The following is a 52864-nucleotide window of genomic DNA, read 5'->3' as shown; positions in this document are numbered from 1 at the left end:
GCGGACACACAATGGTAATAGGGCGTATCGATTAAACTAATTTGGCTTTTTCGAGGTTGAGGCATAATCCATTTACCTGACAGAATGAAACACAAACCAAGTGTAGTTTAGCCCTGAAAATTGACCATTTTTATCATGGGTGTCATTGTATCGTCTCCTGAAAATTGACCATTTTTATCATGGGTGTCATTATATGACCATTTTTATCATGGGTGTCATTATATCGTCGGTGTCATTATATCGTCCCGTTCATGAACACGAGTAATGATCTCTTTTCCCTTATAAAGAACCTCTTTTAGCTTTGAAGTAATCAGTCCATCAAACCAACTTGTTTTAATCAGTCCACTGGTTTGTTGAGCAGCATTTCATAGTGCGGGCTGGCCACTTGCTTTAAGGGCGATCAAATCACCAATTTTCTTCATCCTGTTCTGCGTGGAAGGTAGTTTCTGAGATTTGCATGTGTATTTGTAGCGCTTGTAAGATTTTGAAAAAGGTCTGCAGCTGACAAAGATCTGGATGGTTCTCGAAGTTTGATATCGTAGCTTATTTGACCCCTGCTTTGGCCGCAATGTCTTGCTGGGTCCAATTGTTCTTGGTGCGGATTAGTAACAACTGATTGGCCAATTGTTTTGGACTGTAGATCATCTGAGTCTCCTCTATACCTTCAAGCGGATAAAAGACACTATATCCCCTTTGGAGGATGTGTCAGCAATATCCTCTACTGAGGATATTAATCTAATTATCCTCTTGAGCGGGTAGGTCTTCTGAAAGTCTACTCGCTACAGGGTCATTTTCTTACAAAGTCCGATATTTGTTACGCCGCAGCCTATTCATTTAGTCACTAAATACGCGTCTATACTGCTCCCGCAACTCCACCTTTCTGACTTTCCCTGTGCCTGTGACCGGCAGGGCTTCACAGATGAAAATGGCTTTGGGCACTTCGAACTGCCCTAGCTGGGCTTTGCAGTGCGCCTCGATTTGAGGAATGTCTGATTCGTTCAATGTTGCGCTGATAATACAGGCGCAAACGGCTTCGCCCCAGTGGGGATGGCTCACGCCGAAGGCGGCCGCGCGCTCGATGCCCTCTAGTAACTCCAAGGCTTGCTCTACCTTTTGTGATGAGACATTTTCACCACCCGATTTTATCGTGTCTTTGATCCGGTCAATAAACAGCAGTTGGCCTTGGTTATCGATTAAGCCGATATCTCCCGTGTGATGCCAGCCGAATTTACCCGCTTCCGCTGTGGCTTGCTCATTTTTATAGTAGCCACTCATAACTTGTGGCCCGCGCCATACGATCTCACCCGCTTCGCCGTTGGGGAGCTCGTTGCCTTGCTTATCAATAATCGCTTGCTCACCAGTACAAACGGGCTCCCCCCAATAATTACCTTCGCTGAATTCGGTTGGGGTTTTATCTCGATACATACAGGCAACAGGGGCGAACTCGGTTTGGCCGCTGCCCAAATGCATCACGCACCCAAAGGTTTTGCGTACTTTTTCTAGGCTTTTACTATTCATAGCAGCCATGGAATACACCCCTAATTTGAAGTGTTTAAAGTCGCGCTGTTCAACATTCGGCGTAGCGAGCAGTGCATGCCACATCATGGGCATGAACACGGCGGTTTCGATTTTTTCCTGCTCAAGGCTATCCACGATGACGTTAGGGTCAAATGCGGCGTGTAGCACAGTGCAGCCCCCGCGCATCATGACTGGGTGCAGCACAGATAATGCCGCACAGTGAAACAGCGGCAGCACCAACAACATGCGATTATATCTATTTAGCTCAAGCTCAATGGCACCGGTTAACGCCGCAATGGTCAGGGCCAAATGGGATGACTCAACCGCTTTAGGCCTTGACGTGGTACCCGAGGTGTAGATCATGTGGGCCGTGTCTCTGTCCTCAATAATGCGGTCATTAACCTCTTGCTCACTTTGATTATCGAGCAGCGCTTCTAAGCTGTAATCAGACTTGCCTTTGGTATTGCCCATTTGCACCGTCAGCTTGATGTGTGGATTACCTTGGGTGCTGGCGTGCACTAGCTCGGTAAACATCGCTTCGTAAATAACGGCTGAGGTTTCGCTGTGTTCAAGGTTGTAGCGCACATCGTCTACGCCTTGCATAAAATTAATCGGTACGGCAATGACACCGAGTTTGTAGCAGGCAAAATACACGGTAAGCATGTCGCGCTGATTGGTTGAGAATAACGCCAGTTTGTCCCCTTGTTTAACGCCCTTTGCGATTAAGCCGTGGGCCAACTGATTCACCCGTTTGTTTAATTCGTTATAGCTGGTTGCACGGCGCTCACCGGCTGGAAAATCTACAATGGCGGGCTGCTCGCCGCTGTCTCTGCTGCGCTTACGTAGCAGGTCACCTAGGGCAACGCGCTCTATCAGATTTCTATTCAATGCGTGGTTATTCATCTTCATATCCTCGTTGATATTGTGCTGGGCGTTAGCGCAAAACCTTGGGCGGCGCTGAGCGATGAAAGCCGTCCCATGTTGTGCTGTTAACGGGTGCTGTTTGACCAAGTGGCGCAAGTGCAGGGGCAGAGCCCATACTTGCAGCGCCGTCTACCCATATAGATTGGCCGCTGATAAAGTTGGCGCCTGGACTCATTAAAAAGCAAATCACCGAAGAGACTTCTGCTTCGCTAGCAATACGCCCCAGGGGTACTGCATGTTTTAGATTTTTTATCGCGGCTTGCATCTCTTGAGGGTAGGTATCAAGGCCAGAAGACGCCACCCAACCCGGCGCCACCGTATTCACTCGCACGCCATATCGGCCCCATTCCCACGCGGCCGTTTTGGTGAGGTTTTCGACCCCAGCCCGCGCTGCACCCGAGTGGCCCATACCCGGCATACCGTTTTTATTATCCGCGGTGATATTCACTATGCTGCCGCCATGGGCTTTGAAGTATTGTTTGAACAATTCTCTGGCCATTAAAAAGCCGCCCACAAGGTTGGTTTGCACCACGCTTTCAAAGCCTTTTTTACTGATGGACTCTAATGGCGCGCGAAATTGCCCACCTGCGATATTCAGTAAGCCATGTAAGTGTTCATGGGCTTGTAAAATGGCGCTTACGGTGGTGATGACCTGCTCTTCATCGCGGATATCTAAAGCAAAATAGTCTGCACTTCCGCCATCTTCGATGATCTCATTACTGGTGCGCTTCAATTTCTCTAGATTACGGCCAAGCAGAACAACGTTTGCCCCTAAACTTGCCAGTTCATGGGCGGCGCAGCGGCCTATGCCACTGCCGCCACCCGTGATGACATATGTTTGTTCAGCAAAACAGTTCGCCCTCAAGCACGATTGATAGCTCATGCTTTTTCTACCCAGCTTTTCGGCACCGTAATCGGCATCGATAACAACATTTGTGCTGCGGCCTTGCCTTGTGTGTCCGTTCTGAGTGACGCCGTACCACCACCGCCTAATGCTTGGGTCATCAAGAAGTTAAACCCATTTATGCCTGGTAGGTTATAGCGCAAAACGTGCCCTTCAAGTTGATGAGCAAAGTAGGTAGCGACGACCTGTTCAGTCACTTGTTGGTAAAGTACAGGTAAGTATTTAGCTTCTCGCGCAATAAGCCCAATATTGACGTTATCGCCTTTATCACCGCTGCGAGCATAAGCCAGTGTTACCAGCGGCACGCTAGTCAGCGACTCACTGCTTGAAGTATCAGAGCTTGTAACGCCAGCTTTAATCGCATCTGGCGAAAATTGCGCAGCCTCTGCAACAGGCGATGACTCTGGAGTCAGGTAGCATTGTGTGAAGTGCACGGTTTTGTTTAATTGCACCGTAACGGGTACGTCTGACTTATTAATCAACGCTGAGTGCACACGAATCAATGGTTGTGGTTTGGGCCGCCCTGCCCCAAAACCACTCATGCCCGGCGCTGCTGACGTGGCTAAATAGGCGATTTCACTGGCGGCAAAGTGCAATGCCATTTTGTTATCGTGATGCAAACCAAACTTGGCAATGACCTCCCGAGTATTTTGCGCTTTTGCGTGTGGTCCGTAGGTATCTTCAGCACCAATAATTTCGATACTGGTGCGCCGATAACCGCCCAGCCCTTTTGCAGCAAATGCTCGCTCTGTGCGTTTAACAAGGGCGTTTATGTTAACTCTGGCTTTATCCGCTGCCCGCTCGCCACCCATAAAGAAAGAGCTTATCAACTTGTAGCCATCGACGTAGGTGGCGCACACTTTATATTGATTCCCCGGCGCTCGCCCCTTCGCCCCTGAAACGCTGACCCGATCTTTGCCCGTTTGGGTCAGGGTGATATTGCTAAAATCACAGGCAACATCTGGCAATAAATAATTCGCTGGGTCGCCTATTTCATACAAAATCTGCTCGCCGATCGTGGCCTCAGTCACCATGCCACCTGTGTTTGGCACTATACCTACCTCGAACGCGCCGTTGGCACTCACTTGAGCAATAGGGTAGCTCATGGTGGAAAAGTCAGGCACCAAATGCCAATCAGTAAAATTACCGCCGGTGCACTGGGCACCACACTCTAAAATATGCCCGGCCAATGCACCTTGAGCCAGTTTTTCGTACTCGTTTTCTTGCCAGTTAAATTCGTGCATTAGTGGCCCTATCACTAAAGCGCTATCCACTACGCGCCCTGTTACCACCACATCTGCACCAGCCGCTAAGGCGTCAGCGATGGGGCGCGCACCTAAATAGGCGTTGATGCTACTCAAACGCTCGGGTAAAGGCTGCCCCGTTTGCATTTCTGCAAGGTCATCGCTATTTAGATTCTGGCGATTGGTGGATAAATCATCACCGTACACACCTGCAATATTCAAGCTGATATCAAGCTCACTGCATAGTGTCTGAAGTGCCGTGATGCAGCTTGGTACGTTCATACCGCCCGCATTTGCTATCACTTTTATGCCCTTTTGGGCGCAATCGGCCAATACATCTCGCATGGCCACAGTGACAAAATCTACGGCATAGCCATAATCACTGCTTTTGGCTTTGGCTTGAGACAAAATCGCCATAGTGACTTCGGCTAAATAATCAAACACCAAGTAGTCAATATTGCCATCGTCCACCAGCTGGCGAGCTGATAGTTGACTGTCGCCATAAAAGGCCGATGCACCGCCAATTCTTACTGTTTTGTTGCTCATAAACGTCCTTGGTTACGCATCGCTGTGCGTATCGTCGTTGCTACTGATAGTGACCAATAGCTCTTTGGATTTCACCTGCTGGCCTATTGCTGCGCGCACCTCAGTGACTAGCCCTGTGCTCAGCGCCTTTAACTGATGTTCCATTTTCATGGCCTCCATGACGACCATAAGTTGCCCGGCTTCAACGGCATCCCCCTCTTTTGCCAATACATCAACTATCACTCCGTCCATGACGGCATTGATTTCGCCACTCGCGTTTTGTTCACTCACACTTGCTGGCAGCTGGGTAATATCGTCTATTCGGTAATGGCCGCTGCCATCGTCTAAAAAGAGTGTTTTGTCTTGCAGCGCATAGCTAAAACCTTGGCGGATCCCCTCTTCAATCACTACGGCTTGATTAGCCCCATGACTTACTAGGGTGAGTTCGGTCTCTTGTGCTTCACTTTTAACTAAGTAACTATCCTCTTGTTTTTGTATTTGCACTGCGTGAGCCTGCTCATTGATTTTCAGGGTAAAGTGATACACCTGAGGCGCTGCACTGCTCCAAGAGGGCTGGCCAAATAAAGGGTGCTGAAAGTAAATCATGGCGGCTCTGGCAAGCGTGCCTATAGCGAGGGCTGTATTTTGGGTACTGGCATGCTCAGTAAAATGTTGTTCGATAAAGGCCGTTGTCGCTTCGGCGTTTATAAAAGCGGGGTGGCGCAGTACATTGAGTAAAAAGCGTTTGTTGGTGTTCACACCCACTAGTTGAATGTCTTCAATGGCACTGGCGAGTCGCCTTGCGGCGGTTGCTCGGTCTGGCCCAAAGGCGATGACTTTAGCCAACATGGGGTCGTAATGGGCACTGACGGTATCGCCGCAATGAATACCGTGATCAACGCGAATACCTTCACGTTCAGGGTATTGCCATACAAGAATATTGCCCGTTTGCGGCATAAAATTTTGGCGAGGATCTTCCGCGTACAACCGCACCTCAATGGCGTGTCCGTTGAGTGAAACGTCCTCTTGGGTCAGTGGTAGCATTTCACCCGCCGCTACCCGCAGTTGCCACTCAACTAAGTCCAGACCTGTGATAAGTTCAGTGACCGGATGCTCTACTTGTAAGCGGGTATTCATTTCTAAAAAGTAGAAATTTTTGTCACTATCAACCAAGAACTCAACCGTGCCTGCACCTCGATAACCGCACGCTTTGGCTGCACTCACAGCAGCTTGCCCCATACGTTCCCGCAGCCCTTCATCCACAAAGGGCGATGGTGCTTCTTCAACCACTTTTTGATGACGACGCTGTATCGAACAGTCACGCTCACCTAAATAAACGGTATTGCCCTGACTATCAGCAAATATTTGGATTTCGATATGACGAGGAGCCAAAACAGCGCGTTCAAGAATGAGTTCACCGCTACCGAACGCACTAAGTGCTTCAGAGCGTGCAGTTTTGATTTGCGCGGCCAGTTCACCTTGCTCAGTGACCAAACGCATACCGCGCCCACCGCCACCGGCTGAGGCTTTAACCATGATGGGAAAGCCCACATCTGCCGCCTTTTCAATCAGCACTTGGTCGCTTTGTTCTGCACCTTGATAACCGGGGATACACGGCACGCCTGCGTCTAACATGGCCACCTTAGACAAGCGCTTGCTGCCCATCAATTCAATGGCCGAGGCATCAGGGCCAATAAACTGAATCCCCGCTGCAGCACAAGCCCGCGCAAACGCTGGGTTTTCAGATAAAAAACCATAGCCAGGGTGAATAGCATCGGCTTGGGTTTTGTGCGCTGCAGCAATAATGTTGTCGATCATCAGGTACGACTCGGACACGCTGGCAGGGCCAACGCACACGGCTTGATCTGCGGCGAGTACATGGGCAGCGTTTTTGTCTGCCTCACTATACACAGCCACTGTGCGATACCCCATTTTTCGAGCCGTACGAATAACCCTAACGGCAATTTCGCCACGATTGGCAATCAGTATTTTGTGAAACAGATTTTGCTTTTTTAGCCCATGCGGTTGTATTGCACCAGCTTGTGTATCGCTATTTTGAATCTTCATCATTTGCTCACTACTCATGTATGCCTGCCTCTATTTACACCAGCCATTTACAACAGCTCTATTCACACCAGCTTGGTTTGCGTTTTTGCATAAAGGCTTGAGTGCCCTCTTTACCTTCGTCAGACGATAAGGCTTGGGTAAATACATCCGCGGCTTCATCCAACAGGGTTTCCAGCTCGACTGTTCCTACCTTCAGCATCAGTGCTTTGGTATTGGCATTGGCCTTTGGCGCACCGCGCTGTACTTGCTTGAGTACCTCATTGAGCTGGACTTGCAGTGCTTCTTGTGTCTCGCAAACAAAATGCACAATGCCCAAAGCTTGGCTCTGCACTGCACCAACACGTTCCCCGAGTAACGCTAGACGCCGTGCTTGGGTTAGGCCGATACGCGTCACAACAAAAGGGGCGATTTGTGCAGGTACTACACCAAGCCCAGTTTCAGGCATCGCAAACACCGCACTTTGATGGGCGATAGCAATGTCTGAAACGCACGCCAAACCAAAACCACCGCCCAATACCGCCCCCTCAAGTAAGGTAATAACCACTTGGGGCGCCTGATTCACTCGGGCGACCATGCGCCCGAAGCTGCGATTGAAATTCCAAATAGCTTGTTGCTTATCTTGTTCACTGCCCGCGTCGCTGTGCATATCTGAAATATCGCCGCCAGCGCAAAAGTTGCCTTCACTGCCACAAATGACCACTGCACGCACCGAGGTGTCATCCGCTATATCGCTAAATACCGCCATGACTTCTTTAACTAGGGCTAAATTCATCGCGTTTTTCTTGTGAGGGCGATTAAAGGTGATGGTCAACACCCCTTGAGTAAGGCTGACTAAAATTTCCCGATACTGCTGTTGGCTTACATTCGACATTTACTTATCTCTATTTGGTTATCTCTATTCCGTTAATCGTGACTAGCCCAAATAAGGGCAGTCCCCATTACGTTTATCTACCGCTAGAAGCGAGGTACACCAAACTGGCTGGTATTGACCTTACGCGCTTGGCCTTCGCGGCAAATATTTAGCACAAATGCCAGTATTTCTCGGGAGTCTCTTGGGTCAATGATGCCGTCATCCCATAAGCGAGCGGAATTAGCCAAGGCGCCAGACTTTGCCTGCATCACTTCTACCGTGCGCTTTTCAAGTGCGTCCAATTTGCCTGTGTCAATCGCATTAGCTCGGGCCATTTTGGCGCTGGCTACCGCTCTGAGTACACTGCCTGCTTGCGCTGGCCCCATCACGGCCACAACCGATCGTGGCCAAGCAAACATAAAGTGAGGTTCGATACCACGCCCTGCCATAGCGTAGTTGCCAGCGCCATATGAGCCGCCCAGCACAAGGCTGATTTTAGGCACGCTAGTATTAGTGACCGCTTGAATGAGCTTGGCGCCATGCTTGATAATGCCGGCACGTTCTGACTCTGTACCCACCAAAAAACCTGTGGTGTTGTGCAGGAAAACAATCGGCGTGCCCGACTGTTCACATAGCTGTATAAATTGCGCTGCTTTGGCTGCGCCGTGGGCAGTGATAGGTGCATTGTTACCAATAACGCCGCATACCATGCCGTGCAATCTCATGTGCCCGCATACGGTTCCCATGTCGTACTCAGTTTTAAAGTCGAGAAAGTCTGAGCCATCGGCAACGCGTGCGATGACCTCGCGCACGTCGTAAGGCGTTTTTGCCTCTTTTGGCACTATGCCCAATAGCTGTTCTTTGTCGTACAAAGGCCCCTGGTACTGACTTACTGCATGAGAGTTAGAACTGTCATTCCAGTCCAAGCTAGCGGTTATCTCACGCACAATGCGAATACCGTCTGCGTCATTTTCAGCTTGATAGTCGGCAACACCGGAAATTTCGCTGTGCATTTGTGCTCCGCCAATTTCTTCGTCGGTGGCGATTTCCCCCGTTGCCGCTTTTAGCAGTGGCGGCCCCGCCAGATACACAGTGGATTGCCCTTTGATCATGACCACATAATCTGACAGCCCAGGTTGGTAAGCACCGCCCGCTGTTGCACTCCCATGTACAAGAGTAATTTGTGGTATACCCGCCGCAGACAGCTTGGCCTGCAGAGCAAAACCCGCGCCTGAGAACCCAAACCAGTCCCCCAATGAGGTTAAGTCGCCGCCACCACTTTGGGCTAAGGCAATCACCGGTAACTTGTTTTGCAAAGCCATTTGATACATGCGCAGGCGCTTATGACTGCCCAGCTGAGTAATACTGCCACCTTTGGTTAAGTAGTCATCAATCATGACCATGCAGCGCGCGCCCGAAACATAACCAATCCCGGCTATTACGCCGCCACCGGCAGCGGAGCCGTCGGTATCACCTTCTTGCATGTACCCGCATAAGCTCGCTAATTCTAAAAAGGGGGCGCCAGGGTCAACTAAGCGTGATAAGCGCTCTCTGGGTGGGATAAGTCCGCGTTTGATATAGCGCGGGGCTTTTTCGTCGGCCAACTGAATAACACGCGTTTCAATCGCTCTAACCTCAGAGACTCCGGCGCGCATTACGTCGGCGTTTTGCTTAAACGCTTCGCTGTGGCTATCTAGTTGTGTATGGAAAACGGCCATGTGACCAATCCTTCTTTAATAAGTGGAAACTTAAGGTGCTGGGCATTACGAGACATCTACTTATCCGCGATGACATTAAACGCTGGAACGGATAAAGCCCCGCGATACTCTTCTTTGAGCTGCTCAACTAGCTCGGCCATAGGTAGAACGTGCTTAATACCCGCCACGCCGTGCCCTGCGCTCCAAAAATCTTTCCAGGCGTTACTTTCACCTAAGTCCAGATCCACATGGGTTTTAGCTTCAAAATTAGCTAAGTCGACGCCCGCCCGGGCAATAGAGGGCTTCAAGAAGTTGCATTTCACCCCGGTGAAGGTATCTGTGTAGATAAGATCGCTTATCTGTGAATCCACCAGCATAGATTTATAATCTGGGTCTACTTCTGCTTCTTCGGTTGCGATAAAGCGGGTGCCCATATAACTAAAGTCAGCTCCAAGAATTTCGGCAGCGCGCATGCTCATTCCATCATTTATCGCCCCAGCAAGCGCCAGTGGGCCGTCCCAAAATTCACGAATTTCGCGCACCAAGGCAAAAGGGTTAATTTCCCCGGCATGCCCACCCGCGCCAGCGGTGACTATGATGATGCCGTCAACACCGGCCTGAATGGCTTTTTTGGCATGGTCAGCGCGAATAACATCATGAAAGACCAACCCGCCCCATTCATGTACCTCTGCAACGACGTCTGCGGGGTTACCTTGACTGGTGATCACAAAAGGCACTTGGTGCTTTTTAACCACTACCCGATCACTTTCTAATCGCGTATTTGAGGCGTGCACAACCAAATTAACCGCAAAAGGTGCAACAGGCTTTTTGGGATTTGCAGCAGCATATTCAGCAAGTTCGCTACTGATCTGCATGAGCCATGAATCAAGCAAATCTTGGGTGCGTGTATTAAAGGTGGGAAACGAACCCACGATGCCATTTTTGCAGGCGCTGATGACCAACTTCGGGCTAGACACCAAAAACATCGGCGCACAAATCATCGGTAAACTCAGTTTATTTTTGAATAAGGCGGGTATCGCCATGTTACTTATCCTTTGTTAATCCTTTATTTATCGAGGGACGATGGCTCGGGTGCGCTGGCTCATTACCTGAGCCGCTAGCGCCTGCCTGCACTTGTCATAGAGCGATTATCGACGCTTGGGGAATATATCCATGTGCTTGGCAATAATGCCCAACATCATTTCATCACTGCCCCCCGCGATAGATAGAATTCGCGTGTCGCGGTAGGCTCTTGCAATTGGGTTATCCCACATAAAGCCCATACCACCCCAGTACTGCAGACACGAGTCGCTGACTTCACGCCATAAACGGCCGCTTTTTAACTTGGCCATCGACGCTAGATAAGTGGCATCTTCACCACCGATATGTTGCTGACACGCACGCCATGTTAATGCGCGAAGGGCTTCAACTTCAGTTTGCAGCTCAGCTAATTTAAAATGTACGACTTGATTATTCAGCACAGGTTGACCGAAGGTGTGGCGCTCTTTGCACCACCCTATGGTGTCTTCGATCATACGCTCCATCCCTTTTAGAGCAGTCGCTGCGGCATACATGCGTTCTTCTTGAAATTGCATCATCTGCATAGTGAAGCCTTTATTTTCTTCACCTATGCGATTTCGTTTGGGCACCCGGACGTCATTGAAAAATATCTGTCCGGTGTCACTGGCGCGCATACCTAACTTGTTTAGGGGCTTAGAGATTTCAATGCCAGGGGTATTCAGGGGTACAACTATAAGTGATTTATTGGCATGCACATTACCGTCGCTGGTATTGGCTAACAGGCATATCCAATCCGCTTGCGTGGCGTTGGTTATCCACATTTTGCTACCGTTGATCACATAATCATCGCCGTCACTTTTTGCTGTGGTTTTCAAACCTGCCACATCAGAGCCGGCTCCGGGTTCACTCACGCCAATGCACGCCACCATGTCACCAGCAATGGCAGGCGCTAAAAACTCACGCTTTAATTCATCGCTGCCAAAGCGCGCTAATGCGGGGGTTGCCATGTCAGTTTGTACACCAATGGCCATTGGTAACGAGCCGCCATAAGCCCTACCGAGCTCTTCGGCGAAGACTAGATTGTAACTGTAATCAAGCCCCGAACCGCCAAACGCCTCTGGTTTATGAATACCTAGCAACCCCAAATCACCCATCTTTTTAAACAGGGCGTGCAAGGGCGCAATACCGGCGTTTTCCCATTCATCAATGAAGGGGTCCATTTCGTTATCGACAAAGTTTTTCACTGTTTTTCTAAGGGCATCGTGCTCTTCACTAAGCTGCATTATTTTCTCCAGATTCAACATCATTGACCCTATCTTAAAGATGTAAAAATTCTGTTAACAGCGTGACTCAGGTCATTTAGCTGGCCATTCGGGCCAATTTTGTAAATAATGCCAAATAAAAGGAAATAAACATGCTTAAGCACGTGACATTGTTTGCCAGCGAGAATGCAATGGGACTCAGTTTGGGTTTGACTCATGATGTATTGGCGTTTGCCTCTACCTTGCAGCAGCGCGTGCTAGGTCAGCCAATTGAAATATCCTTGGTAACAGTAGATGGCAAACCCACTACTACATTCAGCGGGTTGGCCATCACACCTGACTGCGCATTGGATGAGGTTCAGAATACAGATTTGATTATTCTGCACAGCATTTGGGGAGAGGTAGACGCGCTACTGAGTAAACAAGCAGCACTTTACCCTAGGCTTCGCACTTGGCACGAACAAGGCAAACCCATTATGGGCGCGGCAACCGGCGCTTACTTTTTAGCAGAAGCAGGGTTATTAGACGACAGGATAAGCACTACCCACTGGCACAAGCAGGCAGACTTCGCTAAACGATACCCCAAAGTCGATGTCAGACCCGAACGCTTCATCACAGCGACGGGTGAGCTCTATTGTTCGGCTGGCATGAATGCAGCACTGGAAATACTGGTTTACTTGATTTCTAAACTCTCATCGCCATTGGTAGGTGAGGCAGTAGAGCATGCATTTTTAGTGGACTTTAGAAGCGGTTATGCCGGCGAATTCACCTCGATCAGCCATCAAACTTACCATCAAGACGACGAAATACTGTCGATACAGCAATGGCTAGAAATGCACTTTATGAACGCAATTTCTATTGAGCAATTAGCAAGTAAAGTGAACATGAGCCCAAGAACCTTTAAACGGCGGTTCAAGGAAGCCACAGATGAAACGCCGCTAGGTTATATTCAGCAATTGCGTATTGAGCAAGGAAAAGAACACCTTAAACACAGTGATAAAAGTATCGAAGAGATCTCATGGGCTGTGGGCTATCAAGATGCAGGGCACTTCAATCGCTTATTCAAACGAAAATATCGCAAGAATGCCTCCGCGTGGCGTCAACAATACCGCTCTTATTGAGACATTTTAAGATCACGCTCTTGTTTGGCGGACTTATTTGGCCCCTCTTGCACCGAACAAACCTACGTCGACTCAGCCTGATTCACTTGCCTACCTTCATTTCCTACCAGAGTTATCTGCCGGTGTCCCCTCGCCAGCAAATAAGCAGCGTATAGGGCAAGTGGAATATTAATTTGTAAGGCTGCAATGGTAAAGGCTGCGGAGCCGGCTTTGACTACGTAAGCTGCGATAAATAAGAGCAGTGAGAACGCCAGGGTCTGCTTGAGCCGAGCGACCCATAGCTGCACGTTTTGCTGGCGGGTCGATACAACGAGTGCTGCGACTAGGCCAAGCCAAATGAATAGGTCGATTCGCACATGCACAAACAAATTGAGTAGCGCACTCACACTAAGTATTAACGGTGTGCCCCACACCAGAGTTGGCCACCAAAGATTAATCACATCGGTCGTTTTACGTTTTCTTAGCCAAATATTGATACCAGTGGCCGATACCACGGTCAGCATCATGCCCAGAACAAAATACAATAACTTGCTTGCGATGCCAGCAAATTCACCAAAATGCAGGCGATACATTGAAAAGATAATTTGTTTAGTGGGATCACCATCGCGGTATCCGGCGGTTTCTAAGAAATTACCCTGAATATCAAAACGATAATTCTCGGAGTAAATTAATCGGCCAGGCTGTTTAACGTAAGCTTCGATAAATTGCCCTGGCGTATTTGGCTCGTGAATGGTGATAAATAACGGCGTACCTTCAGGATTATGCCGCTCAATATACTCCATCGCGCGGCCAATCTGCGGCTTTTGTAAAGGTTGCTCTAAGGTTGGCTCGGGTGTGAACAACTCATCCAAAACCGCTTGATTATCCCCTGCATAGAACGCTTGTGATACTAGCCCAATTAATACGGTTGCCAGGCCGAAATAGGCACCCGTTATGCCAATCATCAGGTGAAAAGGCGCGGCCCACACGCTGAAACGATTGTGTAAATCGATGTTTTCTTGCAAGCCTGTTCCGCCACGACGAAAACGAAAAGCGTCTTTAATTATACGAGGATGGGCAAGAAAACCAGACAAAATTAGCGCACACAACAGCGCACCAAACGCACTAACGAGGATCATGCCGAAGCTTTTGGGCAGATGTAGATAAAGGTGCAAGTCCACTAGCATTTTAGTCCAGTGAGACTGTTCTACTTCACCTAATGACCCATCAGGATTAACGAAATGCGCAATGTGGTCGTTTTCAACCACCACCCTTGGAATACCTGTACCAGGGAAGACCACATACATGTGCTCGGTCTCATCTGGGTAGGTTTCAACAAAATTATCGTAAGCTTTTTCGATAACGGCGATATCAACCTCGCTTGTTTCTGGGATTTGCGGTTGCTCCCAGCGCTCCAGCTCTTGATGGAACACCGCCAAGGTACCCGATAAACAAATAATGTACATAAATGCGCTAACAAATAGCCCCAACCAAGCATGGGCCGAGAGCGAGCGTTTACTGAGAGTCGGGGTATTCACTGCGTTTTTTTGAGAATCTGCTTTGGAATTTTTCATAGCTTAAACAAATAAATAAAGGCTAGAGGCAAGCGATATAAATACGCTAAATATAAGAGGATTGCGTTTGTTCTCGCAGGCCAAATGCCAGAATGACAAGCCCGACCAAACCACTGGCAAAATGATGACCCCTGTCACGAGCTGAGTGGGCCGCTCTAAGGGCAGTATATCCAGTGAGGCAATCACTAATAGGCTACTAACGATCATCAGTAAAACAAGGTGATAGAGGATAAATCCACTATTTTTTGCGAGCTTATTAGCGTTGAACTGCATTGGTTGATTGGGTTTTACAATATGCTTGCTAGGCATTGTTGGTTTCTGTTCACGTAGTATACCTAACCACACGTAAAGCGCGGGTAAGCCCAGAGCAAACACAACGCCATATTCTACCCCAAGTGCCACGATCAATAGTGGCAAGGTGGCGAATAAGCAACCCCACCCAGCAAGCGCATAGCGAGCACTGTGCTGCTTCCAGCTTATATAAAGTACATAGCAGCCCACTAAGCCTAGCGCTGCGGAGAGTGACAGTATCATTGGTATTCCTGTGGTTTTTATTATGTGTAAATCGCGTGCGACAGATTGCCTTTGTTAGCCCTGCTCTGCGATGCACAAGAGCGCTAAAGCTTATGTTGCTATGGCTAAACACTGATGCAGGCTCAATCATCACCGCGCTTTCCCTGAAAGGCTTTCTAAGCGCTAGTAGTAAGACATTCTACAAACACTCAATAAAAAGATAATGATAATGATTACCATTAATACTATAAAGCGGTTTCGGTGTATCTGCAACTCAACTGTTACACGTACTTTCAGCTTTGCTTGCCAATTCCTCGGTAACCAAATGCCTTTCTTATTTTAATAGGGGGCTTCAAAATTTCTTAAGCACACTAAAAACGACAGCCAAAAAATGCGAATGCAAATAGTTATCATATAGAATAAAATTTGTGTATGATCGCCGCGCTCGTCTTTCACAGAATGTTAAAACATACACATAAACAAGGAAAACTAATGAAGCTGTACAACCTATTTAGCTTGTCTTTATTCACCCTCGCCATACAAGCACACGCTCAAGAAGCGACAGATGCTAATGAAATCAAGCAAGCAGATGCTGAGGTTGAACACTTACTGATTTCCGGTGTACGTCAAGACAGAATCAGCGAAGGTGCAACGGGCTTAACAATGGAAATTAGCGAAACGCCTCAATCGATTAGCGTTATCACGTCAGACTTGATGAAGAATTTCGCCGCCTTCAGTATTAATGACGCCCTGCGCTTAGCCACAGGCGTTACGGTAGAGGCCTGGGAAACTAACCGGACTAATTACTCATCTCGCGGGTTTGAAATCAAGAATACCCAAATTGACGGTGTGGGTTTACCAAATGATTGGGGCATAGTGACAGGAGCAATTGACGCCTACGGTTACGAGAGTATCGAAGTGATTCGTGGCGCCAATGGTTTGTTAACAGGTGTAGGTAACGCGTCAGGCACAATCAATTATGTGCGTAAACGCCCTACTAATGAAACAGGCGGTGAGGTCAGCGTTATCGCAGGCTCTTATGATTTCAAACGTATTCAAGCCGACTATAACACCTTGCTCACGGATGATGGCCGCTGGGCTGCTCGGTTTGTGGTAGCTGGCGAGGACACCAACTCCCATTTAGATGGGTTGTCAGATGACCTGGGCTATTTTTACGGTGTGGTTGACGGCCAGCTAACGGACCACTCCACCCTTACTGTCGGGATATCTCATCAAGACGCCAATACTGATGGCAATTTGTGGGGCGGCCTAGTATTTAATTATACAGACGGTACACAAGCACAGTGGGACGACAGCGACACCACCTCTCAAGACTGGGCCATGTGGGATACCCAAAACACCAATGCGTTTGTAGAGTTTACCCATCAAATTAACGACAGCTGGCGCCTTGATGTGAACTACCACAAACGCTATTTCGAAGAGCAAGATAAGCTCTTTTATGCCTCTGGCACACTCGACAAAGAGACTAATTTGGGACTTTTGGGTTACCCTGGTCGTTATGACTCAGATATCGATTCTGATTTACTTGAAGTAAAAACATCAGGGTTTTTCAGTGCATTTGGCTTTGAACATGAAGCCACCTTTGGTATTAGCTACGCTCAAAGTACAGACACAATGTTTAACTACGCAACCGATTTTACCGAAGAAGCGTGGGGCGCACTGCCCGCATTCCCTTACGCTCTTAACGCTATCGCCGAGCCTGATTGGCAAGAGCGCACATTGTATTCTGAAATTAAGCAAAACCTAACGCGCATATTCGGTTCAACCAAAATTACCCTGAGCGACAACTTATTCATGATCGCTGGTGTAAATGCCATTGATTTTGAGCGCAGCGGTGACAATAGTGGTACCACAATTGATAATAGCGAAAGTGAGCTAAGTCCGTATGTAGGGTTTACCTATGCCATAACCCAAGACATTAATGCCTACGCCAGTTATTCAGATATCTACCAGCCCCAAGAACAGTATGATTTATCGGGGCAGTACCTTGACCCAACCAAGGGTAAGAATACCGAGGCAGGTATTAAAGTTCAGTGGCTTGATGATAGCCTACTGACTACGTTTGCTTACTTTACCGCGGAGCAGGAAAACCTAGCGTCATATGCTGGTATTAATCCTGACAACGGGCAGTATTACTACAACGGCATCGATGTAGATTCAAAAGGTTTTGAAATTGAAATGACCGGTCAGCTCACAGATGATCTTAGCGTGATTTTGGGCTATACCGCCATTGAAATTGAAGACGACCAAGGCGCTGATGCCAATACATGGGCACCTCGTGACTACGTTAATTTCTCACTGAATTACACCGTACCCGCGCTGCCTACCCTAACAGTGGGTTTAAGTGGACGTTGGCAGTCAGAAACCAAAAACACTGATTACAACGTTACCCAAGACAGCTACTTCTTGCTAAACGCCTATGCCAGTTACGACATTACCAATGACCTAAGCGTTAAAGCAAATTTGAATAATATCACTGACGAAAAGTACCTTAGCAGCCTGCACAGCTCGTTTTACTACGCAGCCCCTATTAACGGAACAGTCAGCGTGACTTACCGCTTTTAAGTCTTTTGCTTCTAAGCAATACGAGTGCAGAAAAGGGGCTTTACTCATAGCCCCACAATAATCACCCAACAGGGCAAATCGACTTTGCCCTTTTGGGTTTCTCGCTGCATATCGTTATACCTTTGCCATCGCTATCTGAATACACCTTAACGTGATCTGGCAGGTTGGATTAAAAGGCTGTCATTCAAAGTGAGCGCCGAGTAAGTGAAAAAAGCCGCACTTGCGGGTACTTATTTAAGGTTATTGAGGCGCTCCAATTATTTTGCTAGGCTTCAAGTCATGAAAATATCATTCATTCATATTGCATCTATCAAGTGGTGGCGCTCACTCTGAGCGGCACAGAATTCGTACATTCTTTTGCTGCTGGACGGTAGCTAAGTTTGTATTTTCTTTATATCTCCAGTGGCATTTTTTATTTACCTAGAGATATATCATGAAAAATCAACTACCCACAAAACGAGAAACTATACTTACTGGCGACAGAGCCACCGGCCCACTTCACTTAGGCCATTATGTTGGTTCGCTGAAGCAACGCGTATCCCTTCAAGACAAGCACGATCAAACAATCCTTGTCGCTGATATGCAAGGGCTGACAGACAACGCAAACAACCCTTCAAAGGTGTCATCCAATATACTAAACGTAGTAGCTGACTACTTGGCTGTTGGCATAGAGCCCACGAAAACCACTATTTGCCTGCAATCTCAGCTACCAGCCCTTGCTGAGCTAACAATGTATTACAGCAACTTGGTCACTATCGCGAGACTTGAGCGTAATCCAACCGTGAAGAGTGAGATAAAAAGCAAAGGCTTTGAGCGTTCTGTTCCCGCAGGTTTCTTAACGTACCCGATCTCTCAAGCGGCAGACATCACGGCATTTAATGCTACATTGATTCCTGTTGGTGATGATCAACTGCCAATGCTTGAACAAACGAATGAAATCGTCAGAAAGGTAAATTCGTTGGCAGGTAAGCCTGTGCTCAATGAATGTAGGCCATTACTAAGCCAAACGTCACGATTGCCAAGCACAGATGGCAAAAACAAAATGAGTAAGACAATGGGCAACGCCATTAACCTTGGCGCTTGCGAAAAAGAGCTAAGAGCCGCTGTGCGTAGTATGTACACTGACCAAAATCACCTGAGAGTTGAAGATCCAGGTCAAGTGGAAGGAAACATTGTCTTCACTTACCTAGATATTTTTCATCCGGATATAGAGTATGTCAGCCAACTTAAAGAACATTACCAACGTGGTGGTCTTGGCGACGGCGTGACAAAGAAGATCCTTGAGGAGTGCCTGCAAGAGTTATTGAAGCCAATCCGTGAGCGCAGGGAGCAGTATCTGAATGACAAATCACAGTTAATAGATATATTGCGCACGGGTAGTGAAATCTCTCGGCACAAGACGAACATCACTCTTCATAGTGTAAAAGATGTCTTCGGTTTGAATCCATTTTTCTAGTCAAAAACGACTGAGCTAGTCCGCCTAGCAAATGTACGCGCATAACGACATAGTGTGTACATTCTAACGAAGGCCTAAATGCGCAGATTAATTATTAAATAGAGATAAAGCCGAACGACATGAGTTTGAGTCGCCTATCAGTTCAGGTTCAAACCTATTGGTAGCAACGTCACAATTATATATAAGTTATTGCGCACTACGTTGTTACGCCAGTCCAAACGCAGTTCCCTTATGGCTTAGCTCTGTTTTGGACGGCTTAGCTTACAGCCCTGTCAGCTAAGTCGTTTTCCATCAAGGTAAATACATAGTGGCCGTCTTCGTTGGTCTCTCTGGTGACTTCGCCCTCGAAATATAAATAGTTAAGGTGCGCTAGCGCTTCGGCAATAGCGAAGAACATATTGTGTTCATTCAACTCCCGCTTAAACAACACAGGTAAGCATTCTTTAATGGTTTTACCTTGTGTGCAGAACGCTTTTAGATTGGCGAGATGCTCATGATGATGCTCGGCCAACTCATCGACTCGCTTATGCAGCCCAACAAAAGGTTGTTTGTGTGATGGCAAAACCAGCGAGTCCTTTGGGAGGTTTTTGAACTGCGGTAAGGTGTCTAAATACATTTTCAACGAATTAGCGTTTGGCTCAGTGCTGTACACCCCAATATTCGGGGTGATGATGGGTAAAACGTGATCCCCCGATATCAAAACGTTGGTAGTGGGATTAAACAAACACACATGCTCTGGCGAGTGCCCTCTACCAATTAATACCTGCCATTGATGCTCGCCAATTGTCAGCTCTTCACCTTCTTGCAAGCGCTCATGATGTAACGGAATAGGCCGAATAACCTGCCCTACCCCTTTATTGGTTTTGCGATTTTCACTGGCGGTGGCAACGTACTCAGCCGACATACCGCAGCGCACTAAATACTCATCATCTTGCCAGTCTGATGCGCCTCTGCTACCCGCGCTCATGGCTCTGCCAACAAAGTACTCAGAATGGCTCATGTATAATGGTGCGCGGAATTTATCGACCAAATACCCCGCCATGCCGATGTGATCAGGATGCATGTGGGTCACAATGACCTTAGTCAAAGGCACATCCAATTTACTCAGTAAGCTATCCCATAACTCTTCAGTTTTGCTAACCCCGAAGCCAGTATCAATGAGCGCGAAGCCTTTCTCGCCCGTGGTTCGGTCATTGTCTTCTATCAAATATAAATTGATATGATCCAGCTCAAAGGGTAACGGCATGCGCAACCATAAAATACCCGGTGAGACTTGCTGCCACTCACCCGGCTCAGGCGCTTGCACATCAATAAAGTCGATTGTCATTGGGCGTACTCCGCAATTTACATCACCCTATTACAATCAACTTTGATCTAGATCACCACGCACAACGATGAATCAATAACTATTAAAGCCTTGAATAGCACACTGGCGATTAATCGTTAAAATAAGCCTGCTCTTCGCTCGCTTAACCATGCAAACACTTATCTTTACAAGCATTTACTTTTGCAATGATTATAGGCGAACCCAATGTAGCATTCATCGCAATTAGATTATCAATAGAGGACACGTAATGAAGTTTTTAGTTTTTTTGGGCACCGTTCGCGATAGCACTCCCCCGCGCCCTGCCCGCTTGGGTCTTCGTGTCGCTAAAGTATGTATGGCATGTTTAGACACGCGTTTTAATCAACATGAGATTGAATTGATTGATGCGCTGGATTACCCACTTGAGCCTGTCTTCAAACCCCATTTTGCGTACGCTAAAAGCAAAGCGCCTGCAGAATTGAACACTCTCGCAGAAAAGATAGCATCCGCAGATGGCTTTATTATGCTAAGCCCAGAGTACAACCACTCCATGAGCCCAGCTTTGGCCAACTTGCTTAATCACTTTGGCAGTTCGTTGTTCTCCTATAAGCCTAGCGCCATCGTCACCTACTCTGCTGGACAATGGGGGGGTATGCGCGCTGCGGTTGGTATGCGCACGTTTTTATCAGAACTTGGCTGCCTACCTGTTTCAGCGATGATCCACGTTCCTAAAGCCCAAGAAGTGTTTACTGAAGATGGCGCTACACAGACAGATGAAGATCAATCGTCATGGTTTGATTATTTTAGCCGTACATTTACGCAATTAGCTTGGTGGGCACAGGCCACTAAAACACACGGTGAAACAGTAAACCCACATGAAATGCTTAAGACATTTAACACCACACCCGCCCAAAGAAATGCGCCTTAGGCGCATTTAATGTCATTTTATAGGTAAAATCGTTAAGTTAAGAAACGCCACAAAATTTTAAAAATATCAGGCAGATAGCCTCGATTGTAGCGCTTTTTTATAAGCTTCAAATGCGGGTATGACTGAGGTGATAATGGATGCTAGCGCAATAATCACGGCGATTTGCAGCGTTTCCCACGACAGCAAGTTAGCACTTAGAAACAAGCCGTAATGGGCGGCGAGCTCATCGCTAAATAGCGCGAGAGCCCCGCTGACGAGCGATATGGCACTGGCAATGGCTATCACTACCAGCATCAGCGCTTCTAATAATACCAAGCCAAAAATAACGCTCGGGCCTGCTCCTAATGTACGCAGCACGGCTATCTCGCCTTTGCGCTCGTTCATGGATGCGAGCAACATGGTCGACAAACCAAACAAAGATGACAGTAACACCAGCACGCTAATGACCCTAAGTACGTTCTCAACGGTCCCCATCATTTGCCATAACTCTGCTAGTGCCACCCCAGGCAAGACCGCCATCAATCGGTCGGCTTGGTAGTTGTTTAAATCTCGTTGTAGCTTAAAGGTGGCGAACTTGGTTTTTAAGCCCAATATCACCGCCGTCACGCTATCTGGTTGTACACTTTCTTCTCCTCCTCCATCCAGAATTTTTGCTAATTGAGACGGGGGTAAATGTATTGCTTCTATGGCGGGCAAGGTAACGTGCACGGATTTATCAACTGGCGTGCCGGTGGGTTTTAAAATGCCGCTGATCACAAACGGACTGTGATCATGGTGACTAAAGCTGGTGTGGCCGATCCCATGGGCAACAACAATCTCATCACCCACTTGGTAACCTAGCGTTTTAGCGACATCCGCGCCGATTACAGTGTCAAACATTCCAGCAAAAGGCTTACCAGCTGTGAACTCAAGAGATTTTTTATCCCCAAACTGATAGTGCGTGAAGTAGTCACCATTGGTGCCAAGCACCCTAAAACCACGGTGAGAATCTCCCAAAGAAATAGGAATAACCCACGCCACCTGCTGGTCGTTTTTAAGCATTTCGTAACTTTGGTAGTCTATATTGCTGGTGGGATCGCCCATACGAAATACAGAATATAAAAGCAGATTGAGTTGGCCACTTGGCGCACCAACGATCAAATCAGCCCCAGAAATAGTGCGATTAAAACTGGTTTTAGCTTGCTGGCGAATATGCTCAACGCTTATTAGCACGCTGATACTAATCAACAAGGAAAGAAAGGTTAAAATAACTGATTTTTTGCGGCTACAAAGGCTGCTCCAGGCGAGAGAAATCAACATGCTGCATTCCCCTTACCCTGGCACAAACTAGGCATATCAATGCTGGTACTAAAAAAGCGCTGCAATGACATATCATGGCTCACGAACACCAAACTCGCCCCCGCGTTCTCGCACATATTCAGCAGAATATCCATAAATGCGTCTCGCGCTGAGGCATCTAGCGCCGAGGTGGGTTCGTCTACCAATAGTAATTCAGGCTGATTTATTAGCGCTCTGGCAATGGCCACCCGCTGCTGTTGGCCCACACTCAGTGTATTGGCAGCTTTATGCATCACATTTACAGGCAAATTTAACTTTGCTAACAAGGCACTAGCCGATTCTTCTATTTGTCTATCACGCTTGGCAGCAAAGTAATTGGCTAACTGAATATTCTTTAGCACGCTTAAGTAAGGCACCAAATTAAACTGCTGAAATACCACACCAATATGCCGCGCCCTGAAGGCGTCCCTGCGCCTAGCCGATAAAACTGAAAAAGGCTGGCCTAATAATTCGATGCTACCTTGTGTTGGGGTGAGTATACCTGAAAGTAAATTCAATAAGGTCGTTTTACCCGAGCCAGAATCGCCGTGCAGGAACACTCGCTCACCTTGGGCAAGCTGCCAATGAGGAATATCTAATACCGTTTCGCTGCTCGATGTGCCGTAGCTATATCGAACGCTTTGTAAGTTAATCGCCAGAGGCGCATTATGTTTAATGCTATCAGCGTTTTTACCGTTAGTTGCGCTGTCGCCGCTTATCATGCTGTCTCCGCTCGTTGCGCTGTGGGCACTTTCTACGCTGTGGACACTTTCATCTGTATTCACTACTTTCATAAGTCCGTCTTTGGCGCTCTCTTAAACTATAAACTTAATTATTGATATGTTATAACATTTACATCAAATTAAGACGATGCAATTTTGCAAGCAAAGATGTAAGAAATGAAGATACGAATTTTAAGTTCATGGGTCACGTTATTAATCCTTAACTTTATTTTGCTAAGCACAGCAAATGCCGCACAAACCGCTGAAAGTTATCAAGAAATTGAATGGATAGCCTTAATGCCGAAAGACGATCTTGAAGCATTGATGAACCCGCCTGAGTACCTGTCCGGTATCGAAGATGGCTCCGAGCAAGACTCGGTAGAGGCGCTTGGTCAACAAGAAGGGGTTGACGAAAATACTAAGCGCTTTCAAAAAGCCTTGAGTTCTACCCGCGTCATCGACACTTATGAAAATAAACCGATTCGTATCCCCGGGTTTATCGTACCTTTAGAGTCTGATGACTCCCAAAACATCACCGAATTTTTCATTGTGCCTTATTTTGGCGCTTGCTTACATATGCCACCGCCACCGCCTAACCAAATTATTCATAGTAAAGCTGAGCAAGGTATAAAACTAGGCAGTCTGTACGATCCGTTTTGGTTTGAAGGCACCTTGGTCATTGATACCACAGAAAATACGCTAGGCACTTCAGCTTATCGTCTTAAACTGAATAAGGCCTATCCGTTCGAGGAGGAATAAATGCAAACACAACATTCTTTAACCACTTCATTCAGGGCCTTTATCATGTCAGTACTGGGTAGCGTGCTTGCTGCGCCAAGAGCGTATCCTTTGCTAAGAAGACTGTCAGTGATTAGCTTAATGATGTTAAGCGTCATATCGATACAAGCAAACGCTTGTCAGTTTCACGGTGGCCGCAACTTTGGGATTTTCCCCTCGTTTCACCCGCTGCAAGACATGCTTTCACAAGAAAAAGTCAGCCAACCTATTTCAGTTAGCCACCCTAGATCAACCGATACACCCCCTAATACAGATGCAACGCTGAATATTCAGTACGATATTCCTGATGGTTATCAAAATGTAGTGATTACCTTTTCAGGTAGCGAGAGCGTTCGCTTTTTAGAAGGTGTGCAAATGCCGGTTCGCGGGGTCTCAGGCAGCTATCCATTAAAATATCAAGTCAGCAAGCCGGGCAACCACAAGATATCGCTACATATTAATGCGTTAGAAAAAGACGAGCCGATTAGTTTTCAGCAAAACATCCAAGTAAGCGCGACAACTATCCCAGCATAGCCGCTATCTATGCTTTCGGTCACACCCAAGTTTATGTTTATCGGTAATTTTCTCTCATACTTTTGACTTTTAAGATCTCACTTGTGCATGTGGTACTATAAAAACACAAGTTGGAACAAGCTGTTGCGCCTCTGCGTATTTAAAAGCAGCGACTGAAAAAGGTAAACATATTGAATCCTATCGCTTCTTCTAAACATCTGAATAAAATTGTTTTTCTGGGAGCATCAAGCGTGATTGTCGCTTTACTCCTATTCGCGTTGATCTCTCCCGAATATGCAGACCAAACCTTTTCACAGGTGCAAACTGCTATCGTTGATAACGGTAGTTGGTTTTATGTATTAACTGTGGCGAGTATTTTGATGTTTGTGTTGTACTTGGCGATATCACGCCATAGCCAGGTCAAACTTGGCCCTGACCATTCGGAGCCTGATTATTCTTTTGTGTCTTGGCTTTCTATGTTGTTTGCTGCAGGCATGGGCATAGGGTTGATGTTTTTTGGGGTGGCTGAGCCACTGATGCACTTTTTAGCCCCACCGACGGCTACACCCAGCACTATAGAGGCTGCCCGTGAAGCGATGAAGATGACGTTCTTCCACTGGGGGCTACATGCGTGGGCCATATACGCTGTGGTCGCGCTCATTTTGGCCTATTTCAGTTATCGTCATGATTTACCGCTGACTTTACGTTCGGCGCTGTACCCTATTATTGGCGACAAAATCTATGGCTGGCGGGGTAATGTCGTCGATATCTTCGCTGTCATCAGTACTATTTTTGGTGTTGCTACATCTTTGGGTTTAGGAGTCACCCAGATAAGCTCTGGCCTTAATTACTTGTTTGGTTTTCCGGTGACAGAGGGCTACCAACTGATATTAATTGCTGCCATTACGGGCTTGGCAATTGTATCTGTTGTCAGTGGTTTAGATAAAGGAATACGTATGCTATCTGAGCTCAACATGCTACTAGCGGTGGGCTTATTATTGTTTATTTTATTGGTCGGCCCTACGGTATTTTTGCTCCAAGCTATGTTGCAAAATACTGGCGCATATCTGTCTGACTTAGTGCGTAATACCTTTAACTTATTTGCTTATGACAAGAAGGATTGGTTAGGCGGCTGGACTATATTTTACTGGGGCTGGTGGTTAGCATGGGCGCCGTTTGTAGGGGTATTTATTGCGCGTATATCAAAGGGCCGTACTATCCGCGAATTCCTAATTGGCGTGTTGTTGATCCCCTCAATGTTTACGCTAGCTTGGATGACCATTTTCGGTAACAGTGCAATCGAGTTAGTGCTCAATCAAGGCAGCACCGAGCTGGCCAAGCTGGCCACAGACAATACGCCTGTTGCACTGTTTCTCTTTCTTGAACACTTTCCTTGGTCTGATGTGATATCCGGCGTAGCAGTGCTGATGATTGTGGTCTTTTTCGTGACCTCATGCGATTCCGGGGCGATGGTAGTCGATATGTTGTGCTCGAACGGCCAAAACGACACCCCAGTGTGGCAACGCATTTACTGGGCGGGAGGCGTTGGGTTAGTGGCGGCTATTTTGTCGATGGCTGGCGGCTTAAGCGCTTTGCAGACCATGACGATTGCCAGTGCATTACCGTTTGCGGTGATATTAATCATTGCTATGTACGGCCTAATTAAAGCCTTGCGGGTAGAAGAGTTTAAGCGTGCCAGCATGACTTTGCATGCCCCTTCTGGGCAAATTAACGCGGGCAATGACAGCTGGAAAGAGCGTTTGCAAACCATTGTCGACTTCCCAAATAAAGCTGCAGTAGAACGATTTGTGGAACAAACGGTCAAGCAAGCATTTGATTCGGTGGCCAAAGAGTTAACTCTTAAACATATCGAAGCAGAGATCAGCCACAGCGGCGAAGCGGTAACATTAACCGTTAAGCATGGCGAAGACGCTGAGTTTATTTATGCGGTATACCCGACTATTCACCACATGCCAGAATACAGCCAGTCAAGTGAGTCGCAATCAGAAGGCTCAGTTGATGAGAACACCTACTACCGCGCCGATGTGCATTTGAGTGAAGGTGGGCAAAATTACGACATCATGGGCTGGTCAAAGGTAGCGGTTATCAACGATATTATCGATCAGTATCACCGCCATCTACACTTTTTGCACTTAGCGGGATAGGCCGTTTGCACCTAAGGGCTTCTTTAAGTCTTTGTGACTTAAAAACAGTATTGTGATTTTAAAAAAACCGACTTTTTAGTCGGTTTTTTGTGCCTCTTTCGGACCACATAAATCGTTTTAGTGAGATTATTAAATTAATAGTGATTTTTAAGATTTTGGCGCTATACAAGATTGCCTTTGGGTGATTGAGCAACTGATCATGATTTTTTGCGAGTGCCTGTTTTTGTCATTTATGTTTTCTAGTAATAGCTTGGCGGCTTCTTTGCCTATGATGTAGGGCTCTTGCTTGATAACGGTCACAGGGACTTTAAAGAATTCAGCCATGGGGATATCGTCGAACCCTATTAAGGATACGTCATCGGGAATGGCTATGTTTTCTTGATTTAAATGCGTTAATAGTTCCGTTGTGATGGCCAAATGTTGGGTGAAAAATGCGGTGGGCGCGGTATCTGATTCAAGCACGCTTTTTGGAGAGTGCTCAAAACCTGTTTCTCTTTGCCAATACTGGATTAACCCGGGGTTATTAGGAATACCGTATTTTTCAAGCGCTGCAGCATAGCCCGCGTAGCGCTCATTTCTGGATTTTACATTTTTAAAATCTTGGGTCATAAAGCAAATGCGCTGATGGCCCAGTTTAATTAAGTATTCGGTGGCATCAAAGGCGGCTTGGCGATAATCAGACAAGATCAGGTTTTTCTCACTGCCATCGTGCTCTAACTGAAAATGTACGATGGGCATGCCCTTGTCTATATATTCAGAAATTAATTTATTATTTTGCCCCGACGAGGCAATAATGATCCCATCAACGCGCATCTGGTATAGCGCTTCGAGTGATTTGGCTTCGGTTTCTGGGTCAAAATCTGTATTGTAAATTAACGCGTTGTAATCACACCCTTTACAAAAGTCATCTACCCCTCGAATCGTTCTACTGGTATCAAAGCCGGTAATGTCACGCACAATCACCCCAATAGTTTTGGTTTTGTCAGCTTTCAAGTTTCTGGCAATGGGATTGGGCACATAGTCCAATTCTTTGATTGCGGCGCGAATGCGTATTTGGGTTTCCTTCGACATATAGTCAAATCGGCCATTAAGGTATTGAGATACGGTACTTTTTGAGACTGAAGCAAGTTGTGCAACGTCGATAAGTTTTACTTTTGCCATTGTTTGTTTATTCAACACATGAGGTAGAGGTTGGTATGTTGACATATTGCGGGATTATGCTAATCTGTTCAACTAAACCGGTTTAGTAGGTATTTAGTTGAACACTTAGGCTCATTTTTGCTACACACAAAGCGCATCAGTAATGCTGTGAGTAGCAAATTGTTACCAGCTTATATAAAGATGACGATAAGAGGATGTCAGTTGAAAATTACCCAAGTGAAGGTATTTGTTTGCAGCCCAGGCCGGAATTTTGTCACCGTTAAAGTGATGACCGACGAAGGGATATTCGGCTTAGGCGACGCAACGCTGAACGGCCGTGAAATGGCGGTTGTAGCTTATCTTGAAGAGCATGTAGCCCCTTGTCTGATTGGGCGAAATGCGCATGATATTGAGGATATTTGGCAGTACCTTTACAAGGGGGTTTACTGGCGCAAGGGCGCCGTGAACATGGCAGCCATCGCTGCAATTGATATGGCCCTATGGGATATCAAAGGCAAAGCCGCGAATATGCCTGTTTATCAACTGCTTGGTGGCAGGAGCCGGCGAGGTGTGACGTTGTACGCCCATGCCAGTGGTGAAACGATTGGCGATACCTTAGACAAAACCGCAGAGCATATTGCTCAGGGTTTCAAAGCTGTACGCTTGCAGTGTGCAGTACCAGGGTTGAATGTAACTTACGGCGTGCTTGGTGATAAGGCTGATTACTTTGAGCTACAAGGCAGCAGGCCGTTACCTCCAGAAGAAGATTGGTCAACGCAAAAGTACTTCAACATGGTAGTGGATTTGTTTAAACAGGCGAGAGAGCGTTTTGGTAACGACGTGCATTTACTGCATGATGTACACAGTCGCTTGACGCCTATTGAGTCTGCGCGTTTAGGCAAATTACTCGAACCTTACAATTTACTATTTTTGGAAGATGCGTCGATCGCTGAAAACCAAGACAGCTACAAAATTATACGCCAACACACGACAACGCCGTTGGCGATTGGGGAAACCTATAACACCATTTGGGACTGCAAAGATCTGATTCAAAATCAGCTTATTGACTATATTCGTGTAGCAGCTACCCATGCTGGTGGTATTACTCCTCTTAAGCGTATTGCCGATTTTGCCAGTATTTATAATGTAAAAACCGCACCTCACGGAGCACCTGATCTTTCCCCTGTGTGCTTTGCTGCACACATGCATTTAAATTTGTGGGCACCTAATTTCGGTATCCAAGAGTTTGTTGGTTTTGGGAACGAGCATTCCAAGCGTATTTTTAAACACAGCGTAGAAGTGAAAGACGGTTTGGCAAACGTTAGCGAGGCCCCTGGCCTTGGGATAGAGTTTGACGAAGAAGCCGCGAAAGAATACCCCTATAAACGTTCATATTTACCGGTTAGCAGGTTGGAAGACGGCACCGTATGGAATTGGTAATACAGTATTTTTAATTATGAATTTAGTCTTTGATAAGTAGAGATAAATAGCATGAGTAAAAGCATAAAAGTTTTAATACAAGGTACAGGTTTCGCCGGGCAGGGCCACGCAGATGCGTTTAGGTCGGTCGGTGCTGAGGTGGTAGGTATTGTCGGCAGAACGCAAAGTGTTGTCGAACAAGTCGCCAAGGACATGAATATTCCTTTTGCTGGCACAAACTGGCAAGAAGCGCTGGTTGAATGCAAGCCTGACGTAGTCTCGATTGCCACGCCTGGCGGTGCCCACGAGGAGGCAATTACCCAAGCGATTGAGTTTGGATGCCACGTGTTTAGCGATAAGCCTTTGACCGCTACTGGCGAGTCCGCTAGAAAGTTACATGAATTAGCCCTCAAGAAGAATGTTAAAACAGCCTTCGCTGCCAGCTTTAGGTATATGCCTGATGTGATTTACGCAAAGCGGATTGTAGCAGCGGGTGCTATAGGCGAGCCTTTAGAGGTGGAATGTATATCGCACTTTAATTTAGAGCGAGATATTCCCTTTGGTTGGTCACATCGTAAAGAAGACGGCGGTGGGCGTCTAAACAATAACTTCACCCATAAACTTTCGATTGTCACTTCGATTATCGGCGAAAAAATATTGTCGGTGATGGGCGAAGTGCGTGACGACCTAGGGCGAGCACCTATCGTTGATGGGGTTCACAATTTCAAGAAACGCCGTGACTTTATTCCTGATGATTTGAACGACCCATCTTTAAAATGGGGTGAATCAAATGTGGAATGGTCATATACGGTGTTGGCGAAACTCGAAAGTGCAATGGCCGAGAAGCCGGTATCAGTGTTATTCAAGCACGGTGGTTTACATCCGCGTTTCAATGAAGATCATATTGTTATTTATGGCAGCAAGGGCGCTATTTACATTAAAGGTCATTATGGCAGCGGCCCTTTGTATTTTTACGACTGCAATAACCATTGGACGCGGTTGCCGTTGCCAGATGATATCGTCGAAAACACGCCACAGGGCGAGGGTGATACAGAGCGGAACTGGCGCTACCTTATTCGAGAGTTGGTTAAAGATATTCGTGGAGAAAAAGTACTTCCATATCAGACCTTTAAAGAAGGGGCGCAGTATCAACAACTTATTGATATTATTCGTAAAAATGATAATTGGGTTGACGTTAGTCATCTTCAATAAAAAGGCCTTTTCATGTTCTATGAATACTTGGTTATCGCGGGCTACTTTTTACTGATCCTAGGCATTGGTTTTGCCTTTAAAAATATGGCGAAAAACTCCACCAGTGATTACTTTCGTGGTGGCGGTCGCATGCTCTGGTGGATGGTTGGTTCGACGGCGTTTATGGCGCAATTTTCAGCCTGGACGTTTACTGGAGCGGCTGGCAAGGCCTTCACTGATGGCTTTGCGATTAGCTTGGTCTTTTTCGCTAATACGTTCGCTTATTTTTGTGGCTGGGCTTACTTTTCGGCGCGCTTCCGCCAAATGCGCGTTGATACCCCAACAGAAGGCATTAAGCGGCGTTTCGGTAGCCAAAACGAGCAGTTCTTTTCCTGGGCATTAATCGTTTTTAGCTTTATTAACGCAGGCGTGTGGCTAAATGCATTAGGTGTATTCGCCAGTGCCGTTTTCGAGGCAGATATTACTTTAACCATAATCGTGACCGGACTAACCGTGGTGTTTGTTTCTGTGCTGTCGGGGGCGTGGGGGGTTGTGGCATCTGACTTTGTGCAAACCCTTATTGTTGCGGTTATCTCGGTAGCCTGCGCCATTGTTGCTTTAGTGATGGTGGGCGGCCCAGTAGAATTAGTGCAAAACTTTCCTACTGATTTTGTGATGGGCCCAGACATGAATTACGGCGTGATCTTAATAGGCACCTTTATATTCTTCTTAGCCAAGCAAATGATCACCATAATGAATATGCACGACGCCTTTCGGTTTTTGAACGCGAAGGACTCAGACAATGCCCGTAAAGCAGCGCTACTGGCCATGATCCTGATGGGTGTGGGCAGTATCGTGTGGTTTATACCGCCTTGGGCGTCAGCGATTTTGTACCCAGATGCGGCTGCGTTATACCCAGAATTAGGCAACAAAGCGGCCGATGCGGTGTATTTGGTCTTCACACGTAATGCCATGCCGATTGGTACGGTAGGCCTATTACTCGCTGGGTTATTCGCTGCCACCATGTCATCAATGGACTCAGCTCTTAATAAAAACGCCGGTATTTTCGTGCGCAGTATTTATCAGCCCTTTTTGCTTAAAAAGAAAAAGAACGTGGGTGACAAACAACTGCTGACAGTCAGTCGTTGGGTGAGCTTTATCAGCGGTATTCTGGTCATCGTGGTGGCATTGTTCTTTAAGTCATTGAAAGAACTAAGCCTGTTTGAGCTGATGATGAGCGTGTCGGTGATGGTACAAGTGCCTTTACTCGTACCATTAATCTTCGGCTTGTTCGTAAAGAAAACGCCGAACTGGGCACCTTGGGTAACGGTGCTAATCGGTATGCTTGTGTCTTATTTAACGGCCAACGTATTCACCCCACAAGTATTTGCCAACTGGATAGGCTTAGAGCAAGCCTTTACGCGTAGGGAATCAATCGACGTTAACTTGATGATCACCATTGCCGCGCACTTAGTGATCACCGCTGGGTTCTTTTGTGCAACTTCGTTCTTCTACCAAGAGGAACGAGACGAACATAAAGAAGGAACAGATCGCTTCTTTAGCGATCTAGAGACCCCAGTCATTGCCGACTTCGAACAAGACGAATATGACAAACAACAGCGCCACAAATTGGGCTCCATGGTGATGTATATGGGGGGCGGTATGGTCGTAATGATGTTAATACCCAACCCAATGTGGGGGCGCATGGTATTCGGCTTGTGTGCGATAACCATTTTAGTGATGGGCTATTTATTAAGAAATAGCGCTAAGCCAAAGCGAGTTTCACTTCAAGTAGAAAAAGGGTAACCAATGTTCAGCTTAACAACAAAAAATTTCGCGTCCTTGCTGATCATCGCTGGCGTTGTAACAAGCATTGGCTGCAACACGCGCGGTGATAGCAGTACACAAGCTGCTCAGGAAGCAATAAAAACCAGCCCAACTTCGGTTACCCTTACTCATGGGGTTGATGAGTCAGCGAGCGAGCTGTCAGCGTACATAGTGGAAATAGCCAACGCGACTTTTTATCTCGAAAAGCAAGGCGGCGGGCTATCGAGCCTGCTTGACGCTGATGGAATTGATTGGATAGGGTTTAATAATGCGAAAGGTTCCGGTTGGAAGGGCGAGTATCGGGGTTTTCCAAATGCCGTACATAAACAAGATGGTAGTTATTTTCACGCCATGAACGCAGGTACAGACCCCTCTACCTCAAAAGTAACCATTGAAACCGCGCACCACGTGCAGATTGTATTTACCTCAGGAAACGGTAAGTGGCAAAGCCAGTGGGACTTCTACCCTGAGAGATGCGATTTCACCATGACACAAGTGAGCGCAGGTTATCACTACTGGGTTCAGTACGAAGGGGTACCCGGCGGGCTGATGGATGAAAGTGACTTTTGGTATAACTCAGCAGATAACCAGCCACACCCGATCAATGAATCATTCAAGGGGGATTTACCCAGCCCTGAGTGGTTCGCTTTTGGCGATGAAAAATCACCTCGAATGTTCTATTTATTGCACCACGAAGACGATGCGTTTCTTAATAGCAATGAGCAAGAAAGTAAGCAGTCTGTAGATAAACAACAAGAAGATAGTCACCCCGATGATTACGTTAGTCGTCCCTACATGACAGTGCTCGGCTTCGGTCGCAGCAACAAAGAAAAATTCTTGAATACCCCGCAGCGCTTTTCAATTGGATTTGTTGAATCGACGCGTTACGCGGCTGTTGATAAAGCCGTTAAAAATCTAATTGCTAAGTAAACCTGGGGCGTTAGGACTAATTTGATAACGTAAAATACGGTGTTAAAAATATACCGTGTTGTGACTATTGTATTTATTTTTAAGCGAGCTATCATCGAGCACATACTTTGAGGAAATCATGTTTAAGAATAGCAACATCAACTTCATAAAGAGTAACCTACTCACCTTACCAAATTAAGCCGAGCGTAGTCCTTACGCTCGGCAGCTATCCCCTTTTTGTTCATTTTTAAGTAATCAGTTCGGTTGGAGAATTAGCCGTGCTTATGCGTATTTTTAGATTGTTTAAAACCTTACTTTGTCCACCTGACTTTATGCTGCAAGACGCAGGCTATCGGATTTTATTAAATCCTATGGCGCTGTCTTCGCTGTTAAATCGCTTGGCGTTTTGTGACGGAGAAGGCGCATGTCATCGAGATTGCGTGCGTATTGGTAGCACAGTTGTATTACGAAACATGCTCAATAATGAACCGTTAACGGTCCGAATTGTGTTGGCCGAAAGACCCCAACCGGCGCAAGGTGTCGTGTCCGTTACTTCGATGATCGGTGCGTCGCTATTGGGTCTTCGTTGTGGGGACATGGTGACGTTAAAGAGGCCGTGTGGTGAGCTCAAATGGGAGCTTATGGTGGTAAATCAAAGCGCGACTGAGATAGAAAATTCTTTGTTGTTGCGTCATGCAAATGTGGAGGGTAGTCCCTTGGAGTGATTAATCTTTTAAAGGCTAATAATACACGTAAATGTATTGAAATTTTTAGAGGAAATAAGCTCATGAAAATAGAAAAAGATAAGAAGAAAGCGCAAAGAAAAACAAAAATAGCCAGTCAACCTAAGGGACTCAATTGAGCCCCTTTTTTTAGTTAATACGAAGAAAAGAGATTATGGAAAAACAACCAGACATTATTATTTCTACTGCTGATTTAGCAGAACTTGAATACCAACTTGAGCGATCTAAATTACCCGTTGATGCTATCCGGGCGATCGAAAATGAGTTAGACCGAGCAACCATAGTGGCGTGCAAAGACCTACCAGAAAATGTGGTCGCAATTGGTAGCCAGGTCACGTTTAAGATTTTAGATAGTCAAAAAGTATTCACCAAAACCTTATGCTTACCCCATGACAGCGTAAAGTTCGAAGACAGCATTTCAGTCTTCGCGCCAATAGGCTCGGCCTTAATAGGACTGAGTACAGGCCAATGTATTAAATGGCAAACCCAGCGCGGCCAGCAGTCTGTGGAAATTATCAAGGTAGAAAGTAGAAAGCTCTAGAAAGCTCTAGAAAGCTCTAGAAAGCTCAACCGACACAATCAAAGCAAAATAAAGAGGGTAATGAATGACATATATTCAACAAACGATAACGGATTTGAAGCTTAGTAGTCCGGCGCAGTCTGAGTTTTATCAGGCAGTTGAAGAGGTGTTGCACTCGCTCGAACCAGTGCTAGAAAAGAACCATCACTATCAACAGCAAGCCATTATCCAGCGCATAGTTGAGCCTGAGCGACAAATTATGTTCCGCGTACCCTGGGTGGATGATAATGGCGATATTCAAGTCAACAAAGGCTATCGGGTTGAATTTAATTCAGCGTTAGGCCCGTACAAGGGTGGTTTACGTTTTCACCCAACAGTAAACGCAGGCATTATAAAATTTCTTGGCTTCGAGCAAATATTTAAAAATGCGTTAACGGGATTACCTATCGGTGGCGCTAAAGGCGGGGCTAATTTTGATCCCAAGGGACGCTCTGACGCCGAGATCATGCGCTTTTGCCAGTCTTTTATGAGTGAGCTTTATCGCCACATAGGGCCCGCCTGTGATGTTCCTGCCGGGGATATAGGAGTGGGTGCGAGAGAAATTGGCTATCTGTTTGGACAATACAAACGCTTAACAGGTCGCTACGAGGGCGTAATGACCGGCAAAAGTCTGTTGTGGGGCGGCTCGTTAGTACGAAAAGAGGCGACTGGCTATGGCGCCGTATATTTTGCTGATTATATGCTTGAGGAGCGCGGCGATAATTTGCAAGGCAAACGTTGTGTAGTTTCAGGGGCGGGCAACGTAGCTATTTATGCTATGGAAAAACTGTATCAACTAGGTGCTACACCGATAAGTTGTAGTGACTCTTCGGGTACGCTTTTTCATGACAGCGGAATAGATCTAAAATTAATTAAACGACTGAAAGAAAGCCATCGCTGCAACTTGCTAGAGTACCTTAAAACCTATCCTGAGGCTGAACATACAGCCGTTGCTGATTATCCCGCAAGCGGCCACGCAGTGTGGCGCTATCAAGCTGATGCAGCCTTTCCTTGTGCTACGCAAAATGAACTGACGCTCCAAGATGCTCAAGCGTTATTAGAAAACGGCTGTCAACTGGTCAGCGAAGGAGCAAATATGCCCTCGACCAACGATGCTGTTGATATATTTTTAAATGCTGGCATTGCCTATGGCCCAAGTAAGGCCGCGAATGCTGGAGGCGTAGCAACCAGTCAGTTAGAAATGGCGCAAAACGCAAGTATGCAAACCTGGACCTTTGAGCAGGTGGATCAAAGACTCAAACAGATCATGAAAAATATATTTATCGCGGCGAGTGAAACGGCCAAAGAATTTGGTGAAGACGGAAATCTAGTATTAGGCGCTAATATTGCAGGATTTCGTCGTGTGGCTGATGCGATGATCGAGCAAGGAGTCGTTTAAAAGGGAACGCCCAAAAATAGTTGACAATATCAACTACACCTTTATCATCCATGTTTCAGATTTCAATTCTGGATCTGGTTGATTGTGAGTAAACACTATGCATAAAACCTTGAAGAAAATTTTGCTTGTGGCCGCTATGGTCACGCTCGTTGGCGGCACGTTTACTGGCATTATGACGTATTCAAACATTGGCTTTAGTGACGCTTTTGCAAGCCAGTGGGCATTCTCGTTTATCCAAGCGGTGTGCGTGATTTTCCCTATGGGTGTGGCGGTGATGTGGGTGATGCACCAAGTCATTGAAGGCTTGTTTGACGGTTTATCGAGCTTATACAAAAATCTGATTTTTGGTTTCGGTATGGCACTTAGCATGGAAGCCATCATGGCGCTGAGTACAACGTATCGCAATATCGGCTTGGGCGACTGGCAACAATTTAGCCAAGCCTTTCTCGCTAGTTACTTGATGGTCCTGCCCGTTGCCTTGGTACTCTCCCCCATAATGACGTTGTTAATAAAGCCCAAGATGGAAGCGTTTTTAGCCAGCTAATGATGCTGCGACCTGCTCTGACTTTGACCGAATAGCCGATTATCCCGCATTCGCTCTAAGCGTCTGCTGAATAAATGGATGGTCTAAGACGGCGTTTATTTTGAGGATTGCGAGCTCTTCACGAAACACATTAATACGTGTGGTGAGGGCTTTTAATTCCGCTTGAAATGCATCGGCTTCTCGGTTGTTGAGCATAAAAAAATCGCTTGAACCAAATTCAAACTGTCGCTGCTCTTGTTCAAACAGCTTGCGTGATAATACGACCTGCTTGGCTTGCATATCATGCAAGCGCTTGGCATAGGACAGATTCACCAGACGTTCTTGTAGTTTTGCATCAATTGATTGACGTAATGCGTTTGTTTTTGATTCCAGCGCGTAGATTTCATACTGAGTTCTGCTCTTTTTGGCTTTGGCTTGCGTGCGGTCAAAAGGAACTGAAAAATACAGGCCTATCTTGGCCTCAGTGTCTTGCAAAGACGTGGGGCCTGAGCCTATATCTCGCGCGACCTTGGCTTCGATATCGAGCTTGGGTAAAAGTGCGACTTCCGCTAAGCGCATTTTTTGTTTTAAATCCTGCATTTCGAGCGCTTTGGCTGCCAAAGCAGGGTGGCTAGCAACTCTTCGTGTTTGTACTGCTGCGTTAAATGAAGCAGGCCAGGTAATTTCTGCCGCGCTTTTCGGTTGCGTTGCTTGTACTTTAGCTGAGTGATCATTGTGCATGTAATAACGTAATTTTTGCATGTTGGCTTGCACTTTCCGCTCAGCTGAAAGTAGAGATGATTGGCGCTCTAGTAATCTGGTTTCAAATTCCAACAGTTCTATCTCTGCCACGTCGCCTTCGGCTACTCGTTTTTTGATCCCTTCTTGGCGATTAATGCTAACGGTAACTAACTGTTCTATTTTGTTGAAGTAACTCACGGCCTCGACCCAATCCAAGTAGGCCAATATGGCCGAGTAATAAAACTCGCTTTGGGCCAGTTTAGATTCTTGGCCCCACTTTTTGTATTTGAGGCGCGCACTGGCCATGGCCGTACGATTCTTATCAGTTTCGCGGCCTTGCAACAGTGACAACTTAACGCCCATCGAGGCTTCGCCGCCAGAAAGAGTGGCGTATTCTTGCTCGTACACGGGGAAATCACCATCTGAAATGCGGTACTCAGTGAAAACTTCCGCATTGTATGCTTCAAGAGGTTTTAAGTATTTTTGCGAGGCTTGTAGGCCATCATAATAGCCGGCTACACGGGAAAAACTATTGTGCTCTAACTTTGCATCATACGCACCATCAGCGTACTGAATGTCAGCACCGTATTGCCCTGTGGTGGCATCGATTGCGAGGATTTCTGGATGGTTATTGGCCACAGACGACAAGTATTGTTGCAAGGTAAATGCAGCTAATGGCGCAGCAAAGCTAAGTAAAACTAAAACACTTATCACAGAAACATACATCAGGTTGAGCTCTCGCTCGTCTCTTGGGAACGCACGGGAGGGAAGTTGTTTAATTGTCGCCATAACTCGTACCCTAACCTAACTTCTTCTAAGAGGATCCACGCCCTTACGCGGCTGCCTAAACGTGCGCTTTCGTGTTCTGGCCAAGCCACGGTTGTATTTACAGGGGCAATCCATACAGTGAACATACCGAATTGATCTGCCACTGGTTCAACGAACGACACCACACCCTCAAACGTGCCTACTGACAAGCCAGGCCAGCCACTAAATTGGAAAGTTGGCCAACCTTCAAACTGGATACGTACTTTTTTGCCTTTGGTGGCTAATGCTGCGTCCAGACCATTAATTTTGATACTAATCTGGCGCTCAACATTCGCGGGAACAAACCAGCCTAAAATGCTGCCGGCAGTCACATAAGTTGCACTGCCGCCAGATTGAAGCCTGACAATCGTGCCGTCCATTGGTGCATACTTGGTGCGCGTTTCTTGACGGGCCAATGTCATCTTAAGGGTATCAAGGTCTTCTTCTGTTTTTGATGCTTCGGCCTTTAGCTTTTCAAGGGCGATCTCAACCGCTTCAACTTCTTTTTGTGAGACTAGCCCTTCTTGCAGTAGTTTCCGCTGGCGGGAAAGGTTACTTAGGGCGTTTTGCACTGACAGTTTGTTGGACACATAACGCTGATTGGCGGCAACCTGTTGTGATCGAAGCTTCTCAAGTCGGTCTGAATCCACGTCAACTAGGGTCACGATAGGCTGTCCTTCTTTGACGTTATCTCCTTCTCTTACGTGCCATTGCTCAATTTGACCATTAAGCAATGCCGAGATGGGTTGAATACGATACAAAGGGTCAGGAGAATTAACGGAGCCAGTACCGTAAGCGGTTTGCACCCAAGGGGTGAATGTTAGCAGTAGCACAGCGGCAATAACTAAGGTCACCACAAGCCAGATAATAGTGGTATGGGTTTTTGGCACCTTCAAGTTTTGCAAGGTTTTCATTGCGCCCATAAAATCACTGTGAGCGTTACTCATGGCCCACCTCCTGATTTGAAACGGTATCAACAGGTGACTCTTTTTTGCTTTCCAACTCTATAATGCCATCGAAAAATGCTGTTGTCGGTGCATTAGAGAAATACAATACGGTTAAATCAGTATTTTGGATAACGCCTAAAATACGCTCTCGTCTGATGGTCGGGATTGCATCGAAATGCTGGTTGATCACCAGCACTTTTGGCTTAGAAAGCATCACCACGACTAACTTTAGCAAGATGAATTCAAGGGGTTGCAAAGGTGTACCCACTGAGGAAATCGGCGTTTTTAGTTTTAACGGTAAGGAATTAATTACATCCGTTAAGCCTACCTTTTCAATAATATTATTAATTTCACTCGTGGACACACCGGGAACACACATATGTATATATTCTTCGATCGTGCATTCGATAATCAACGAACGGTCTAAAACAAATACGGCTTGGCGTAAATCGTAGGTGTCGTAATCAGATAAATCGCTATTATCAAGATTTATCCACCCAGAAGAGGGGTCTTCATACCGTTTGAGTAAATTAACGATGGTACGTTGGGTCCAATTGGTCTGAGTCGAAACGAAGTACTTGTCCCCTTGGACTATTTTTTTGTCGATAAGGCATGATTCGTTTTTACGTTTAATAATGACTTTATTGAATTCTAGAGTGCCGCCAGCTGGCGCAGGCTTAGATGTTTGCTCTAACACCTCTTGGGGGATGTTAATTGCACCACCAATTTTGTCTGCGGTGCCATATAACTCGTAATATAGTTTTAGGTAATGACTAAAACGAGACAAGCCGACAAATACCGCAGCCATGATGAGTTCTGCTGCTACTAATTGGCCGATTGATAATTGCCCACTGATTACTAGCCACCCACCTAAACCAAGTAAGGCTGAGCTTGCTAACGCATATAGCACCAAAAACATGACCACCTGCTTGAAGGTGAACGTAAAGTGACGAGAATGATTGTCGACGTATTCAGACACATAACGCTCGGTTTTCTTGCCTGCATAATCGAACTGAGAAGAGGATTTTAAGAAGTCGTTAGCCGATGCCAAGTTGCTCAGCCATTTTGCAGTAGAGTACTTTGATTCGGATAAACGCACAGCTGTTATTTTGGCTTGGGTCGACCAAAGCCGCCAAATGATATACATGATCAGAATCACGCATAGGTTAAATGCGAGCAAAAAAGGATGATAAAAAGACACGAGAGTAAAACCGACAATCATCTGCAGTATCAATGCGATACCGTCAACCATTAAGCTAGGAACATTCTTTTGCAACGTCATGATATCGAAATAACGATGAGTGATCGACGTGTTTTGGCTGCCTTCAAAATAGCTGTGAGGGGCTAAGATTGTACGCATACTCAACTCGGCTACAAGGCGCGCATAAATGCGCCTTTCGTAATATTCCATGACTCGCATGCGCAAGGCAGCAAAGCAGCCTGAAAGCAGTAAGGTACTGAACAGCACAATCGCAAGCGTGGCGACCGCGCGTGTTGACGCGATATTGGCGATGGTATTGATTAAGGTTTGAACTGCAATCGGCACCGCTAACGTCAACAGACCAATAACAACGCTATAGGCGATGACGACAGCAAAAAACGAACGTTCTGGTTTTAATAGCGCAAACAAGGTTTGGCGTAAGTTAACTAGGTCAATATTTTTGGAGGACATTTTGGGCTCGTCTTTTATGGCGTCAATACACGGTCAATTTCAATGTTGTTAACTTTATAAAAACTGAGCTATCACAGGAAAACTCTACAGTGAAAGGTAACTTGTACCAAATTCACGCTAGATAGCTTACTGATTTATTCGCAAAATTAAAATGGATTATCGCTGCTGAGCATATAAAACTGATTGATATCTAACGCGCTTTTACGTGAAGGAGAGCAATTTGGCTCATTTTAAATATACAAATTATATCGCGGGCACTGTACGTTATTTCCAACCTTGGTGCCATTGGCTGGTGTTTTTTAATTCCTGCCAATCTATAAAGATAGCGCGTTTCGTCATTACAGCCTCAATGCAGCAGATTAAAACTGCACCTTCTTCATCGAACTCCATTTCAGAGACAATGAAGTGCTTTTCTTTGTTCTGAGGCCTTACCGCCGTCCATTTACTATTGAGTAACTTTTTAGGATTAATTTGATGCATCTACGGCCCTTTAACTAAGTATCTAATTAAGCAATGAGCGACGATGCTAATAATTCATCAATTTCTGCTTTGAGCTCTTTATCTTCGATTTTATTGGCACTGATTTTCGCTGCCTGTAGGTTCTTAATAGCCTCCCCGGTGCGATTCAACTCTATTTGCAGTTTAGCCATCGAATAACCGATAGACGACATATGGTCCTTTGAGTTGATCGCTGTCGCCTTGTCTAACGCTTTTTGGTAAATAGGCACAGCATCACTAACGTCTTCGGTGAAATCGGCTAGTGTTTCCCACTGTTCGGGATGATCTTTGTTGGAATTTTGATGCTCAAGACAAAGTGCTTTCAACTCATCGTACAGACGATCAAACGCCTTCTGATCGTTCTTGTTAGCAGCCGCCATCAGCTTTTCAGATAGGCCATAAACCGCTTTGTATATTTTGGTGTTAATCATCACGCAACCCTTTTAAGCATCATCAAGCAACGAAAACATCTTCGAAACTCATTTTATGCCAGCAAAGATAACATGAAACATGGAATTCATATTGAGATTAGTAAGCTCTGAAATGCAAATATCATTTGCACTTCACAGAGAATTATTGGACGCCTAGGGTTATTAAAGCTGCCCCTTTGTGTGCTGGCGGCGCGTTTCGAAGCATCAACACTACACCGTGGTTTGGCGCTCGAAGCTCAGCGATAGGTTCGCCAAAGTAATCTCGCACTATCCCTAGTAGCGCCGCTTATTGAACGAATACGGCGATTTTGCGCGTAGTCTCAAAAAAGCCTTTAACTGGGGTTTCTACTCCGATTAACTGTTTGTAAATTGTTTGTCCTTTATAACAGGTAAGGTGCTGCGAGCTCGTCGCCATGGGTTCTAGCAGAAAGGGATAACACAATGGAAAACGGTGAACGGGGTTGCAACGCTAGCGAAGAGTAGACACTGCTTACCTTGAGGAATGCTGTTACCTGCCAGTTCGAAGAGCGAGCGATATTTGTTCGAGAAGCGAAATGTAATGGATGCGTTCGATACAATCCTAGTTGTAACTGCAGTCTAAGGGCGAGCGAAGCTCATAGATATCTAAAATACAGACCGACCAGGCTGCGCTTGAGGCTCGCAGCCCAAAGAGTTAACGAAAACTACATTTGCACGTTAGCGCTTTGCAAGTATTGCATATTACTTAGTTTAAGCAATGACAGACCACGTGTTGCTTGTTCGGCAGCCATTTTACTCCAACCTGAATCAGCATGTTTGCGCGCTATACCAAAATAATAAGCGGCGCGTTGAACACGCAATTTGGTATTACGGTCTGACAAGTCATATTGCATGCCGGTCAATTTTGCCTCTAACTGTTGTAGCTCAACAGGCATTACCGACATTGCTGCGGTATTTGAGGTGGAAACACTCTCGTCAGCCTGCGCATTCAATAAAAAGCCACCAGCGGCTAAAGTGATTACTGTGGTCAATGACAATAAGGTTTTCATGGTTTCTCTCTTTAAAATTAATGGTTAAACAAGACCTTAGGCCTTGCGCTAAAACAGTATTTGCAATATCGATACCTTTTAAGCCAGAAAGCTATATAAGGAGCTCACCAATTAAAAATCTGTTTTGAATCATAAAGATAAAGAAAAATAAACGACTGCTTCACTGCTTATCCCACCTATTATTAATCATCAACAGGCCTGTATCTTCCTGAAAAATTGAGAGTTTTTTACACATGTCAGATAAAAACTACTGACGATGTAATTGAATGCTTTCTATGCCTTATCGCTACATAAAATAAGCACCCGTCTCTAAGGCGCAGAAAGTAACACAACCCCAAATGGTTAACGATTAGACAATGTATGTAGAAACCACAGAACAATGCCGATCACCTGCCATAGATCAGGTATACGGTGAGATTAAGAGGGCATGATTTTCAGCAGATTGAAAAGCCCTTGGCGCTGCGCACCATCTTTCGGGTGTGCGAAATGACTCCAAAAAATTTCAGCTGTTGAAGAAAAACGTTTTCGAGTTCGTGCAGCATACGCCTTGAGAGGGATATAAAATAAGCTTAGGGGTCATCATAAGTGTTAGACGCAGAGCGACGCAAGGGCACTAGGCTAATGCTCCAGTTCCTAGGCTCCTGTGTGTGCAGCCTATAGATAACTCAGAGTGCATGCTGTAGTGGCGGCGAGCCCATACACATGAAAATCTCGTTAAAATACCCTCGACTAATCTACTAACTCAATCCCTAATGCTCCCAACAATCCCAACGCCTCAATGCGGGAGAAACGAGCCTTATCTACACGATTTTGTCTCACGTCGATTTGATAGCCTTGGGCTTGAGTGAAATCAGCTGAAGTTAAATTCGTATTATAAAAGCGGCTTTGATTTAACTCACTGCCTATAAAACGCGCTTTAACCAAACTGGATTCAGTAAAGTCGACGTCATGCACTATGCAATTAAGGAGCTGTATTGCGCCCAGGGCTAATCCAAAAAAAGAACCTGAATTGAGTATGCAGTCTTTAAATTTTGGTGGTTTTCCCAAATGAGTAGTCCAATCTGCTTGCGTCCAGTCAACACCTAACAATTTACAGCGAATAAAAATGGCACTGTGAAACTGGCTATTGTTTAAGATCAGAAGCGACAAATCACAGTCAATAAATTCACATTCATCAAATATACAAAAGCGCCATTTCCCTTCGCTCATATCAAGCTTTTTGAACCTGCACTGCTCGAATCTCGCGCTTTCCCAACAGGATTCACTGGCTAAGGGGTGCTGATAATCGATGTCGTCATCGTAATATTCGGTTTCCAATAGATTATCCACTTCGGTTAGCTACACCTATTAATCGAGCCCTTGAGAGACAGGCCGCTGCTCGTTAAATTGCTGCGTACTGAGCAATTGGAAAAACTCGTCAATGTCATGGCCAGTATCGACACTACCTGCGAACCAAGGATGAAGCTTTAATAATATGTTGATGTGATTAATACCTTCACCGTACAACCGTGTTTGCACTGGCTGCTGTGCTTGTTGTAGGGCTTGTGCTAACTGTTGTTGATTGAATTCACCCACGGCCGAGTCACCCCGTGCATGTAACAGCAACATGGGTGGCTCGTTGCCATCAACGTGGCTGGTGGCTTTCATTGTGTGAAAATTCTCTTCACCGAAGGTGGCGATATATTCAGGTGAATCCGGGGTGAACGCATAAGGCCCAGCTATGCCTGCAAAGCCGCTGATATCCCCAACCGACATGCCGACGTCAGCCAAATAGCGTTTGTCCGTCATTAGTAGCGCGCCGGTGTGCGCGCCCGCTGAATGCCCTGCGAGATAGATTTGTTGTGGGTTACCGTTGTAACGGGAGATATTTTCTTTTACCCAAACAAGTGTCTTTGCACCATCTTCTATAAACTGGGGAAAGTGACCTTCAGGGTATTTTACATAGTCAGGAATAACCACAGTGTAACCACGTGAGACAAATGCATGAGCAACGAAATAATACATGGACTTGTCACCCCAATTCCAACCTCCACCGTGAATAAATACGATAACCGGCGCCACTGGGTGAGAGTTGTCGCTTGGGTACACATCTAAGGTTTGCCAAGACTCATCGCCAAAGGCGATATCATAATTGACTGTGATGGGGTCAATCAGTTTAAGTGTATTGTTAAAAATAGCTAAGCCCGTGCTTCGACTGTCTTGTAATAAACACGCCCCAAGCCACACGAGCAATCCCACAACGACCAGTAGTATCCCCACGAATATTTTTTGCATTTTATTATTATTTTTTAGGTTTAACCTACCTCGAGTATAAAGACAATTACGCTGCTGGAAAGCGCAAAAATGCATACACGATCGAAAAAGCCCCCTAGGGCTGCGAGTCACTAGGGGGCGTAAAAAATACTTTTAGCCTGAAGGTGTGTATGGATAAACACCTGACGTTATGCCATCAGCTTACTTTAATATTTCAACCAATTCGCTCAAGTCTTTCACGATATAATCTGGCTTTTGCGCCAATGGATAAAGCGCTTTTCCTGGGCGCGCTACAAACGCAGTTTGCAACCCTGCAGCCTTTGCACCGGCTATACCCCACCCGTGGGCAGCGACCATTAAGGCTTCTTCAGGTTTAACGTTTAATTGCTCAAGCGCCCATGCATATGAACGCAAATCAGGTTTGTAGACTTTAATGTCTTCAATGCTCATGCGCTTATCGAAGTAATCCGTTAAGCCAGCATTTTTAAACTGAGTCTCCACACCGTTGTTAGATGAATTGGTCAAACTAACAATTTTGAATCCTTGCGCTTTAAGAGCGGTCAAACCTGCCTTAACATCAGGATGAGCAGGTAAAGATAATAGTGGTGTTTTAATCGCCGTTACCGCTTGCTCTTCGGTAATATTGATATTGTTGTTCTGCGCCACCATCATTAACGCCGCTACGCCAATTTTACCGAAATCTTGGTAGTCCCCTGTCACTGTAGTCACGAGTGAATGATGCAACATAGTTGAAAACCACAAGGTCGTTAGTTCTTCTTGACCATCCAAAGCCTTACCAATTGAGGTGCGCATGGTTTCTAAATCGAGAAGGGTTTCGTTTACATCGAAAATAATAACTTTAGGTTTGGGGGCTGCATGAGCCATAAAATTCGCTCCTAATAATGAAAAGAAAAGAAAGGTTAGCGTGAGCAACCGCGTTCGTTTTGCTAAGTGCATAAATAGGTACTCTGGTTAGTTATCAAGTGTAGTTAAAATTTTTACGACCTCAGACGGCTCAGATCGCTTAGTGTAATCCTCAGATACGAACGCATATACAATTTGACCACTTTGGTTGATGACATACGTTGCAGGCATAGGCAGATTGAAGGTGTTGTCACCGTTAAAAGCGGGAAGATCCACGCCAGACTGGTCATAAATAGGGCGTAAGCGCTCATCTAGGCTAAATACCAAGCCATAGTCATTCGTCACATTGTTGCCCACATCTGACAATACAGCGTAAGACAGCTCGTTTTTATCTTTGGTGGTGAGTGAGTTATCTGGGGTTTCAGGCGATACCGCCACCAGCTGCGCGCCTAAATCTTCGATGCGTTCCAGCACTTCTTCAAACGCTCGAAGCTCGTAGTTGCAATAAGGACACCAACCACCGCGATAGAAATTTAACACCACCGGCCCATGGGCTAGCATTTCAGCTAACGTGACGAGCTCGCCATGCACATTTGGTAAACTAAAATCAGGCGCGTAATCCCCCACTTGCAAGGCATCAGAAGAAATACCCGTCGCCATCAAGTCACTAGTAGCTAAGGCCATGACGTTCAAGACGTCTTTGGGCGCTGTGGCATTCTTCTGTTTTTCGTATTCGGCTATTTGTGCCTGTAACGACATGATTGTCTCCTGCTTAAATTACAATGTTCATTGTGTATGGGTAAGATATGGGGTTAGACAAATTAAAACCTAGCAGGTAAAACCGAAAGCATGGTTTAATATTTTCGAATTATCAAACATCGGCCCTCTTAATGTACACAATCAATGAGTTAGAAACCTTTATCGCCATAGTGGAAAACAAAGGTGTGGTTTCTGCGGCCAGCGCTTTGAACATATCCCCGGCCACAGTCAGCCATAGACTGTCTAAACTTGAACGCATTCTGGGCACTGTTTTAGTATTTAGAGATAGCCGGAATGTGCGCCCATCGGCCGAGGGGGAAGAGTTTTATCAACGTGTGGGAGATATTTTAGCTGCCTTGTATGATGCCGAGTTTGCCATTGGCGCCAGAGACAATGCGATTAGCGGGCGATTGCGGGTGACACTGCCACCTTGGATATTTTCGATTTATATTCTGCCTAACCTAGTCACATTTGAGCAGCAATACCCTGACGTTATTTTAGATTTTCTGGTGACTGATCAGTTCGTTAATGTAGTGGACGACGCCCAAGATGTCGCTATTCGGGTGGGTACCCTTGCAAACTCAGGATTACTGGCGCGCAAAATAGTGAATAACAAGCGGATCTTATGTGCTTCGCCCCATTACCTAGCACAACACCCACCTATTATCGACGTACAAGCACTGACCGAGCACCGTTTTGTCGCCCTGCCATGGCAAAAACAGCTTAAACTCTTACATAATGATGGCAGCGTATTTGCCTTGAATACCAAAACTCGGTTTACCATTTCTAATTCTGACAACATGACCCAAGCCCTGCGTGCGGGTCACGGCATTGGCATAAAATCGGAAATTGCGATTAAGCGCTGCATCGAAACGGGGGAATTAGTTGAAGTATTGCCCAACGTACTTGCTTCGCCAGAAGCTCCAGTGTGGTTTTTACGCCCGCAAAATAGTTTAGCAACCCGTAAAGCCGAAGCCTTCTTCGAATTTGTAAAGCAGGCTTTCAGCCACTGCTAGACCCGCAATATGTCCTGAAATACCCATAGCACGGTGAAAAACAGACAAAAAAATACCAAGGAAACAATCCTTGGTATTTTGAATTTACCTGTTTTTAATAAAGCAGACTATAAACCTTACGGCGATATTGAGATTTAAGAGGCTCACCATCTGGCAGAGCATTGATCATATCTAACATCAACTTTTTAGCATCTTCAAAGTTCAAATCTTTCAATAAAACAGAATGCATCAAGCCTAATGCTTCTTCGATTTGATTAGCTTGACGCAATTGCACTGCCAATTTCACTTTTAAATCTAGGTTATCTGGGTCACTTTCCAGTGCTTGCTGTAAAGCAATAATTTCGGGAGACTCAGCTGCTTGCTCGGCCAATTCAATTTTACCCAAAATAGCGCGGTAATATCCGTCTTGATCCACCAAGCCAATGGTCGCTAATATTTCTTTAGCTTGATTCACCTGCCCTACTTCTACTTGGCAATCCGCCAAGAGCAACTTGATATCAGCTCGGTTAGGGTCTAAATCGAACGCCTGCTTCACAAGGGTAAACGCTTCTTGGTAATTGGCTTGCTCTGCCATGGCAGTGGCTTGGGCAAATAACTCGTCTTGAGGCTTAGGTAAGTGTTTATCTAACATGGCTTGAACATTCGCTTCACTTTCAACACCGGCAAAGCCATCAACAGGTTGTCCATCTTTAATCAACATAACCGTAGGCAGGTTTTGCACGCCAAATTGCGCAGTAATATCTGGCTGTGCCTGACAATCCACTCGAGCATGTAATAAATTTTCACCTTGTTTGCTCGCAATCGCTTGCAATACTGGCGCTAGTTGCTCACTAGGCTCATAACCTTGAGCCCAAAATTCAACCATAACCAATTTGGTGGCTGATTCTTGCAAGATGACTTGCTGAAAATTCTCAATGGTAATGTCTACGCTATTTTGCATGTTAAATCTCTTATGCTAATGATGAACAAATGGTGGGGTCGTTTACGCCAAACTCAAGTCGTTTTCTACCTTTGAAAAGGCAAGACTGTCGCCTATTAGACAATCTCACCAATATTGCCCGTGCTAACGTCTAGTTTATTAGAACATATAATGAAGGGGAAACCCCGTGCCACAGAAATACCAAAGCTTTGCTGATTTTTATCCTTATTACCTAAGTGAACATCAAGACACTGTTTGCCGACGGTTACACTTTGTGGGTTCTAGTCTGATTATCTTCACCATTATATACGCAGTGTTGACTGCTCAATTTGCCCTGCTGTGGCTTATTCCTGTATTAGGTTATGGTTTCGCTTGGGTTGGGCATTTTTTCTACGAACACAATAAGCCCGCCACGTTTACCTACCCTTTTTATAGTTTCCTAGGGGACTGGGTGATGTTCAAAGACATGCTCACGGGAAAAATTAAATTTTAATTTGTTTTCGACCTTCTCTCAATCTTATCTTGCTCTTGCCATCACAACCTCTTAACCCCAGTAATGGTAGGGTTTCTGTGTAACATCCCTGCCAGTTCGGCTACATTTAATTTACACAGCTGCTCAGATATCACTCAGCATAAAGTGAGGACATGGGAAATTTGCCATGTTCTATAAGTGTCAAGCCCAAAACGTTAAAAAAACTGACAATTTGTTCAAAATATAGCCTTTTCAAGTCTGTAAAAAAACCGTAAACTTGCCGCCCTTTTTTGCAAACCGGACAGTTTTTGCGCGATTTCGCGTTTTGAATTATGCAGATTGGTCCTTACAAGCTTGAAAACAATTTGATTCTGGCGCCTATGGCAGGTGTGACAGATAGGCCTTTCCGGCAATTATGCAAACGCATGGGTGCAGGCTTGGTGGTATCTGAAATGCTGTCGTCTAATCCTGATGTATGGCGGTCAAGTAAATCCAAGCAACGTATGGATCATGTAGGTGAAAAAGGGATCCGCGCAGTTCAGATTGCTGGCGCTGATCCATTATTAATGGCTCAAGCGGCACAGTTTAACGTGGACAACGGTGCCCAAATTGTTGATATCAACATGGGGTGTCCGGCTAAGAAAGTAAATAAGAAGTTGGCAGGCTCTGCACTATTGCAAGATCCACAATTGGTTGAGCGAATAGTTCAATCAGTGGTCGAAGCGGTGCAGGTTCCGGTAACGTTAAAAATACGCACAGGTTGGAATACGGACAATCGCAACGGGGTGCAAATTGCAAAGATCGCCGAACAAAACGGTATTCAATCTTTAGCAGTTCATGGTCGCACCCGGGCCTGTATGTACAAAGGTAACGCTGAGTACGACACCATTAAAGCCATTAAACAGGCCGTGTCGATACCCGTCGTTGCTAACGGTGATATTACCTGCGTGCACAGTGCAAAACACGTGCTGGAATACACCAATGCAGATGCGTTGATGATAGGCCGAGGTGCCCAAGGTAACCCTTGGATATTTCGCCAAATTCAACACTTTCTGCAAACTGGCGAAATACTGCCTTCGCCCCCATTAAGTGAAGTGCGCAATGTATTAATGGCGCACGTAGCCAATGTTCACCAATTTTACGGTGAATTTAAGGGAGCGCGGATAGCCCGCAAACATGTGGGTTGGTATTTAGCGGAACATGACCGTGAGCGGCAGTTCCGAGCTAGGTTCAATGCGATTGATGATGCTGCAGAGCAACTCGATTCATTGGCACATTATTTTGACCACTTGGCAGGCGAATCTACGACTCACCTCGTATCACCTGCTGCCTAACGATGACTAACTAAAGAGCAAGATTGTATATGTTCGAGCAAAATGTAACTTCTCCTTTTACCACTACGGTAACGACTCCTTCACAAACACAGGCACAGAAGCCTTTACGTGACTCTGTAAAACAAGCAGTGAATAAGTACCTTAAGCAACTAGACAACACAGATATCGAAAATTTGTATGAACTAGTAATGGCCGAAGTTGAAGCGCCAATGTTAGAAGAAATCATGACTTTCACTCGCGGAAACCAAACCCGCGCGTCAATCATGTTAGGCATCAACCGTGGCACGCTACGCAAGAAGCTTAAACAGTACGGCATGAACTAAGCAAAAAAATGAAAGAGCACCCTAGGGTGCTCTTTTTGTATGCGCTATACTTCGCGCCCCTGGCATCATTGTTAATCCTTTTTAGAAGATAAACACACTATGACGACTCAAAAACCTATTCGCCGCGCTTTATTAAGCGTTTCTGACAAAACTGGCATTATAGAATTTGCCACTTTCTTAGCCGAGCAAGGCGTTGAGCTTTTATCGACCGGCGGTACAGCCAAATTATTAGCAGACAACGGGCTAACCGTTATCGAAGCATCTGCTTATACTGGTCACCCTGAAATCATGGACGGCCGTGTAAAAACCCTGCATCCAAAAATTCACGGCGGCATTCTTGCGCGTCGCGGCCAAGATGAAGCAGTGATGGCTGAAAACAACATAAACCCAATCGATTTAGTCGTGGTGAACCTTTATCCTTTTGCCGCCACCGTTGCCAATGATGATTGCAGCCTTGAAGATGCGATTGAAAACATTGATATCGGCGGCCCAACTATGGTGCGCGCTGCAGCCAAAAACCATAATGATGTGACTATCGTAGTCAACGCTAAAGACTACGCCCGTGTTACCGAGCAGATGCAAGCCAATAATGGCTCAGTAACAGCCAATACACGTTTCGATTTAGCTATCGCTGCATTTGAACACACAGCTGAATACGACGGCATGATCGCCAATTATTTCGGCGCCATGATTGAGTCCGATGCGCACGGCGATAGCTGCGCTGACGATTGCGGCCATGTACACAGTGCATTCCCCCGTACATTCAATGTACAAATGAGCAAAAAACAAGATTTACGCTACGGTGAAAACAGCCATCAAGATGCTGCATTTTACGTAGAAAACAACATTCAAGAGGCCTCCGTTGCCACCGCTACTCAGTTACAAGGCAAAGAGCTGTCGTTTAACAACATCGCCGACACCGACTCTGCATTAGAGTGCGTGAAGGAGTTTGCAGAGCCTGCGTGCGTTATCGTTAAGCATGCTAACCCCTGCGGAGTAGCGTTAGGTGACAACATACTTGAAGCATACAACCGCGCTTACCAAACAGACCCAACCTCAGCATTCGGCGGGATCATTGCTTTTAACCGTGAATTAGATGGCCCAACAGCGCAAGCGATTGTAGACCGCCAGTTCGTAGAAGTGATCATTGCCCCTAGCGTTAGCGATGAAGCTGTCGCGATTGTTGCCGCGAAAAAGAACCTTCGCTTACTAGCGTGCGGCGATTGGCAAGGCCAGTTAACTGACGGCTACGACTTTAAACGTGTAAACGGCGGTTTATTGGTTCAGGAACGTGATTTTGGCATGGTTGACATGGAAGACTTAACCGTTGTCACTAAAGTACAACCGACTGAGCAACAGCTGAAAGACTTAATGTTTACCTGGAAAGTCGCTAAGTACGTTAAATCTAACGCTATTGTATATTGCAAAAACAGCATGACAATCGGTGTCGGCGCAGGCCAAATGAGCCGTGTTTACTCAGCCAAAATCGCGGGTATTAAAGCAGCTGATGAAGGTTTACAAGTAGAAGGTTCTGTAATGGCCTCTGATGCGTTCTTCCCGTTCCGTGACGGTATTGATGCCGCTGCCGCAGCTGGGATCAGCGCAGTCATACAGCCCGGGGGTTCTATGCGTGATAATGAAGTTATCGCCGCAGCGGATGAACATGGTATCGCCATGGTATTCACTGGTATGCGTCACTTCCGCCATTAATTATCTGCATTAATCGCAAGCGAAGCGCGTTGTTTCTTCCATCGCTCTTCGCTGATTTGAGCAGATTTACGACATAGGTTTAAGCTACTTGATATTTAGTGTTGCGTAAAAAAACGCTACACTAGGTCCGTTTAAAGACTCATTACAGGATTTGCTCATGTTTAAGCGCGCCACGCAGTTAGTTTGTTCTATTACGTTATTAGCTTCTTCTTTTGCTCAAGCCGATGCCCTTATCGATGCTTTAGCCGATGAAGGGCGCCCTACCGAACAACGTTTACGTGACGAATACCGTCATCCGCAGCAAACTCTTCGCTTCTTTGAAGTTCAGGAAGACATGGCAGTAGCCGAGATTTCGCCTGGCGGTGGTTGGTACAGTAATATTCTTGCTCCGCTATTAAAGGAAAAGGGCCAG

The 52864-nt window shown here is 46.0% G+C and carries 45 protein-coding genes and 2 pseudogenes; 21 read left to right on the top strand and 26 right to left on the bottom strand.

The genetic code is table 11. The annotated features are described in order from the left end of the window. From GMES_RS22415 to GMES_RS03600, 9 genes and pseudogenes are all read right to left on the bottom strand, one after another. Positions 1-65: pseudogene (locus tag GMES_RS22415) on the bottom strand (Type I secretion system protein TolC); the annotation flags it as partial. 769 nt (positions 66-834) lie between these two features. Further along, positions 835-2421: a class I adenylate-forming enzyme family protein gene (locus GMES_RS03635; RefSeq protein ID WP_006991221.1), complete on the bottom strand. Its 1587-nt coding sequence runs from the start codon at positions 2419-2421 to the stop codon at positions 835-837. A 31-nt stretch (positions 2422-2452) separates the two neighbouring features. Next, positions 2453-3325, bottom strand: coding sequence for an SDR family oxidoreductase (locus tag GMES_RS03630; RefSeq protein WP_006991220.1), 873 nt, complete (start codon positions 3323-3325; stop codon positions 2453-2455). Next, a complete protein-coding gene (locus GMES_RS03625) occupies positions 3322-5136 on the bottom strand; it encodes an acyclic terpene utilization AtuA family protein (protein ID WP_006991219.1) in 1815 nt (604 codons plus the stop codon). The genes GMES_RS03630 and GMES_RS03625 overlap by 4 nt, the downstream gene beginning before the upstream one ends. Positions 5137-5148: 12 nt before the next feature. Then, the gene (locus GMES_RS03620) at positions 5149-7200 is read right to left on the bottom strand and encodes an acetyl-CoA carboxylase biotin carboxylase subunit (RefSeq protein ID WP_006991218.1); all 2052 of its coding nucleotides are present in this window, start codon (positions 7198-7200) and stop codon (positions 5149-5151) included. A 40-nt stretch (positions 7201-7240) separates the two neighbouring features. After that, positions 7241-8053 (bottom strand): enoyl-CoA hydratase/isomerase family protein, encoded by an 813-nt coding sequence (locus GMES_RS03615; RefSeq protein WP_006991217.1) that lies wholly within the window; start codon positions 8051-8053, stop codon positions 7241-7243. An 83-nt stretch (positions 8054-8136) separates the two neighbouring features. Further along, on the bottom strand, positions 8137-9750 hold the full coding sequence (locus GMES_RS03610) for an acyl-CoA carboxylase subunit beta (RefSeq protein ID WP_006991216.1): 1614 nt from the start codon (positions 9748-9750) through the stop codon (positions 8137-8139). 56 nt (positions 9751-9806) lie between these two features. Further along, a complete protein-coding gene (locus GMES_RS03605) occupies positions 9807-10772 on the bottom strand; it encodes an NAD(P)H-dependent flavin oxidoreductase (protein WP_039986442.1) in 966 nt (321 codons plus the stop codon). Between the two features lie 105 nt (positions 10773-10877). Continuing rightward, positions 10878-12032, bottom strand: coding sequence for an acyl-CoA dehydrogenase family protein (locus GMES_RS03600; protein WP_006991213.1), 1155 nt, complete (start codon positions 12030-12032; stop codon positions 10878-10880). A 131-nt stretch (positions 12033-12163) separates the two neighbouring features. Here GMES_RS03600 and GMES_RS03595 point away from each other — a divergent pair, with 131 nt between their 5' ends. After that, complete coding sequence (locus tag GMES_RS03595; protein ID WP_006991212.1) at positions 12164-13132, top strand: GlxA family transcriptional regulator; 969 nt, start codon at positions 12164-12166, stop codon at positions 13130-13132. 62 nt (positions 13133-13194) lie between these two features. On the opposite strand, the gene GMES_RS03590 is transcribed toward GMES_RS03595, so the two are convergent. After that, positions 13195-14685 carry a PepSY-associated TM helix domain-containing protein gene (locus GMES_RS03590; RefSeq protein ID WP_006991211.1) on the bottom strand — a complete coding sequence of 497 codons (1491 nt, stop codon included), beginning with the start codon at positions 14683-14685 and terminating at the stop codon, positions 13195-13197. A gap of 3 nt (positions 14686-14688) precedes the next feature. Beyond that, positions 14689-15219, bottom strand: a complete 531-nt coding sequence (locus GMES_RS03585; protein ID WP_006991210.1) for a hypothetical protein — start codon at positions 15217-15219, stop codon at positions 14689-14691. Between the two features lie 471 nt (positions 15220-15690). On the opposite strand from GMES_RS03585, the gene GMES_RS03580 reads away from it, so the two are divergent. Beyond that, a complete protein-coding gene (locus GMES_RS03580; protein WP_006991208.1) occupies positions 15691-17784 on the top strand; it encodes a TonB-dependent siderophore receptor in 2094 nt (697 codons plus the stop codon). Between the two features lie 433 nt (positions 17785-18217). After that, positions 18218-19240, top strand: a complete 1023-nt coding sequence (gene trpS, locus GMES_RS03575; protein ID WP_006991207.1) for a tryptophan--tRNA ligase — start codon at positions 18218-18220, stop codon at positions 19238-19240. A 256-nt stretch (positions 19241-19496) separates the two neighbouring features. Here trpS and GMES_RS03570 read toward each other — a convergent pair whose 3' ends face one another. Beyond that, positions 19497-20567, bottom strand: a complete 1071-nt coding sequence (locus tag GMES_RS03570; protein ID WP_006991206.1) for an MBL fold metallo-hydrolase — start codon at positions 20565-20567, stop codon at positions 19497-19499. A gap of 247 nt (positions 20568-20814) precedes the next feature. Between GMES_RS03570 and GMES_RS03565 the strand changes: the two genes are divergently transcribed. Continuing rightward, positions 20815-21474, top strand: a complete 660-nt coding sequence (locus tag GMES_RS03565; RefSeq protein WP_006991205.1) for an NADPH-dependent FMN reductase — start codon at positions 20815-20817, stop codon at positions 21472-21474. A gap of 66 nt (positions 21475-21540) precedes the next feature. On the opposite strand, the gene GMES_RS03560 is transcribed toward GMES_RS03565, so the two are convergent. Then, positions 21541-22773, bottom strand: coding sequence for an ABC transporter permease (locus tag GMES_RS03560; RefSeq protein WP_006991204.1), 1233 nt, complete (start codon positions 22771-22773; stop codon positions 21541-21543). Further along, a complete protein-coding gene (locus GMES_RS03555) occupies positions 22767-23585 on the bottom strand; it encodes an ABC transporter ATP-binding protein (protein ID WP_006991203.1) in 819 nt (272 codons plus the stop codon). Before GMES_RS03555 ends, GMES_RS03560 begins: the two co-directional genes overlap by 7 nt. Positions 23586-23690: 105 nt before the next feature. Here GMES_RS03555 and GMES_RS03550 point away from each other — a divergent pair, with 105 nt between their 5' ends. The 3 genes from GMES_RS03550 to GMES_RS03540 all read left to right on the top strand — a co-directional run bounded on the left by GMES_RS03550 (position 23691) and on the right by GMES_RS03540 (position 26968). Further along, positions 23691-24272, top strand: coding sequence for a DUF3299 domain-containing protein (locus tag GMES_RS03550; protein ID WP_006991202.1), 582 nt, complete (start codon positions 23691-23693; stop codon positions 24270-24272). Beyond that, a complete protein-coding gene (locus tag GMES_RS03545) occupies positions 24273-24824 on the top strand; it encodes a hypothetical protein (RefSeq protein WP_006991201.1) in 552 nt (183 codons plus the stop codon). 170 nt (positions 24825-24994) lie between these two features. Next, a complete protein-coding gene (locus GMES_RS03540; protein WP_006991200.1) occupies positions 24995-26968 on the top strand; it encodes a BCCT family transporter in 1974 nt (657 codons plus the stop codon). A 147-nt stretch (positions 26969-27115) separates the two neighbouring features. On the opposite strand, the gene GMES_RS03535 is transcribed toward GMES_RS03540, so the two are convergent. Continuing rightward, on the bottom strand, positions 27116-28129 hold the full coding sequence (locus tag GMES_RS03535) for a LacI family DNA-binding transcriptional regulator (protein ID WP_006991199.1): 1014 nt from the start codon (positions 28127-28129) through the stop codon (positions 27116-27118). A 201-nt stretch (positions 28130-28330) separates the two neighbouring features. On the opposite strand from GMES_RS03535, the gene manD reads away from it, so the two are divergent. The 8 genes from manD to GMES_RS03495 all read left to right on the top strand — a co-directional run bounded on the left by manD (position 28331) and on the right by GMES_RS03495 (position 36699). Continuing rightward, entirely contained in the window at positions 28331-29548 is a 1218-nt protein-coding gene (gene manD / locus GMES_RS03530; RefSeq protein ID WP_006991198.1) for a D-mannonate dehydratase ManD, read from the top strand. Between the two features lie 51 nt (positions 29549-29599). Next, the gene (locus tag GMES_RS03525; RefSeq protein ID WP_006991197.1) at positions 29600-30739 is read left to right on the top strand and encodes a Gfo/Idh/MocA family protein; all 1140 of its coding nucleotides are present in this window, start codon (positions 29600-29602) and stop codon (positions 30737-30739) included. Between the two features lie 12 nt (positions 30740-30751). After that, on the top strand, positions 30752-32524 hold the full coding sequence (locus GMES_RS03520) for a sodium:solute symporter family protein (protein WP_006991196.1): 1773 nt from the start codon (positions 30752-30754) through the stop codon (positions 32522-32524). Positions 32525-32527: 3 nt separating this feature from the next. Further along, positions 32528-33475, top strand: coding sequence for a hypothetical protein (locus GMES_RS03515; protein ID WP_006991195.1), 948 nt, complete (start codon positions 32528-32530; stop codon positions 33473-33475). Between the two features lie 263 nt (positions 33476-33738). Then, complete coding sequence (locus GMES_RS03510) at positions 33739-34179, top strand: GreA/GreB family elongation factor (RefSeq protein ID WP_226990239.1); 441 nt, start codon at positions 33739-33741, stop codon at positions 34177-34179. A gap of 172 nt (positions 34180-34351) precedes the next feature. After that, positions 34352-34738 carry a GreA/GreB family elongation factor gene (locus GMES_RS03505; protein WP_006991192.1) on the top strand — a complete coding sequence of 129 codons (387 nt, stop codon included), beginning with the start codon at positions 34352-34354 and terminating at the stop codon, positions 34736-34738. A gap of 64 nt (positions 34739-34802) precedes the next feature. Further along, positions 34803-36155, top strand: coding sequence for an NADP-specific glutamate dehydrogenase (gene gdhA / locus GMES_RS03500; protein ID WP_006991191.1), 1353 nt, complete (start codon positions 34803-34805; stop codon positions 36153-36155). A gap of 97 nt (positions 36156-36252) precedes the next feature. Further along, the gene (locus GMES_RS03495; protein ID WP_006991190.1) at positions 36253-36699 is read left to right on the top strand and encodes a DUF2798 domain-containing protein; all 447 of its coding nucleotides are present in this window, start codon (positions 36253-36255) and stop codon (positions 36697-36699) included. A 39-nt stretch (positions 36700-36738) separates the two neighbouring features. On the opposite strand, the gene GMES_RS03490 is transcribed toward GMES_RS03495, so the two are convergent. The 10 genes from GMES_RS03490 to GMES_RS03445 form a co-directional block, all read right to left on the bottom strand. After that, the gene (locus tag GMES_RS03490) at positions 36739-38145 is read right to left on the bottom strand and encodes a TolC family protein (protein ID WP_006991189.1); all 1407 of its coding nucleotides are present in this window, start codon (positions 38143-38145) and stop codon (positions 36739-36741) included. Beyond that, positions 38145-39173, bottom strand: coding sequence for an efflux RND transporter periplasmic adaptor subunit (locus GMES_RS03485; protein WP_006991188.1), 1029 nt, complete (start codon positions 39171-39173; stop codon positions 38145-38147). Before GMES_RS03485 ends, GMES_RS03490 begins: the two co-directional genes overlap by 1 nt. Continuing rightward, positions 39166-40845, bottom strand: coding sequence for an ABC transporter transmembrane domain-containing protein (locus tag GMES_RS03480; protein ID WP_006991187.1), 1680 nt, complete (start codon positions 40843-40845; stop codon positions 39166-39168). The genes GMES_RS03485 and GMES_RS03480 overlap by 8 nt, the downstream gene beginning before the upstream one ends. A gap of 264 nt (positions 40846-41109) precedes the next feature. After that, positions 41110-41325, bottom strand: a complete 216-nt coding sequence (locus tag GMES_RS03475; protein ID WP_006991186.1) for a TIGR02450 family Trp-rich protein — start codon at positions 41323-41325, stop codon at positions 41110-41112. A gap of 26 nt (positions 41326-41351) precedes the next feature. Further along, positions 41352-41774, bottom strand: coding sequence for a hypothetical protein (locus GMES_RS03470; protein ID WP_006991185.1), 423 nt, complete (start codon positions 41772-41774; stop codon positions 41352-41354). Positions 41775-42457: 683 nt separating this feature from the next. Further along, positions 42458-42802, bottom strand: a complete 345-nt coding sequence (locus GMES_RS03465; protein WP_006991182.1) for a hypothetical protein — start codon at positions 42800-42802, stop codon at positions 42458-42460. A 729-nt stretch (positions 42803-43531) separates the two neighbouring features. After that, positions 43532-44131, bottom strand: coding sequence for a pentapeptide repeat-containing protein (locus tag GMES_RS03460; protein ID WP_006991181.1), 600 nt, complete (start codon positions 44129-44131; stop codon positions 43532-43534). 18 nt (positions 44132-44149) lie between these two features. Then, a complete protein-coding gene (locus tag GMES_RS03455) occupies positions 44150-45076 on the bottom strand; it encodes an alpha/beta hydrolase (protein WP_039986435.1) in 927 nt (308 codons plus the stop codon). A gap of 180 nt (positions 45077-45256) precedes the next feature. After that, positions 45257-45940: a haloacid dehalogenase type II gene (locus GMES_RS03450; protein WP_006991179.1), complete on the bottom strand. Its 684-nt coding sequence runs from the start codon at positions 45938-45940 to the stop codon at positions 45257-45259. Positions 45941-46027: 87 nt separating this feature from the next. After that, the gene (locus GMES_RS03445) at positions 46028-46678 is read right to left on the bottom strand and encodes a peroxiredoxin-like family protein (RefSeq protein WP_006991178.1); all 651 of its coding nucleotides are present in this window, start codon (positions 46676-46678) and stop codon (positions 46028-46030) included. Positions 46679-46809: 131 nt separating this feature from the next. Between GMES_RS03445 and GMES_RS03440 the strand changes: the two genes are divergently transcribed. Further along, a complete protein-coding gene (locus GMES_RS03440) occupies positions 46810-47694 on the top strand; it encodes a LysR family transcriptional regulator (RefSeq protein ID WP_006991177.1) in 885 nt (294 codons plus the stop codon). Positions 47695-47788: 94 nt separating this feature from the next. Here GMES_RS03440 and GMES_RS03435 read toward each other — a convergent pair whose 3' ends face one another. Next, the gene (locus GMES_RS03435; protein WP_006991176.1) at positions 47789-48634 is read right to left on the bottom strand and encodes a tetratricopeptide repeat protein; all 846 of its coding nucleotides are present in this window, start codon (positions 48632-48634) and stop codon (positions 47789-47791) included. A gap of 166 nt (positions 48635-48800) precedes the next feature. On the opposite strand from GMES_RS03435, the gene GMES_RS03430 reads away from it, so the two are divergent. The 5 genes and pseudogenes from GMES_RS03430 to GMES_RS03410 all read left to right on the top strand — a co-directional run. Beyond that, positions 48801-49106 carry an Mpo1-like protein gene (locus GMES_RS03430; RefSeq protein ID WP_006991175.1) on the top strand — a complete coding sequence of 102 codons (306 nt, stop codon included), beginning with the start codon at positions 48801-48803 and terminating at the stop codon, positions 49104-49106. A gap of 311 nt (positions 49107-49417) precedes the next feature. Further along, a complete protein-coding gene (gene dusB, locus GMES_RS03425) occupies positions 49418-50419 on the top strand; it encodes a tRNA dihydrouridine synthase DusB (protein ID WP_039986432.1) in 1002 nt (333 codons plus the stop codon). 29 nt (positions 50420-50448) lie between these two features. Next, positions 50449-50742, top strand: a complete 294-nt coding sequence (fis, locus tag GMES_RS03420) for a DNA-binding transcriptional regulator Fis (protein WP_006991173.1) — start codon at positions 50449-50451, stop codon at positions 50740-50742. Between the two features lie 99 nt (positions 50743-50841). Beyond that, positions 50842-52452 (top strand): bifunctional phosphoribosylaminoimidazolecarboxamide formyltransferase/IMP cyclohydrolase, encoded by a 1611-nt coding sequence (gene purH / locus GMES_RS03415; RefSeq protein ID WP_006991172.1) that lies wholly within the window; start codon positions 50842-50844, stop codon positions 52450-52452. Between the two features lie 157 nt (positions 52453-52609). Continuing rightward, positions 52610-52864: pseudogene (locus tag GMES_RS03410) on the top strand (methyltransferase); the annotation flags it as partial.

It is taken from the genome of Paraglaciecola mesophila KMM 241 (genome assembly GCF_000315015.1).
Classification (GTDB): Bacteria; Pseudomonadota; Gammaproteobacteria; order Enterobacterales; family Alteromonadaceae; genus Paraglaciecola; species Paraglaciecola mesophila.
This window is presented reverse-complemented; position numbering and strand designations above follow the sequence as displayed.

What these genes read in the sequence shown, in the direction of transcription:
- GMES_RS03635 (WP_006991221.1), bottom strand. Translation starts at nt 2,421, where the DNA reads ATGAATAACCACGCATTGAATAGAAATCTGATAGAGCGCGTTGCCCTA.
- GMES_RS03630 (WP_006991220.1), bottom strand. Translation starts at nt 3,325, where the DNA reads ATGAGCTATCAATCGTGCTTGAGGGCGAACTGTTTTGCTGAACAAACA.
- GMES_RS03625 (WP_006991219.1), bottom strand. Translation starts at nt 5,136, where the DNA reads ATGAGCAACAAAACAGTAAGAATTGGCGGTGCATCGGCCTTTTATGGC.
- GMES_RS03620 (WP_006991218.1), bottom strand. Translation starts at nt 7,200, where the DNA reads ATGAGTAGTGAGCAAATGATGAAGATTCAAAATAGCGATACACAAGCT.
- GMES_RS03615 (WP_006991217.1), bottom strand. Translation starts at nt 8,053, where the DNA reads ATGTCGAATGTAAGCCAACAGCAGTATCGGGAAATTTTAGTCAGCCTT.
- GMES_RS03610 (WP_006991216.1), bottom strand. Translation starts at nt 9,750, where the DNA reads ATGGCCGTTTTCCATACACAACTAGATAGCCACAGCGAAGCGTTTAAG.
- GMES_RS03605 (WP_039986442.1), bottom strand. Translation starts at nt 10,772, where the DNA reads ATGGCGATACCCGCCTTATTCAAAAATAAACTGAGTTTACCGATGATT.
- GMES_RS03600 (WP_006991213.1), bottom strand. Translation starts at nt 12,032, where the DNA reads ATGCAGCTTAGTGAAGAGCACGATGCCCTTAGAAAAACAGTGAAAAAC.
- GMES_RS03595 (WP_006991212.1), top strand. Translation starts at nt 12,164, where the DNA reads ATGCTTAAGCACGTGACATTGTTTGCCAGCGAGAATGCAATGGGACTC.
- GMES_RS03590 (WP_006991211.1), bottom strand. Translation starts at nt 14,685, where the DNA reads ATGAAAAATTCCAAAGCAGATTCTCAAAAAAACGCAGTGAATACCCCG.
- GMES_RS03585 (WP_006991210.1), bottom strand. Translation starts at nt 15,219, where the DNA reads ATGATACTGTCACTCTCCGCAGCGCTAGGCTTAGTGGGCTGCTATGTA.
- GMES_RS03580 (WP_006991208.1), top strand. Translation starts at nt 15,691, where the DNA reads ATGAAGCTGTACAACCTATTTAGCTTGTCTTTATTCACCCTCGCCATA.
- trpS (WP_006991207.1), top strand. Translation starts at nt 18,218, where the DNA reads ATGAAAAATCAACTACCCACAAAACGAGAAACTATACTTACTGGCGAC.
- GMES_RS03570 (WP_006991206.1), bottom strand. Translation starts at nt 20,567, where the DNA reads ATGACAATCGACTTTATTGATGTGCAAGCGCCTGAGCCGGGTGAGTGG.
- GMES_RS03565 (WP_006991205.1), top strand. Translation starts at nt 20,815, where the DNA reads ATGAAGTTTTTAGTTTTTTTGGGCACCGTTCGCGATAGCACTCCCCCG.
- GMES_RS03560 (WP_006991204.1), bottom strand. Translation starts at nt 22,773, where the DNA reads ATGTTGATTTCTCTCGCCTGGAGCAGCCTTTGTAGCCGCAAAAAATCA.
- GMES_RS03555 (WP_006991203.1), bottom strand. Translation starts at nt 23,585, where the DNA reads ATGAAAGTAGTGAATACAGATGAAAGTGTCCACAGCGTAGAAAGTGCC.
- GMES_RS03550 (WP_006991202.1), top strand. Translation starts at nt 23,691, where the DNA reads ATGAAGATACGAATTTTAAGTTCATGGGTCACGTTATTAATCCTTAAC.
- GMES_RS03545 (WP_006991201.1), top strand. Translation starts at nt 24,273, where the DNA reads ATGCAAACACAACATTCTTTAACCACTTCATTCAGGGCCTTTATCATG.
- GMES_RS03535 (WP_006991199.1), bottom strand. Translation starts at nt 28,129, where the DNA reads ATGGCAAAAGTAAAACTTATCGACGTTGCACAACTTGCTTCAGTCTCA.
- GMES_RS03525 (WP_006991197.1), top strand. Translation starts at nt 29,600, where the DNA reads ATGAGTAAAAGCATAAAAGTTTTAATACAAGGTACAGGTTTCGCCGGG.
- GMES_RS03520 (WP_006991196.1), top strand. Translation starts at nt 30,752, where the DNA reads ATGTTCTATGAATACTTGGTTATCGCGGGCTACTTTTTACTGATCCTA.
- GMES_RS03515 (WP_006991195.1), top strand. Translation starts at nt 32,528, where the DNA reads ATGTTCAGCTTAACAACAAAAAATTTCGCGTCCTTGCTGATCATCGCT.
- GMES_RS03510 (WP_226990239.1), top strand. Translation starts at nt 33,739, where the DNA reads ATGCGTATTTTTAGATTGTTTAAAACCTTACTTTGTCCACCTGACTTT.
- GMES_RS03505 (WP_006991192.1), top strand. Translation starts at nt 34,352, where the DNA reads ATGGAAAAACAACCAGACATTATTATTTCTACTGCTGATTTAGCAGAA.
- gdhA (WP_006991191.1), top strand. Translation starts at nt 34,803, where the DNA reads ATGACATATATTCAACAAACGATAACGGATTTGAAGCTTAGTAGTCCG.
- GMES_RS03495 (WP_006991190.1), top strand. Translation starts at nt 36,253, where the DNA reads ATGCATAAAACCTTGAAGAAAATTTTGCTTGTGGCCGCTATGGTCACG.
- GMES_RS03490 (WP_006991189.1), bottom strand. Translation starts at nt 38,145, where the DNA reads ATGTATGTTTCTGTGATAAGTGTTTTAGTTTTACTTAGCTTTGCTGCG.
- GMES_RS03485 (WP_006991188.1), bottom strand. Translation starts at nt 39,173, where the DNA reads ATGAGTAACGCTCACAGTGATTTTATGGGCGCAATGAAAACCTTGCAA.
- GMES_RS03480 (WP_006991187.1), bottom strand. Translation starts at nt 40,845, where the DNA reads ATGTCCTCCAAAAATATTGACCTAGTTAACTTACGCCAAACCTTGTTT.
- GMES_RS03475 (WP_006991186.1), bottom strand. Translation starts at nt 41,325, where the DNA reads ATGCATCAAATTAATCCTAAAAAGTTACTCAATAGTAAATGGACGGCG.
- GMES_RS03470 (WP_006991185.1), bottom strand. Translation starts at nt 41,774, where the DNA reads ATGATTAACACCAAAATATACAAAGCGGTTTATGGCCTATCTGAAAAG.
- GMES_RS03465 (WP_006991182.1), bottom strand. Translation starts at nt 42,802, where the DNA reads ATGAAAACCTTATTGTCATTGACCACAGTAATCACTTTAGCCGCTGGT.
- GMES_RS03455 (WP_039986435.1), bottom strand. Translation starts at nt 45,076, where the DNA reads ATGCAAAAAATATTCGTGGGGATACTACTGGTCGTTGTGGGATTGCTC.
- GMES_RS03450 (WP_006991179.1), bottom strand. Translation starts at nt 45,940, where the DNA reads ATGGCTCATGCAGCCCCCAAACCTAAAGTTATTATTTTCGATGTAAAC.
- GMES_RS03445 (WP_006991178.1), bottom strand. Translation starts at nt 46,678, where the DNA reads ATGTCGTTACAGGCACAAATAGCCGAATACGAAAAACAGAAGAATGCC.
- GMES_RS03440 (WP_006991177.1), top strand. Translation starts at nt 46,810, where the DNA reads ATGTACACAATCAATGAGTTAGAAACCTTTATCGCCATAGTGGAAAAC.
- GMES_RS03435 (WP_006991176.1), bottom strand. Translation starts at nt 48,634, where the DNA reads ATGCAAAATAGCGTAGACATTACCATTGAGAATTTTCAGCAAGTCATC.
- dusB (WP_039986432.1), top strand. Translation starts at nt 49,418, where the DNA reads ATGCAGATTGGTCCTTACAAGCTTGAAAACAATTTGATTCTGGCGCCT.
- fis (WP_006991173.1), top strand. Translation starts at nt 50,449, where the DNA reads ATGTTCGAGCAAAATGTAACTTCTCCTTTTACCACTACGGTAACGACT.
- purH (WP_006991172.1), top strand. Translation starts at nt 50,842, where the DNA reads ATGACGACTCAAAAACCTATTCGCCGCGCTTTATTAAGCGTTTCTGAC.